51 protein-coding genes (2 of these 51 cut by a window edge) are annotated in these 56,744 nt (G+C 68.6%); 32 read left to right on the top strand and 19 right to left on the bottom strand.

Going from position 1 to position 56,744, the window contains the following annotated elements; all coding sequences use genetic code 11:
- From hrpB to AC07U0_RS10845, 3 genes are all read left to right on the top strand, one after another.
- Window positions 1-2,145 carry the 3' portion of an ATP-dependent helicase HrpB gene (hrpB, locus tag AC07U0_RS10855; RefSeq protein ID WP_494720029.1) on the top strand. It extends 288 nt beyond the left edge of the window, so only the last 2,145 of its 2,433 coding nucleotides appear in the window; its start codon lies off the left edge, out of view; it ends in the stop codon at window positions 2,143-2,145.
- 87 nt (window positions 2,146-2,232) lie between these two features.
- Window positions 2,233-3,237 (top strand): bile acid:sodium symporter family protein, encoded by a 1,005-nt coding sequence (locus AC07U0_RS10850; protein ID WP_494720028.1) that lies wholly within the window; start codon window positions 2,233-2,235, stop codon window positions 3,235-3,237.
- 55 nt (window positions 3,238-3,292) lie between these two features.
- Entirely contained in the window at window positions 3,293-4,594 is a 1,302-nt protein-coding gene (locus tag AC07U0_RS10845; protein ID WP_494720027.1) for an MFS transporter, read from the top strand.
- 6 nt (window positions 4,595-4,600) lie between these two features.
- Here the strand turns inward: AC07U0_RS10845 and AC07U0_RS10840 are convergent, their stop codons facing one another.
- From AC07U0_RS10840 to AC07U0_RS10830, 3 genes are read right to left on the bottom strand one after another with little or no spacing between them, the layout of a single operon-like run.
- Complete coding sequence (locus AC07U0_RS10840) at window positions 4,601-5,401, bottom strand: TrmH family RNA methyltransferase (RefSeq protein WP_494720026.1); 801 nt, start codon at window positions 5,399-5,401, stop codon at window positions 4,601-4,603.
- A complete protein-coding gene (locus AC07U0_RS10835) occupies window positions 5,398-6,294 on the bottom strand; it encodes an RsmD family RNA methyltransferase (RefSeq protein WP_494720025.1) in 897 nt (298 codons plus the stop codon). The genes AC07U0_RS10840 and AC07U0_RS10835 overlap by 4 nt, the downstream gene beginning before the upstream one ends.
- Window positions 6,295-6,312: 18 nt before the next feature.
- The gene (locus AC07U0_RS10830) at window positions 6,313-7,665 is read right to left on the bottom strand and encodes a glycosyltransferase (RefSeq protein ID WP_494720024.1); all 1,353 of its coding nucleotides are present in this window, start codon (window positions 7,663-7,665) and stop codon (window positions 6,313-6,315) included.
- 195 nt (window positions 7,666-7,860) lie between these two features.
- Here AC07U0_RS10830 and AC07U0_RS10825 point away from each other — a divergent pair, with 195 nt between their 5' ends.
- Window positions 7,861-8,517, top strand: a complete 657-nt coding sequence (locus AC07U0_RS10825) for a TetR/AcrR family transcriptional regulator (RefSeq protein ID WP_494720023.1) — start codon at window positions 7,861-7,863, stop codon at window positions 8,515-8,517.
- An 18-nt stretch (window positions 8,518-8,535) separates the two neighbouring features.
- Here AC07U0_RS10825 and AC07U0_RS10820 read toward each other — a convergent pair whose 3' ends face one another.
- Window positions 8,536-10,617 carry a lytic transglycosylase domain-containing protein gene (locus tag AC07U0_RS10820; RefSeq protein ID WP_494720022.1) on the bottom strand — a complete coding sequence of 694 codons (2,082 nt, stop codon included), beginning with the start codon at window positions 10,615-10,617 and terminating at the stop codon, window positions 8,536-8,538.
- A 112-nt stretch (window positions 10,618-10,729) separates the two neighbouring features.
- On the opposite strand from AC07U0_RS10820, the gene dapA reads away from it, so the two are divergent.
- Window positions 10,730-11,626, top strand: coding sequence for a 4-hydroxy-tetrahydrodipicolinate synthase (gene dapA, locus AC07U0_RS10815; RefSeq protein WP_494720021.1), 897 nt, complete (start codon window positions 10,730-10,732; stop codon window positions 11,624-11,626).
- Window positions 11,626-12,132 carry an SsrA-binding protein SmpB gene (gene smpB / locus AC07U0_RS10810; protein ID WP_494720020.1) on the top strand — a complete coding sequence of 169 codons (507 nt, stop codon included), beginning with the start codon at window positions 11,626-11,628 and terminating at the stop codon, window positions 12,130-12,132. The genes dapA and smpB overlap by 1 nt, the downstream gene beginning before the upstream one ends.
- 51 nt (window positions 12,133-12,183) lie before the next feature.
- Here the strand turns inward: smpB and AC07U0_RS10805 are convergent, their stop codons facing one another.
- Window positions 12,184-12,300, bottom strand: coding sequence for a hypothetical protein (locus tag AC07U0_RS10805; protein ID WP_494720019.1), 117 nt, complete (start codon window positions 12,298-12,300; stop codon window positions 12,184-12,186).
- 248 nt (window positions 12,301-12,548) lie between these two features.
- Here AC07U0_RS10805 and dnaE point away from each other — a divergent pair, with 248 nt between their 5' ends.
- From dnaE to AC07U0_RS10790, 3 genes are all read left to right on the top strand, one after another.
- Window positions 12,549-16,046: a DNA polymerase III subunit alpha gene (gene dnaE, locus AC07U0_RS10800; protein WP_494720018.1), complete on the top strand. Its 3,498-nt coding sequence runs from the start codon at window positions 12,549-12,551 to the stop codon at window positions 16,044-16,046.
- Window positions 16,046-16,561, top strand: coding sequence for a DUF3224 domain-containing protein (locus AC07U0_RS10795; RefSeq protein WP_494720017.1), 516 nt, complete (start codon window positions 16,046-16,048; stop codon window positions 16,559-16,561). The genes dnaE and AC07U0_RS10795 overlap by 1 nt, the downstream gene beginning before the upstream one ends.
- A gap of 82 nt (window positions 16,562-16,643) precedes the next feature.
- Complete coding sequence (locus AC07U0_RS10790; RefSeq protein ID WP_494720016.1) at window positions 16,644-17,255, top strand: DUF4142 domain-containing protein; 612 nt, start codon at window positions 16,644-16,646, stop codon at window positions 17,253-17,255.
- An 83-nt stretch (window positions 17,256-17,338) separates the two neighbouring features.
- On the opposite strand, the gene AC07U0_RS10785 is transcribed toward AC07U0_RS10790, so the two are convergent.
- Both AC07U0_RS10785 and AC07U0_RS10780 read right to left on the bottom strand, forming a co-directional pair.
- Window positions 17,339-18,574, bottom strand: a complete 1,236-nt coding sequence (locus AC07U0_RS10785; protein WP_494720015.1) for a S41 family peptidase — start codon at window positions 18,572-18,574, stop codon at window positions 17,339-17,341.
- 372 nt (window positions 18,575-18,946) lie between these two features.
- Window positions 18,947-19,687, bottom strand: coding sequence for a hypothetical protein (locus tag AC07U0_RS10780; RefSeq protein ID WP_494720014.1), 741 nt, complete (start codon window positions 19,685-19,687; stop codon window positions 18,947-18,949).
- Between the two features lie 266 nt (window positions 19,688-19,953).
- On the opposite strand from AC07U0_RS10780, the gene rpsB reads away from it, so the two are divergent.
- The 17 genes from rpsB (at window position 19,954) to AC07U0_RS10695 (ending at window position 37,595) form a co-directional block, all read left to right on the top strand.
- Entirely contained in the window at window positions 19,954-20,844 is an 891-nt protein-coding gene (gene rpsB / locus AC07U0_RS10775) for a 30S ribosomal protein S2 (RefSeq protein WP_494720013.1), read from the top strand.
- A gap of 104 nt (window positions 20,845-20,948) precedes the next feature.
- Window positions 20,949-21,887: a translation elongation factor Ts gene (gene tsf, locus AC07U0_RS10770; RefSeq protein WP_494720012.1), complete on the top strand. Its 939-nt coding sequence runs from the start codon at window positions 20,949-20,951 to the stop codon at window positions 21,885-21,887.
- A 162-nt stretch (window positions 21,888-22,049) separates the two neighbouring features.
- Window positions 22,050-23,666 carry a M20/M25/M40 family metallo-hydrolase gene (locus tag AC07U0_RS10765; protein WP_494720011.1) on the top strand — a complete coding sequence of 539 codons (1,617 nt, stop codon included), beginning with the start codon at window positions 22,050-22,052 and terminating at the stop codon, window positions 23,664-23,666.
- Between the two features lie 95 nt (window positions 23,667-23,761).
- Window positions 23,762-24,505 carry a UMP kinase gene (gene pyrH, locus AC07U0_RS10760; protein WP_494720010.1) on the top strand — a complete coding sequence of 248 codons (744 nt, stop codon included), beginning with the start codon at window positions 23,762-23,764 and terminating at the stop codon, window positions 24,503-24,505.
- A gap of 25 nt (window positions 24,506-24,530) precedes the next feature.
- Entirely contained in the window at window positions 24,531-25,088 is a 558-nt protein-coding gene (gene frr / locus AC07U0_RS10755; protein WP_492947945.1) for a ribosome recycling factor, read from the top strand.
- A 33-nt stretch (window positions 25,089-25,121) separates the two neighbouring features.
- A complete protein-coding gene (uppS, locus tag AC07U0_RS10750; RefSeq protein ID WP_494720009.1) occupies window positions 25,122-25,877 on the top strand; it encodes a polyprenyl diphosphate synthase in 756 nt (251 codons plus the stop codon).
- On the top strand, window positions 25,877-26,695 hold the full coding sequence (locus AC07U0_RS10745) for a phosphatidate cytidylyltransferase (RefSeq protein ID WP_494720008.1): 819 nt from the start codon (window positions 25,877-25,879) through the stop codon (window positions 26,693-26,695). Before uppS ends, AC07U0_RS10745 begins: the two co-directional genes overlap by 1 nt.
- Entirely contained in the window at window positions 26,692-27,888 is a 1,197-nt protein-coding gene (dxr, locus tag AC07U0_RS10740) for a 1-deoxy-D-xylulose-5-phosphate reductoisomerase (RefSeq protein ID WP_494720007.1), read from the top strand. The genes AC07U0_RS10745 and dxr overlap by 4 nt, the downstream gene beginning before the upstream one ends.
- 48 nt (window positions 27,889-27,936) lie before the next feature.
- Window positions 27,937-29,154: a M50 family metallopeptidase gene (locus AC07U0_RS10735; protein WP_494720006.1), complete on the top strand. Its 1,218-nt coding sequence runs from the start codon at window positions 27,937-27,939 to the stop codon at window positions 29,152-29,154.
- Between the two features lie 35 nt (window positions 29,155-29,189).
- Window positions 29,190-31,664 carry an outer membrane protein assembly factor BamA gene (gene bamA / locus AC07U0_RS10730; RefSeq protein WP_494720278.1) on the top strand — a complete coding sequence of 825 codons (2,475 nt, stop codon included), beginning with the start codon at window positions 29,190-29,192 and terminating at the stop codon, window positions 31,662-31,664.
- A 37-nt stretch (window positions 31,665-31,701) separates the two neighbouring features.
- Window positions 31,702-32,289, top strand: a complete 588-nt coding sequence (locus AC07U0_RS10725) for an OmpH/Skp family outer membrane protein (RefSeq protein WP_494720005.1) — start codon at window positions 31,702-31,704, stop codon at window positions 32,287-32,289.
- 16 nt (window positions 32,290-32,305) lie between these two features.
- Window positions 32,306-33,325 carry a UDP-3-O-(3-hydroxymyristoyl)glucosamine N-acyltransferase gene (gene lpxD / locus AC07U0_RS10720; protein ID WP_494720004.1) on the top strand — a complete coding sequence of 340 codons (1,020 nt, stop codon included), beginning with the start codon at window positions 32,306-32,308 and terminating at the stop codon, window positions 33,323-33,325.
- Complete coding sequence (gene fabZ, locus AC07U0_RS10715; RefSeq protein ID WP_494720003.1) at window positions 33,322-33,807, top strand: 3-hydroxyacyl-ACP dehydratase FabZ; 486 nt, start codon at window positions 33,322-33,324, stop codon at window positions 33,805-33,807. Before lpxD ends, fabZ begins: the two co-directional genes overlap by 4 nt.
- Window positions 33,808-33,811: 4 nt before the next feature.
- Window positions 33,812-34,615: an acyl-ACP--UDP-N-acetylglucosamine O-acyltransferase gene (lpxA, locus tag AC07U0_RS10710; RefSeq protein ID WP_494720002.1), complete on the top strand. Its 804-nt coding sequence runs from the start codon at window positions 33,812-33,814 to the stop codon at window positions 34,613-34,615.
- Between the two features lie 10 nt (window positions 34,616-34,625).
- Window positions 34,626-35,474, top strand: a complete 849-nt coding sequence (lpxI, locus tag AC07U0_RS10705) for a UDP-2,3-diacylglucosamine diphosphatase (protein ID WP_494720001.1) — start codon at window positions 34,626-34,628, stop codon at window positions 35,472-35,474.
- On the top strand, window positions 35,471-36,622 hold the full coding sequence (gene lpxB / locus AC07U0_RS10700; protein WP_494720000.1) for a lipid-A-disaccharide synthase: 1,152 nt from the start codon (window positions 35,471-35,473) through the stop codon (window positions 36,620-36,622). The genes lpxI and lpxB overlap by 4 nt, the downstream gene beginning before the upstream one ends.
- 103 nt (window positions 36,623-36,725) lie before the next feature.
- Complete coding sequence (locus AC07U0_RS10695; RefSeq protein WP_494719999.1) at window positions 36,726-37,595, top strand: aldo/keto reductase family oxidoreductase; 870 nt, start codon at window positions 36,726-36,728, stop codon at window positions 37,593-37,595.
- A 75-nt stretch (window positions 37,596-37,670) separates the two neighbouring features.
- Here AC07U0_RS10695 and gltA read toward each other — a convergent pair whose 3' ends face one another.
- On the bottom strand, window positions 37,671-38,963 hold the full coding sequence (gltA, locus tag AC07U0_RS10690; RefSeq protein ID WP_494719998.1) for a citrate synthase: 1,293 nt from the start codon (window positions 38,961-38,963) through the stop codon (window positions 37,671-37,673).
- A gap of 64 nt (window positions 38,964-39,027) precedes the next feature.
- Window positions 39,028-40,449 (bottom strand): glutamate--tRNA ligase, encoded by a 1,422-nt coding sequence (gene gltX / locus AC07U0_RS10685; protein WP_494719997.1) that lies wholly within the window; start codon window positions 40,447-40,449, stop codon window positions 39,028-39,030.
- A 79-nt stretch (window positions 40,450-40,528) separates the two neighbouring features.
- Between gltX and AC07U0_RS10680 the strand changes: the two genes are divergently transcribed.
- Window positions 40,529-42,604, top strand: a complete 2,076-nt coding sequence (locus AC07U0_RS10680; RefSeq protein ID WP_494719996.1) for a ComEC/Rec2 family competence protein — start codon at window positions 40,529-40,531, stop codon at window positions 42,602-42,604.
- Here AC07U0_RS10680 and lexA read toward each other — a convergent pair.
- The 5 genes from lexA to AC07U0_RS10655 all read right to left on the bottom strand — a co-directional run bounded on the left by lexA (window position 42,598) and on the right by AC07U0_RS10655 (window position 46,253).
- On the bottom strand, window positions 42,598-43,293 hold the full coding sequence (lexA, locus tag AC07U0_RS10675; protein WP_494719995.1) for a transcriptional repressor LexA: 696 nt from the start codon (window positions 43,291-43,293) through the stop codon (window positions 42,598-42,600). The genes AC07U0_RS10680 and lexA overlap by 7 nt on opposite strands.
- Window positions 43,294-43,362: 69 nt before the next feature.
- The gene (locus AC07U0_RS10670; RefSeq protein ID WP_494719994.1) at window positions 43,363-43,680 is read right to left on the bottom strand and encodes a hypothetical protein; all 318 of its coding nucleotides are present in this window, start codon (window positions 43,678-43,680) and stop codon (window positions 43,363-43,365) included.
- A gap of 128 nt (window positions 43,681-43,808) precedes the next feature.
- On the bottom strand, window positions 43,809-44,621 hold the full coding sequence (gene trpC, locus AC07U0_RS10665) for an indole-3-glycerol phosphate synthase TrpC (RefSeq protein WP_494719993.1): 813 nt from the start codon (window positions 44,619-44,621) through the stop codon (window positions 43,809-43,811).
- Entirely contained in the window at window positions 44,618-45,658 is a 1,041-nt protein-coding gene (gene trpD / locus AC07U0_RS10660; RefSeq protein WP_494719992.1) for an anthranilate phosphoribosyltransferase, read from the bottom strand. Before trpD ends, trpC begins: the two co-directional genes overlap by 4 nt.
- Window positions 45,659-45,662: 4 nt before the next feature.
- Window positions 45,663-46,253, bottom strand: a complete 591-nt coding sequence (locus tag AC07U0_RS10655) for an anthranilate synthase component II (RefSeq protein WP_207931866.1) — start codon at window positions 46,251-46,253, stop codon at window positions 45,663-45,665.
- Window positions 46,254-46,362: 109 nt separating this feature from the next.
- On the opposite strand from AC07U0_RS10655, the gene AC07U0_RS10650 reads away from it, so the two are divergent.
- Window positions 46,363-46,560, top strand: coding sequence for a peptidoglycan-binding protein (locus AC07U0_RS10650; RefSeq protein WP_492947925.1), 198 nt, complete (start codon window positions 46,363-46,365; stop codon window positions 46,558-46,560).
- On the opposite strand, the gene AC07U0_RS10645 is transcribed toward AC07U0_RS10650, so the two are convergent.
- The 3 genes from AC07U0_RS10645 to AC07U0_RS10635 are packed head-to-tail and all read right to left on the bottom strand — an operon-like array spanning window position 46,557 to window position 49,018.
- Complete coding sequence (locus AC07U0_RS10645; protein WP_494719991.1) at window positions 46,557-46,727, bottom strand: hypothetical protein; 171 nt, start codon at window positions 46,725-46,727, stop codon at window positions 46,557-46,559. The genes AC07U0_RS10650 and AC07U0_RS10645 overlap by 4 nt on opposite strands.
- Before the next feature lie 57 nt (window positions 46,728-46,784).
- Window positions 46,785-47,477 carry a response regulator transcription factor gene (locus AC07U0_RS10640; RefSeq protein ID WP_494719990.1) on the bottom strand — a complete coding sequence of 231 codons (693 nt, stop codon included), beginning with the start codon at window positions 47,475-47,477 and terminating at the stop codon, window positions 46,785-46,787.
- A complete protein-coding gene (locus AC07U0_RS10635; RefSeq protein ID WP_494719989.1) occupies window positions 47,477-49,018 on the bottom strand; it encodes a sensor histidine kinase in 1,542 nt (513 codons plus the stop codon). Before AC07U0_RS10635 ends, AC07U0_RS10640 begins: the two co-directional genes overlap by 1 nt.
- Before the next feature lie 150 nt (window positions 49,019-49,168).
- Between AC07U0_RS10635 and pal the strand changes: the two genes are divergently transcribed.
- Window positions 49,169-49,720, top strand: a complete 552-nt coding sequence (gene pal, locus AC07U0_RS10630) for a peptidoglycan-associated lipoprotein Pal (RefSeq protein WP_494719988.1) — start codon at window positions 49,169-49,171, stop codon at window positions 49,718-49,720.
- A 128-nt stretch (window positions 49,721-49,848) separates the two neighbouring features.
- On the opposite strand, the gene trpE is transcribed toward pal, so the two are convergent.
- Complete coding sequence (trpE, locus tag AC07U0_RS10625) at window positions 49,849-51,384, bottom strand: anthranilate synthase component I (RefSeq protein ID WP_494719987.1); 1,536 nt, start codon at window positions 51,382-51,384, stop codon at window positions 49,849-49,851.
- On the bottom strand, window positions 51,381-53,306 hold the full coding sequence (locus AC07U0_RS10620; RefSeq protein WP_494719986.1) for a peptidylprolyl isomerase: 1,926 nt from the start codon (window positions 53,304-53,306) through the stop codon (window positions 51,381-51,383). The genes trpE and AC07U0_RS10620 overlap by 4 nt, the downstream gene beginning before the upstream one ends.
- Window positions 53,307-53,488: 182 nt before the next feature.
- Between AC07U0_RS10620 and tpiA the strand changes: the two genes are divergently transcribed.
- From tpiA to secG, 3 genes are all read left to right on the top strand, one after another.
- Window positions 53,489-54,238, top strand: a complete 750-nt coding sequence (gene tpiA / locus AC07U0_RS10615; protein ID WP_494719985.1) for a triose-phosphate isomerase — start codon at window positions 53,489-53,491, stop codon at window positions 54,236-54,238.
- Between the two features lie 51 nt (window positions 54,239-54,289).
- Complete coding sequence (locus AC07U0_RS10610; protein ID WP_494719984.1) at window positions 54,290-56,626, top strand: glycoside hydrolase family 95 protein; 2,337 nt, start codon at window positions 54,290-54,292, stop codon at window positions 56,624-56,626.
- 98 nt (window positions 56,627-56,724) lie between these two features.
- Window positions 56,725-56,744, top strand: partial view of a preprotein translocase subunit SecG gene (gene secG, locus AC07U0_RS10605; RefSeq protein WP_494719983.1) — the beginning only. The gene runs 409 nt beyond the window's last position; only the first 20 of its 429 coding nucleotides appear in the window; its start codon is at window positions 56,725-56,727; its stop codon lies beyond the right edge, outside the window.

Below are 56,744 nucleotides of genomic sequence, written 5' to 3'. Positions count from 1 at the left end.
GTGATCACCGAGGGCGTCTTCACCCGCATGATCCTCGACGATCCCGGCCTCGACGGCGTCGGCGCGGTCCTGTTCGACGAATTCCACGAGCGCAGCCTCGACGCCGACCTCGGTCTGGCCCTGACACGCGAGAGCCAGTCCCTGCTGCGGCCCGACCTGAAGCTGCTGGTCATGTCGGCGACTCTGGATATCGCCGGGGTGTCCGGCCTCTTGAACGGCGCACCTGTGGTGGAGGCGCAGGGGCGGATGTTCCCGGTCGAGACCCGCTATCTGGGCCGCAACGCGGCCGAACGGTTCGAGGACGCCATGGCCCGCGCCTGCCGTCAGGCCCTGACGGAAGAGACGGGATCGATCCTCGCCTTCCTGCCGGGACAGGGAGAGATCCACCGCACGCTTCAGAAGCTGAAGGAACAGGTCCGCGACCCGGCGGTCGATGTGGTCGCCCTGTACGGCGCGCTGGACAAGGCCGAGCAGGACCGGGCGCTGGACCCTTCGCCGCCCGGACGGCGCAAGATCGTGCTTGCCACCTCGGTCGCCGAGACCAGTTTGACCATCGAGGGGGTGCGGGTCGTCATCGACGGCGGCCTGTCCCGCGTCCCGCGTTTCGAACCCTCCAGCGGCCTGACCCGTCTGGTCACCGTCCGCGTCAGCCGATCCTCGGCCGAACAGCGTCGGGGGCGGGCGGGGCGGGTCGAGCCCGGCGTCTGCTACCGGCTGTGGGACGAGGAACAGACGCGCGGTCTGGTGCAGCACCAGAGGCCGGAAATCCTCGAGGCCGACCTGACCGCCTTCGCGCTCGACCTGGCCCGATGGGGCGCGCGCTCGGCCGAAGGGCTGGTCCTGCTGGATCCGCCGCCCGCCGGCGCCTTCGCCGAGGCGCGGAACGTCCTGACCCGTCTGGGCGCGCTCGATGCGTCCGGCGCCCTGACCGGGCACGGCCAGAGGCTGATCGGCATTCCCCTGACGCCGCGTCTCGGCCATCTGGCCGCCGTCGCCGCCGATGCGGGCGAGGCCATGCTGGGCGCGCGGATGGCGACGGTGCTGTCGGAACCGGGCCTCGGCGGCAACGATGTCGACATTCGTGAGCGGCTGCGCGGGCTGGAGCGCGACCGCTCCCCCCGCGCCCGCGACGCCATGAAACTGGCCGAGCGCTGGAGCCGGGCCGCGTCAAAGGGCGCAGGCAGGGGAGGCGACGCGGACGTCGGGACCCTGCTGGCCGCCGCCTTCCCCGAACGGATTGCGAAGGCCCGGGGCAAGCCGGGCGAGGTGCTGCTGGCCTCCGGACGCGGCGCCTTCCTCGACTCGACCGACCCTCTGGCCCGCGAGCCGTGGCTGGCGGTCGCTGAGGTTGGTGGCGGAGACGCCCGCGACCGCATCCGTCTGGCCGCGCCCGTGGATCCGGCGGCGCTGGAGGCTCAGGTCACGGTCGAGGACCGGCTGACGCGCGAGCCCTCGGGCCGGATGGTCATGCGCCGCATCCGGCGTCTGGGCGCCATCGTCGTCGATGAGAAGATCACCGGCGCCCCCGACCGCGCCGCCATCACCGCCGCCCTGAAGGCCGAGGTCGAGCGCGACGGCCTGCGCGATCTGAAATGGGGCGAACGCGCCTCGGACCTCCGCGCCCGTCTGGGCTGGCTCGGCGCACTGGAAGAGGGCTGGCCCGACATGACCGAGGCCGGGCTTCTGGCCGAACGCGAGACCTGGCTCTGGCCCCTGCTGGACGGCGTCCAGTCACTGGAGGCCATTTCCGACGGCGCTCTGGAGCAGGGCCTGCGGACCCTGATCCCCTGGGACCGGCAGCGCGCGCTGGACGAACTGGCTCCCGCGCGTCTGGTCACGCCCCTTGGCTCGGCCGCCATCGACTATGCCGCCGAGGGCGGGCCCCGCGTCGACATCCGGGTGCAGGAACTGTTCGGGCTGAAGACCCATCCGACCGTCGGCGGCAAGGCGGGCGTCGCCCTGACCCTGGCCCTGCTGTCGCCCGCGCGCCGTCCCGTCCAGATGACGAAAGACCTGCCCGGCTTCTGGTCCGGCAGCTGGGCCGCCGTGCGCGCCGAGATGCGCGGCCGCTACCCGCGCCACCCCTGGCCCGAAGATCCCGCCAATGCCGATCCGACCAACCGGGTGAAGCCGCGCGGGACGTGAGGATCGAAAAGCGCCGTCACCGTTCGTGACGCCCGACTGCCCCGCAGGCGGTTGTGCATCGCAGCGAGGAAGCTCAAACCGGGTCGCATGAGCACATTGCGCCGCCTGATCGACCCCTATCTGCTGATGCTGATCGCGACGGTGGCCATCGCCGCTGTCCTGCCGGCGAGGGGAGAGTGGGCGGTCGTGGCGGAGTGGGTGACCACGGCGGCCGTGGCCCTGCTGTTCTTCCTGTACGGGGCACGGCTGTCGCCGGCGGCGATCTGGGCCGGGCTTTCGCACTGGCGGCTGCAGTCAATGGTGTTCGCCGCGACCTTCGTCCTGTTCCCGCTGATCGGTCTGGCGGTCAACGCCCTCTTCGGCCGCTGGCTGGCGCCCGAGATCGCGGTGGGGCTGCTGTATCTCAGCCTGCTGCCCTCGACGGTGCAGTCGTCGATCGCCTTCACCTCCATCGCCCGCGGCAATGTCCCCGCGGCCCTGTGCAGCGCCTCCCTGTCCAACCTGTTGGGCGTGGTCATCACACCCATTCTGGTGACCGTCCTGCTGCCGCAGGCCAGCGGCGGCATCTCGCTGAAGGCAGTCGAGGACATCGCCCTGCAGATCCTGTTGCCCTTCGTCCTGGGTCAGGCGGCGCGTCCGTTGATCGGCGGCCTGCTGGCCCGGCATGCGAAGCTGACGAGTTATGTGGATCGCGGCTCGATCCTGCTGGTCGTCTATGCGGCCTTCAGCGCCGGCATGGTCGCGGGCATCTGGAGCAAGCTCAACGTCCTCGATCTGGGTCTGGTCTTCCTGCTGAACATTCTGGTGCTCGGCGCCGTCATGGTGACCCTGACCATCGCCAGCCGGCGGCTGGGCTTTTCCAAGGAGGACGAGATCGCCATCGTCTTCTGCGGCTCCAAGAAGGGGATGGTCTCGGGCATTCCCATGGCGGCCATCCTGTTCGCCGGTCAGGCGGTCAGTCTGATCGTCCTGCCGCTGATGCTGTTCCATCAGATCCAGCTGTTCGTCTGTGCGGTTCTGGCCCGCCGCTATGCCGAACGACCGGAAGGCGACCCCGCGCCGGAGGCGGCAACGGCAGAGCTTCGCGCTTGACCTGACCGGCGCCCCCGCGCATCCCATGGTCGAAAGAAGACCTGAGGACGCGCCCGTGACCGACACCAACCTGCTGTTTGCGCCCAGCCCGGCGTCGACCCGCCGCGTGCTGTTCGCCAGCCTGATCGGCACGACGATCGAGTTCTTCGACTTCTACATCTATGCGACGGCGGCAGTGCTGGTGTTCCCGGCCCTGTTCTTCCCGGGCACGGATCCGGCGGCGGCGCAACTGAGCTCCTTCGTGACCTTCGCCATCGCCTTCTTCGCCCGGCCGGTCGGCGCCGTGGTCTTCGGCCATTTCGGCGACCGGATCGGACGCAAGGCCACGCTGGTGGCGGCCCTGATGACCATGGGCCTGTCGACCATCGCCATTGGCCTGTTGCCGACCCACGCCCAGGTCGGGGTGATCGCGCCCCTGCTGCTGGCGATCTGCCGCTTCGGTCAGGGCTTCGGCCTGGGCGGGGAGTGGGGCGGCGCCGTGCTGCTGGCGACCGAGAACGCGCCGCCGGGACGCAAGGCCTGGTTCGGCATGTTCCCGCAACTCGGGGCGCCGATCGGCTTCATCCTGTCGACCGGAGCCTTCATCCTGCTGACGACCTTCATGGCCGAGACGGACTTCCTGAGCTGGGGCTGGCGGATTCCGTTCGTGGCCAGTTCGATCCTTGTCTTCGTCGGCCTGTGGGTGCGGCTCAGAATCCATGAGACCCCCGAGTTCCAGAAGGTGGTGGCCAAGGCCGAGCGGGTGCGCGCCCCGGTCCTGACCCTCTTCGCCCGCTACAAGGGCGCACTGGCCCTGGGCGCCCTCGGCGGGACGACGACCTTTGTGGTCTTCTATCTGCTGACGGTCTGGGGCCTGTCCTGGGCCACGCGGGAGCTGGGCCTGGCCCGCGCCGACGTGCTGCCGCTGCAGCTGGTCGGGGTGATGTTCTTCGGCGCCTTCATCCCCGTCGCGGCCCTGGCGGCGGACAAGTGGGGGCAACTGCGCATCCTGATGCTGGCCTCGATCGGGATCGGCCTGTTCGGCTTCCTGATCGGGCCGCTGTTTAACGCCGGGCTCCCGGGACTGCTGATCTATTTCGCGCTCGGCTTCGCTCTGATGGGCTGCACCTACGGACCGTTGAGCGCGGCCATGGCGCGGCCCTTCCCGGCGGCCGTGCGCTATACGGGCGCCTCGATGGCCTTCAACGTCGCGGGCATTCTCGGGGCATCGCTTGCGCCCTATGTCGCGACACAACTGGGCAAGACCTTCGGTCTGGGCGCTGTCGGCCTCTATCTGACCGGTGCGGCCCTTCTGACCACCCTGGCCCTATGGGCCATGACGCGGCTGAAGAACGAGGAAGGCGAGGGGGCGGCCTGATCGGCCTCAGACGCTGTCGGTCACCGCATAGACCATGATGCCCGTGGCGATGGCCAGGTTCAGGCTGTCGGCCCGGCCGCGCATCGGGATCTTGACGTTGACGTCGCAGGCGGCGGCAAGAGCATCCGTCAGGCCCGCCTGTTCATTGCCCATCAGGATCAGGGACGGTTTGGCGAAGTCGGCGTCGCGATAGCCGTGGGTGGCGTCCAGACGGGTCCCAACGACGCTGCCGGGCCAGGTCTCGCGCCAGGCCAGGAATTCGGCAGGCGTGGCCTTGGAGATGCTGACGGCGAAGACCGAGCCCATGGTGGCGCGCACCGCCTCGACCGAGAAAGGATCGACGCAGTCGCCGATCAGGATAACGCCGCCGCAACCGGCGGCATCGGCCGTTCGGATGATGGTGCCGAGGTTGCCCGGGTCGCGCACCTGCTCCAGCGCCACCCAGCAGGGCGCGCTCCCGGGCTTCAGCGCCGACAGGGGCGTATAGGCCTGTTCGAACACGGCCAGCACCGTCTGGGGGTTCTCGCGCCGGCTGATCTTCTCGAGGATGGGGTGGGTGACGGTGACGACCTCGCCGCCGGCCTTCAGCGTTTCGGCCTTCGCCCGGTCCAGCAACGGATGCGGCCGCGCCTCCATCCCGACCAGCAGCAGCTTCGGCGTGCGGCCCTGATCCAGCGCCTCGCCGATGAATTTCAGCCCCTCGGCCAGGAAACGGCCCGTGCTCTCGCGCTCCTTGCGCATGTTCAGGGCGCGGACAGCCTTGACCGTGTCATTGGTCAGGGAGGTGATCAGACGTTCGTCGCTCATGCCGACCACCTGGCGAAGAAGCTGAGGCCTATGGCGCGGGCGTCGGGACCATCTTCTGACAGGGCCAGTTCGCCCCAGTCGATGCGACCGCCGCGATCATGGGTGGCCTCGGCTATCAGATGGGCCAGCGACAGGCCCGAGACACGCGCCGCATAGGCGTTGAGCAGCAGGAAAGAGGCGTCGTCGGCCAACAGGGCGGCGCAGTCCTTGAGCAGGGCCGGCATGTCCTCGAACAGCCGCCAGACTTCGCCCGTCGGGCCCCGTCCATATTTGGGCGGGTCGAGGATGATACCCTGATACTTCGCCCCGCGCCGGACTTCGCGCGCGACGTATTTGCGGGCGTCCTCGACGATCCAGCGGATCGGCTTGTCGGACATGCCCGACAGTTCGGCGTTCTCGCGGGCGTAGGCGACGGACTTCTTGGAGGCGTCGACGTGGGTCACCTCGGCGCCGGCCGCCGCGGCGGCAAGAGAGGCGACGCCGGTGTAGCCGAACAGATTGAGCACCTTGGGCCGTTGGAGCGTGCGGATGCGCGCATCCATCCATTCCCAGTTGGCGGCCTGTTCGGGGAAGAAGGCCAGGTGGCGGAAGGGGGTGAAGCGGCCGACGAAGCGCACGTCGCGCCAGGCCAGCGGGAAGGCGTCGATCGGACCGTGCCTGTCGAAGCGCCAGCGGCCGGAGTCTTCTTCCTCCTGCTGCGGATCGAACAGGGCGTTGGCGGCCTCGAAGGCGGCGGGATCGCGCGGCGACCAGAAGCACTGGGGCTCGGGCCGGACGACCGTATGACGCCCGTAGCGCTCCAGCTTCTTGCCGTCACCGCTGTCCAGCAGGGCGTAGTCGGACCAGCCGGTCGTCAGCAGGGTTTCGGGAGTCTTGGAAAGAACGGGAGCCATCGGGCGCTGCTTAGAGTGTCAGGCGGCTTGTCGTCCAGCTTCGACCGCGACGAGCGCCTCTTCCAGCTCAGGCTCGGCGTCGCGGAAATGGGTGGTCTTGTCCCAGGCGAAGGGCTCGCGGACCAGCCTCCAGACGGCGTGGAAGAAGGCCAGGCTGAGCAGGGACCAGTAGGCGGGTGCGGCCATCATGTCGGTGGCCGAATAGGGCACATGGGCGCGCATCGCCCCGATCTTGCCCTGCAGCCAGGCCCCCGCCGCGCCCAGCACAAGGACGCACAGGCCGAAGACAGGCGTATGGGGCGACAGTCCGGCGGTCGCGGCGACCAGCACCGCCGTCAGCACCCAAGCCATGCTCGCCGCATGGATCGCCGCCGAAGCCAGGCCGACGCCGAGCGTCAGGATCAGGGCCGCCGCACCCCTGAGCCCCAGCCGGCCCGGACCGCGCGTATGAACGCCCCAGGTCTGCATATAGCCCTTCAGCCAGCGGGTGCGTTGCGGCAGCCACAGCTCCAGCCCACCCGGCGGCGTCTCCCACGTGGGTCGCGACAGGACGCCGAGCCGCCAGCCGCCTCGCCACAGCCGAAAGCCCAGATCGGCGTCTTCGGTGACGTTCCAGGCGTCCCAGCCGCCCACGGCCTTCAGGACATCGGCGCGGAAGTGATTGCTGGTGCCGCCCAGGGGGAAGGGCAGACCCAACCGGGCGAGAGCGGGCAGGGCGACCTCGAACAGGCCCGCGTATTCGACCGCGAATTGCCGGTCCAGAAAGGGCGCGGCGTGACCGTCTCGCCCGTTCCGTCGAATGCGTAGCGGCGCCTGCAGGCAGGCAAGGCGGCCTGTTCCATCGGCAGTGAAGCGGCTCGCGGCCTCGCGCAGCTGAAAGGGATCGGGATCGTCCTCGGCGTCATAGATGGTCACCAGATCGCCCCGGGCCTCGGCGAGGCCGAAATTCAGGGCGCGAGGCTTGGTCTGGGGTGCGCCGGGCGGCACGATCACGACCCGCATCCAGTGCGGACGGGCGGCCCGTCTCGCCGCCGCGATGGTCGCCGTGTCATGGGCCTCCAACAGCAGCAGGGCCTCCAGCCTGTCGGCCGGGTAGTCGATCTCCGCCAGCCGCGCGATCAGCTGGCCGACGACCTCCGCCTCATCGTGGAGGGCCGCAAGGATCGTGTAGCGCGGCCAGCCGCCTTTCGGCCGCGCCATTTCCGAGGGCGGTACGGGAACGACGTCGCCGCTGATCAGGATGGTCGCTATCCGCCAGACCGCCAGGGCCACGAAGCCCGTCTGGACGCCGAGGATCAGCCAGCGTGTCGCGGCGTCCTTCCAGACGACCAGGGCGCCAAGCGCAACAACCAGAAGAAGAGTCAGCGACAAGGCCTGAAAGACGCTGACACCTCTCCGTTCCGCGCTCTCGCACGGGGAACAGCCCCCTACGGCCCGTTCTGGTCCGCCCCCCGCCATTCGAAATGGTTAACTTGGGGTTGCGTCCGAATCAACCCACACTGAGAGGTGATTGCCGCCCGCTGGCGAATGGGGCTATTCAATCCGCCCGTTCGTGGAGTTTCGTCCTTGTCCGACGCGCCGACCGCCAGCATTGCCTCTTCGGAAGCCACCGGCCGCTCGGCCCGAAAGCCCAAGGGCGAGGGGCACGTCCGCCGCGCCGAGATCCTGGCCGCCGCCGAACGCATCTTCGTCGAGCACGGCTATGAGGGCGCGACGATCCGCAAGATCGCCGACGAGGTCGGCCTGTCCTCCACGGCCCTCTACATGCATTTCGCCGAGAAGGGCGAGATCCTGCATGAGATCTGCCGCGAGGCCTTCGAGAAGCTGATCTGCGAGAACCGCGCCATCACCGCGGTCGACGAGCCCGCCGAGATCAAGCTGCGGCACATGCTCGAGGCCTATGTGCGCTTCGGCTTCACCAACCCGAACGCCTATCGGCTGGTCTATCTGACCCGGCCGGTCGAGGCCCGGCACGGGGCTCAGACGGCGGCCCAGCAGATGGGCGCTGAACTGTTCCGCACCTTCGAGGATCTGCTGGCCCAGCTGATCGCCGCGGACCGGCTGCGCGTCGACAACGCCAAACTGGCCGGTCAGGTCTTCTGGGCCGGGGCGCACGGCGTCGTGTCTCTGGTGATCACCAAACCCTATTTCGGGTGGGTCGAACGCGACCTGCTGACCCGGACCATGATCGACGCCCTGCTGGCGGGCCTCATCAAGGACTGACCCGCCGCAAGGTCGGGCCTACGGCTGATAGGGCGTCGCCGTATAGGCCTGAGGTCCCGGGACCACGCCGCGCGAGATGTCGGACGAAGTCGTCAGCGGCGCCGAGCCGCCGTTCAGGCGGGCCTTGTAGACCGCCATATTCTCCATCACCCGCATCATATAGTTGCGCGTCTCGGTGAAGGGCGCGCACTCGATGTAGTCAATGGCGGCTTCCGTGCTCGTGCGCGGGTCGCCGCAGCGCGCCACCCACTGCGGCGGACGGGCCGGACCGGCGTTGTAGCCGACCGTCGTCATCAGCATCGAGCCGCCGTAGTTGTTCATGAGCTCGGCCAGGTGATAGCTGCCCAGGCTCATATTGTAGTCCGGGTCCCACAGACGCTCGGCCGAATAGCTCATGCCCAGACGCCGGGCGACCCCCGAGGCGGTCGAGGGCAGGAACTGCATCATGCCGCGCGCGTCGGCGCCGGAGCGGGCGCGCGGGTCGAAGCTGGATTCCTGACGGGTGATGGCCAGGGTGAACTCCAGCGGCGCGGCGCCCGGCACCTGCGGGGGGATGCGGATCGGATACATGCGCTCGGGCATCAGGATGCCGCGCTGGCTGGCCGCGCGACCGACCATCATCGCGCCGAAGCCGTCGCCATAGGCGCGCGACAGGTCCATCAACTGGGCCAGATCGGTCGCGCCGGGGACGGTGTCGTCGAGGTGGTAGGCGAAGACCCGGAACAGGCTCATCTCGCCCGTCTCGCCGAGGATGCGCATGGCGCGGACCACCTCATTGCCCTCGAACCGCGCCACATCAGCGGAGGAGACGGCGGGGTCGGCAGGCAGGGACAGGGTCTGATAGCCGGCCTTCTCGGCAGCCAGCTGGCCGTAGAAGGTCTGGATATGGGTGGCGCCGGCCCGGTACCACTGCTGGGCGCCGTTGCGGTCGCCCTGGGCCTCGGCCGCACGGCCCAGCCAGTAGAGGGCGCGCCCCTGTGTGATCGGGGTCGAGGAGACGGTGCGCAGGGTCTCGAAATGCCGCGCGGCGCGGGCCGGATCGTTCAGCTTGGTCAGGGCGACCCAGCCGGCGAAGAACTCGGCGTCCACCTTGCGGTCGCCCCCGGCGAAGCCGTGGCCGGCCATGGCGTCATAGGCGGCCTGCCAGTTCCGGTCCTGCAGGGCGTCGAGGTAGTAGTTGCGACGCTCGCTCCACAGGGTCGACTGGCCATCCGAATGCAGCGGGGCGGCCGGCAGGTAGCGCAGCAGCTCGTAGCCTTCGCGCTCGCGGTTGGCGCCGCGCAGGATACGCACCCGCTCCAGCACCACATTGGGATCCAGCGCCTGGCTGGTGCTCAGCGAGGCGACGATGGCGTCAGGGCTGTAGGCGGTGCGCAGGGCGATGACGGCGTTGGCGATGGTCGCGCGCTCGGGCGAGACCAGATTGAGCATCGACCGCGTCGCCGGGCCGTGCGGACCCGACAGCAACATGTTCAGCCGCGCCTCGTGGTCGGCCGGGCTCAGCCAGTTGCTCCACTGGCCCAGGATGCGGCTCTGGTTGGCGTCGTCGAACGACTGGGTCCGCCACCAGTCGGTGATCAGCCGGCGCGCGTCATCGGTGCGGCCGGTCTGCTGCAGCGCCCAGGTCAGGGCGATGGCGCCCTGAACCGTGGTCGGCTTGCTGTCGCTGAAGAAGGCGAGGACATCGTTGGGCTGCAGGCCGGCGCGATCGAGGGCGATCTCTCCGGCGGCGCGGCGTCCCTCGGCCCGCGGCCAGCCGGCCAGAACCCGCTGGTCGCGCGCCAGCTCGTCAAAGGCCAGCTGGGGCGCCGAGGTGTCGACGAGCGCCCATTCGACCAGCTTGCGCGCGGTCTGGTCATTGATCCGCGCGATGGCGTCCTGGGTGGCGATAACGTTGCGGGCGCGGGCCGCGGTCAGGCCTTCCCTGAAGGCGGCGGCGTCCGAGGCGCTCAGCACACGCGGCTGGTTAGTCGGGTTCGGCGTCCCCACGACCTCGCTATAGGGCTGGGGGCCGGTGTTCAGTTCAGAGGTCGTCTGAGGCAATGCGGAAGGGAGCGGCGCGAGGATCGCAAGGGCCGCCGCCAGGCTGGTCGCTATCATCGTTCGAACAAACCCCATTCAACCCGGTTGCAGCGGCCAAGCCGGCAACCTACCCTCTACCGCTCGATCCGGGCGCGCGTCGCCCCTTTCCCACGCAGGTAGAGTAGTTCCTATGACCGCCCCCTTGTTCAAGGGCGTGATCACCGCCCTGATCACACCACTTCGTGACGGAAACGTGGACGAAGCCGCATTGGAACAGCTCGTCGAGCGTCAGGTCGCTGCTGGCGTGCACGGGGTTGTCGCCGTGGGCACGACAGGCGAGGGCGGGGGCCTGACCATCGAGGAACACAAGCGCGTGACCGCCCTGTGCGTTCGTGTCGCGGCGGGCCGGATCAAGGTCATTGCGGGCGCCGGATCGCCCGCTACCTACGAATCAATCGACCTGGCCGCCCACGGCAAGGCCTGCGGCTGCGACGGCTCACTCGTCGTCACGCCCTACTACAACCGCCCGTCCCAGGCCGGTCTGGTCGCGCACTTCGAGGCGGTCGCCGAGGCGGTCCAGCTCCCGCAGATCATCTACAATGTCCCGGGCCGCACCGGCGTCGACCTGTCGAACGAGAGCGTCGCGCGCCTCGCCCGGCACCCGAACATCGTCGCCATCAAGGACGCCACCGGCGACATGAGCCGCGCCAGCTGGATGCACGCCAACATCGTGTCGCAGGACGCGCAGTTCGACCTGATCTCGGGCGATGACCCCAGCTTCCTCGGCTATATGGCCCACGGCGGCGTCGGCCTGATCTCGGTGACCGCCAATGTCGCGCCCGAGGGCATGGTCGCCCTCTACAACGCGGTCACGGCCGGCGATTTCGCCACCGCCCGCGTCTGGCAGGACCGGCTGATCGGCCTGCACAAGGCCCTGTTCCTGGACGCCTCGCCGGCTCCGGCCAAGTATGCGCTGGCGAAGCTGGGCCTGTGTTCGGAAGAGATGCGCCTGCCGCTGGTCCCGACCAGTGACGCGGTCAAGCCGGCCATCGATGCGGCCCTTGAGACCGCCGGGGTGACCGACTGATGGCTCCCACCACCAAGGAGAAGGCGGCGGCCGCCAAGACCGCTCCCATCACCAAGGCCAAGGTGATCGCCGAGAACCGGCGCGCGAAGTTCGATTACTTCCTCGAGGACAATGTCGAGGCCGGGATCATGCTGCTGGGCACCGAGATCAAGGCCCTGCGCATGGGCCGGGCCAATATCGCCGAGAGCTATGCGGCGGTGGAGGGGCGCGAGATCGTCCTGATCAACGCCGACATCCCGCCCTATGCCCAGGCTAACCGCTTCAACCACGAGCCGCGCCGGCCGCGGAAGCTGCTGCTGCACCGCAAGCAGATCGACCGGCTGATCGGCGCTGTCCAGAAGGACGGCCAGACCATCATTCCGATCCGGCTCTATCTGAACGACGACGGCAAGGCCAAGCTCGAGATCGCCCTCGCCAAGGGCAAGAAGCTGCACGACAAGCGCGAGACCTCCGCCGAGCGCGACTGGCAGCGCGACAAGGCCCGGCTGCTGCGCGACAAGGGCTAGGTCAGGCGAGGCCGAGTTGGGGAAAGGCGGCCGCGACCGCCCCCATGGCCGCTACTTCTTGCCCGGGATCTGGGTGAAGGGCGACGTGCCCACGACGACGGCAGGCTTGGCCTTCTCCGCCTTGGGCTTGCGGACTTCCTTGTTGCTGCGCACCTGACCCTTGGCCATGACCGCTCTCCGAAACGCCTGCCGCCGGGAAGGCGGGTCGGGGCGTCTGGGCCCTGTCCTACGCGTCGCCCCCTGTTCTGTCCCGACTTATCGAACGGCTGTTGACGAGAACACAAACAGAACATAGAACATACCCGGAACACACAGTCTGGGGATAAGCCTATGTCGCGGTTGGTCAGGGATATGCTGTCGCTTGCATCGTGCGGCGGCTTTGTCTGGATGGTCTGGCAGGCGGCCCTGCTGGCGACATGAGTCGTTTCCGGCCTGCCGCAGAGGATCAGGCCATCACCGAAGCTGTCTCCACCACGGGTTTCGTCCATCTGAGGGTCCGCTCGGCCTATTCGCTGCTGGAAGGCGCGATCAAGGCGGGCAAGATCCCGAAGCTGGCGGCGGATACGGGGATGCCGGCGGTTGGGGTGGCGGACCGCGCCAACCTGTTCGGCGCGCTGGAGTTCTCGGAAGCGGCCAAGGGCGCCGGGGTTCAGCCCCTGATCGCCTGCGCCCTGCCGGTGACCGGCATCGGCGGCCGGGCGGGCGAGCGCTGGGCCAAGGTCCCGACCGTGGTCCTGATCTGTCAGGACACGACCGGCTGGGGCAATCTCGCGGCCTTGTCCTCCTCGGCCTATCTCGACGCCGGCGACAACGAGCCGGGCGTGCCGTGGGAGAAGATCGTCGCCCATTCGGAAGGGCTGATCCTGCTGTCGGGCGGCCCCGACGGCCCCGTCGATCCTCTCTACGTCCAGAACAAGACCGCCGAGGGTGATGCGGCGCTTGCCGAGATGGCCCGGGTCTTCGGCGACCGCTTCTATGTCGAGCTGCAGCGCCACGGCCTGCCGCACGAGGGGCAGGGCGAACAGGGCCTGGTCCAGTGGGCCTATGCCAACGACGTCCCTCTCGTGGCCACCAACGACGTCTATTACGCCAAACAGGCCCAGGCCAAGTCGCACGACGCCCTGCTGTGCATCGCCGACGGCGCCTTCACCGGTCAGGAGGATCGGCGCCGGATCACCGACCAGCACTGGTTCAAGTCGGCCGAGGCCATGCGCGAGCTGTTCGCCGACCTGCCCGAGGCCTGCGACAACACCATCGACATCGCCCGTCGCTGCGCCTTCCTGGTCAAGACCCACGCGCCGATCCTGCCGCGCTTCGACACCGGCGCTGGCCGCTCCGAGGCCGACGAACTGGCCCACCAGGCGCGCGAGGGCCTCAAGGTCCGGCTGACCGAGGTCACGGCCGCGGTCCCTGAAGAAGAGTACTGGACCCGCCTCGAATGGGAGGTCGGGATCATCCAGCAGATGGGCTTCCCGGGCTACTTCCTGATCGTCTCGGACTTCATCAAATGGGCCAAGGACCACTCGATCCCGGTCGGCCCGGGGCGGGGCTCCGGGGCCGGGTCGCTGGTCGCCTGGGCCCTGACCATCACCGACCTCGACCCCCTGCGGTTCGGCCTGCTGTTCGAGCGCTTCCTGAACCCCGAACGGGTCTCCATGCCCGACTTCGACATCGACTTCTGTCAGGAGCGGCGAGAGGAGGTCATCGACTACGTCCAGGCCCATTACGGCAAGGACCGGGTCGCCCAGATCATCACCTTCGGCACCCTGCAGGCGCGGGCCGTGCTGCGCGACGTCGGCCGGGTGCTGCAGATGCCGCTGGGCCAGGTCGACCGCCTCTGCAAGATGGTGCCCAACAACCCGGCCAATCCGGTGACCCTGGCCCAGGCCATCGATCTGGAGCCGCGTCTGAAGGAGGCGCGCGACGCCGAGCCGGCGGTGAGGAACCTGCTGGAGACGGCGCTGGAGCTCGAGGGCCTCTATCGCAACGCCTCGACCCACGCCGCCGGCATCGTCATCGGCGACCGGCCGCTTGTCGAGCTGGTGCCCCTCTATCAGGACCCGCGTTCGACCATCCCGGCCAGCCAGTTCAACATGAAGTGGGTCGAGCCGGCGGGTCTGGTCAAGTTCGACTTCCTCGGCCTGAAGACCCTGACGACGCTCGACCGGGCCCATGGCTATCTGTCGCGGCGCGGCGCGGCGCCGGTCTGGAACCAGCTGCCGCTGGACGACAAGACCACCTATGAGCTGATGGCCTCGGGCCAGACCGTCGGGGTGTTCCAGCTCGAATCCCAGGGCATGCGCGACACCCTGCGCAAGATGCGCTGCGGCTCCATCGAGGAGATCACGGCGCTGATCTCCCTCTATCGGCCGGGCCCGATGGAGATGATCGACACCTACATCGACCGCAAGTTCGGCCGGGCCGAGGTCGACTATCTGCACCCCTCCCTCAAGGAGGTCCTGACCGAGACCTACGGCGTCATCATCTACCAGGAGCAGGTGATGAAGATCGCCCAGATCCTGGCGGGCTACTCCCTCGGCGAGGCCGACCTTCTGCGCCGCGCCATGGGCAAGAAGAAGAAGGAGGAGATGGACTTCCAGAAGGCGCGCTTCATCAAGGGCGCGTCCGAGAAGTCCGTGCCGGAGCAGCAGTCGGACTCGATCTTCGAGCTGGTGGCCAAGTTCGCGGGCTATGGCTTCAACAAGTCCCACGCCGCCGCCTACGCCCTTATCAGCTATCAGACGGGTTGGCTGAAGGCGAACGCCCCGGTCGAGTTCTTCGCCGCCTCCATGTCGCTCGATCTGTCGAACACCGACAAGCTGGCGGTCTTCTACCAGGACGCGCGCAAGTTCGAGGTGCCGGTGCTGGCGCCGGATGTGAACCGCTCCTCGGCCGACTTCGACGTGGCGTGGGAGGACGGCAAGGGGTCGGTCCTCTATGCCCTGGGCGCGATCCGCAACGTGGGTCTGGAGGCGATGAAGCATCTGGTCGAGGTGCGCGAGACCGGCGGCCGCTTCACCGACATCTTCGACTTCCTCGAGCGGGTCGATCCGCGCGCGGTCAACAAGCGGGCGCTGGAAGGTCTGGCCAAGGCCGGCGCCTTCGACACCATCCATCCGAACCGGCGTCAGCTGTTCGAACAGGCCGACGTTCTGATGGCCTATTGCCAGAGCGTCGCCGCCGACCGGACCTCGTCGCAGGTCAGCCTGTTCGGGGCCGATCAGGCCGCCGCCGCCCGCCCGCGCCTCAGGAGCGTCGAGCCGTGGATCGGGCCGGAGCAGCTGGATCACGAGCTGTCGGCCGTCGGCTTCTACCTGTCCGGCCACCCGCTGGAGGACATGATCCCGGCCCTGAAGCGCAAGCGCGTCACCTTCGTCGCCGAGGCCACGGCGCTGGCCGAGAGCGGCCATGAGGCCTTCATGATGGCCGGGGTCGTGCGCCGCCGTCAGGAACGGGCCAGCGCCCGGACGGGTGAGAAGTTCGCCTTCGTCAACTTCTCGGACCCGACCGGCGAGTTCGAATGCCTGTTCCCGCCCGAGCAACTGCGCAAGTGCCGCGAGGTGCTGGAGGTCGGGGCCTCGGTGCTGGTGCGGATCCGGGCCAAGTCCTCGGACGGGGAGGTGCGCTTCTTCGGCGACGACGCCTCGCGACTGGACACCCTGATCGACGAGTCGACCGCGGGGATGCGGGTCCATGTCTCGGCGCGGGGCACGGACGCCGAGGCGATCCGCGCGCGGCTGGAGCGGTCGCAGCAGGCCTCCAAGGGCGCCAAGGGCGGGGAGATCACCCTGGTCGCCTCGCTGGACGGCCGCCGCGAGGTCGAGCTGAGGCTGCCGGGCCGCTACCGTATGGACGCCGCCCTGCGCGGGGCGCTCAAGTCGGCGCCGGGCGTGTTGATGCTGGAGGACGCGTGATGCTCGGGCCGGTTGTCGCCGCCGCGCTGATGCTGGCGCCGTATGCCGGAGCCGCCGCGCCCGCGACCGAACCCCCGACTGGAGCCGTCATGACCGAAGCCCCTCAAGCGCCCGCCGAGACCCGCCACGCGCGCGGGACCTTCGATGTGACCATCACCCCGGTCCAGCCGGCGGCGGACGCCGCGCCCGATGCGCCGGGGCGAATGACGCTGGCCAAGACCTTCCACGGGGACCTGACCGGGACCGGCGTGGGCGAGATGCTGGCGACGATGGCTCCCGGCGCCTCCGGAGCCTATGTGGCCATGGAACGGGTCACCGGGACGCTGGACGGGCGCGAGGGCAGCTTCGCCCTGGTCCACCGGGGCCTGATGGACAAGGGCGCGCAAGACCTTCTGATCACGGTCGTGCCGGGCTCGGGCACGGGCGGACTGGCGGGCATCACGGGCGTCTTCCACCTGACCATCGAGGGCGGCGAGCACCGCTACGACCTCGCGTACAGCCTGCCGGTGAACTGATCCCGATCCGCCCCTGTCCGGTCGCGGACAGGGGAACGAACGGCGCCCGCAGCGGTTCTCCCCGGCAACCAAGGGAGACCACATGATCCGTACCTTCGCCAAACCCGTCCTCGCCGCCGCCGCCGTCGCCGCCCTGCTGGCGGCCTGCAGCCAGCAGCAGACGGACAAGACCGCCGACGACGCGAACGCCGCCGTCAATGCGGCCCAGGACGCGACCTCGACCGCGGTCGGCCAGACCTCTGCGGCGACCCTGGGCGCCAACACCGTGGGCGGCTTCGTCAACGGCCTGGCTGTCTCCGACATGTACGAGCTGGAGGCCGCCAAGATCGCCTACTCCAAGTCCGACAACGCCGACGTCAAGGCGCTGGCGGCCATGATCACGACTGACCACACGGCCTCGACCGCCAAGCTGAAGGCCCTGGCGCCGACGGCGGCCCCGACCGTGGCTCTGCCGACGGCGCTGGACGAGCGCCGTCAGGGGCTGATCGACAACCTCAAGGCGGCCTCGGCGGCCGACTTCGACAAGGTCTTCCTGACCCAGCAGGCCGCGGCCCATGACGAGGCCCTGACCCTGCTGAACGGCTTCGCCGACAACACCGAGGCCCCGACGCTGGCGGCGCTGGCCAGGGAGATCACCCCCAAGGTCACCATGCACCGTGACCGGGCGAAGGCCCTCCTGGACGCGATGCACTGACCCTCGGGCATCGCTGACAGGTCTCTGGGGAGAGAGCGGAAGGGCGGTCCTGCAAGGGGCCGCCCTTCTTTGCGTTCAGGGCCTTACGGGGCCGGGACGAAGGCCTCGCGGGGCGTGCCGGAGACGGTGTAGAGCCGCTCGGTCGGCAGCTTCAGGGTCAGGCCCGAGTGGGGCAGGGTCAGGTCCGAGACGGCGCCGCGCAGGCCCGCCATGGGGCCGCCGGTGACGTGCGAACCAAGCGCGTCGAAGCCGATGGCGAGGCCTTCGCCCATACTGCCGGTCCAGCGGCTGACGCGGACACTGACGGGGCCATCGTGGTGCTTGCCGGGGCGGGGCAGGACCTGTTCAACCCACTGGCGCGGGACGCCGGTCTCGCGTTCCTCGGAGGGCAGGTTGTGGACCTGATAGCCGGTCGGGGCGCTGACGAACCAGCCCATGACGGCGCGGGCGACGACGGTGTTGCCGCCGCTGGGGGTATCGGTGAGGTCGATGATGACGGGCTGGCCGGAGCGCGCTGAGGCCATGGCCGCGTCGAAGGCGGCGACAGTCCCGTCCTGACCCAGGCTGTCGTTGAAGCGGATGACGAGGGCCTCACCGTCGGTCCGGACGTCCAGTGGCGGGCGGTCGGAGGCCCCCACATAGAGGTTGGGCAGGGTCAGGCGGCGCTGGCCTGAGGGGCCAGTGAAGGTCAGGTCGCGCGGGCGGTCTCGGCGGCCGGCGGCGAGGACGCGGGCTCCGTAGGCGGCGCGCTCGCCCTCTGCGGACAGGCCCAGAGGGCTCCAGAAGGCGGCGACGGCGGCCGCCGTGGGGACGTCGCTGACGGCGGTCAGGAGGTCGCCGGGCCGGACGCCAGAGGCCTCGGCCGGGGAGGCGGCGCGGACGGCGGTGACGACGTAGTCCGAGCCCTGCGCCTCGATCCACAGGTCGCCATAGGTCGGGACGATGGCCCAGTCGTCGCTGAAGGACCGGCCCGTGATGGCGTGGTGGTCGGCCAGGGCGGTCAGGGCGTGTTCGGCGTAGCGGAGCAGGGACCGGCTGTCCGAGACGGCTTCGGCCTCGGCCCTAAGCTCCGGCGTCATCGGCATGACCCCGCCGGGGAAGCGGTCGAGGTAGGCGTACTGGCTGTCGATCAGCGGCTGGATCGACAGGGCGTCCTCCCGGAAGGCGGCGGCGTCGGGAGCCGGCTGAGCGGCTGCGGCCGGAGTCTGGGCCGCAGCGGGGAGGGCGGCGGTCAGGCCCGCGCCGAAGCAGAGGGCGGCCAGAGCAATGCTCAGAACGGGGGCGGAAATTCGGGCGGGCGCGGAAAAAGCAGGGTGCAAGGGTGCGACTCCGGTCGGTGACGCGTCTTGGGTAACCGGGCTCGGCGAGGTCTGGTAGTTACGCTTTCGTCAGGCGGGGTACGGGCTGTCAGCAGCGGCGGAGTGCACTCAAAAAAGAGTGGGTGCAAAAAGTGCAATTTTGAAGGTGGGAGCGCAGGTTTGGCCCGCAAGAATATGAATTCAAACGATGCATAACCGGTGATGTCTTTGCACCCGGAGTGCAAGGGCGTGCACGGCGTTCGGGATTGTCAAAGACCGGAGGCGGCAGTTCGGGTGCAACCTAACACGGTGGAGGCGGGCGCCGGACCGATTGCAGCACGAGCGCCGCAGGCGTTTGAAAGCATGGACGAAGGGGGCGCGAGAGATGCGAGGTCAGGCCGTGGCGTCGATGTGGTCGCCGGCCTGATAGCCCGGGTTCAGGATGTTGCGGTCTTTCAGGGCGTCCTGTCGCGCGGCGGCGTCCTCAAGCATGCGGAGGGCCGTCTCGGCGATGGTGGGGCCCGGTTGCGACCGGGTCAGGGTTTCCAGCGCCTTCGAAGCTGGATCCGTGGCGTCGGGTGTCGCCGCAGTGTCCTGGCCGAGCGCTTTCTTCGCCGCGTCGGACAGGGTGACCTTGACCGCAGGGGTAGCGGCGGCCTCATCCGCCAGCTGTTTCGCGCGACCGTCGGCGTTCTGCTGCAGGAAGGCCTTCCAGCTGTCCAGCGACCCGGTCTGCTCGAAGCTGGCCGTGCCCGCAAAGATCATCTTTTGCTGCTGATCCGGAAGGCTGTCGAGATAGCGGATCTGGTCGGCCATGACATTGGTTGTGCGGTCGGCGCGCATGCCGCGGGCATTGAAGTCGTCGGCCGCCTGACGAATGTCGCGCGCGACGGACGCCGTATCCATGATCGCATTGACCGCGTCACGATCGGCCTGGGTGCTCTGCTGGAACCAGCCCGCGCCGGTGTTCGCCGACTGGGCCATGGCCTTGAAGATCGAGATATAGGCGTCGGTCTTTTCCGCGGTCGAGGCGCCCGACGCGTCAGACAGGATCGCAGCCTGTCGCTTGACCTGATCGACCACGGAGCCGCTGGTCGAGGCCACGCTGGCGGATGTGGAAGGCGAAACCTGCATCACGCACTCCATGGGAAGGCCGCGGAAGCCGCCATTGCGACACAACCTCAATCGCTACCCTGAGTGGATAAACTTTGTATTGAGGGGCAGGTTGGAGCCGGATTGCACTCCCGCTTGCCTTTTCGCTCCAATCCCCCTACATCCGCGCCCACTTCACACGCAGGCGTGGCGTGGGTCGGGGAGACATCCCGGTCCGGGCCGTTCCGAGGGACCATTTGGTCCTTTACCCGTCTGCGGCGGAATAATCGGAAAAAGGACTTCCAAAGATGGCTCTGCCTGAATTCTCCATGCGCACCCTGCTCGAAGCCGGTGCTCACTTCGGCCACCAGACGCACCGCTGGAACCCGAAGATGGATCGCTACATCTTCGGCGCGCGCTCGAACATCCACATCATCGACCTGTCGCAGACGATGCCCCTGTTCCACCAGGCTCTGGTGGCCGTGCGCGACGTCGCCGCGAAGGGCGGCCGCGTCCTGTTCGTCGGCACCAAGCGCCAGGCGTCGGATCCGGTGGCTGAAGCCGCCAAGCGCTGCGCCCAGTACTATGTGAATCACCGCTGGCTCGGCGGCACCCTGACCAACTGGCGCACCGTGTCGGGCTCGATCGCCCGCCTGCGCGAGCTGGAAGGCATCATGGAGCGCGGCGGCGAAGGCCGGGTCAAGAAGGAACTGGTGACCCTGGGTCGCGAGAAGGACAAGCTGGAACTGTCCCTCGGCGGCATCAAGGACATGGGCTCCATCCCGGACATCATGTTCGTGATCGACACCAACAAGGAAGCGATCGCGATCCTGGAAGCCCGCAAGCTGAACATCCCGGTCATCGCCATCCTGGACACCAACTCGGATCCGGACGGCATCACCTATCCGGTCCCGGGCAACGACGACGCCGCCCGCGCCATCCAGACCTACTGCGACCTGATCGCCGATGCCGTCCTGGACGGCCTGGCCGCCGGCGCCTCGCACTCGGGCGTTGACCTGGGCGCTTCGGAAAACCCGGTCGAGCCGATGCTGGCCGAAGCTTCGGCTCCGGTCGCCGCTGACGCCGCCCCGGCCGGCACGGAAGCCGTCGCCGACGAACTGCTGGTCGCCTCGGGTGAAGCCCAGGAAACCACTTCGGACGCCAACGACGCCGTCGAAACCGAGCAAGCCGCGGTCTAAGCCGCACGCGGCTTTCTTCCGACGGTCAAACTGACATGCGGCCGGGCTAACCACGCCCGGCCGCTATCGCATTACGAATACCCATCGATACCAGGAGCTATACAATGGCTGAGATCACCGCCGCCCTCGTCATGGAACTGCGCGCCAAGTCCGGCGTGGGCATGATGGACTGCAAGAAGGCCCTCCAGGAAACCGACGGCGACATCAACGCCGCGATCGACTGGCTGCGCGCCAAGGGCCTGTCCAAGGCCGCCAAGAAGGCCGACCGCGTCGCCGCTGAAGGCCTGGTCGCCGTCGCCACGCGCGATGAGGGCAAGGGCGAAATCGGCGCCGCCATCGAGTTCAACTCGGAAACCGACTTCGTCGCCCGTAACGAGCTGTTCCAGAACGCCGCCAACCAGTTCGCCGTTCACGGCCTGGAGCACGGCTCGGTCGAGGACCTGCACTCGGCCGTTCTGGAAAACGGCAAGTCCGTCCAGGACGAAGTGACCCAGATGATCGCCACCATCGGCGAGAACATGCAGCTGCGCCGCGCCGCGCGTCTGGCCGTGGGTGAAGGCGTCGTCGCCTCCTACGTCCACAACGCCGTCTCGCCGGGCCTGGGCCGCATCGGCGTTCTGGTCGCCCTGGAAGGCGAGGGCGACAAGACCGCCCTGCGCGAGCTGGGCCGCAAGATCGCCATGCACGTCGCCGCGACCGCTCCGCTGTCGCTGAACACCGACGACCTGGACCCTGCCGCCATCGAGAAGGAACGTCAGGTCCTGACCGAAAAGGCCAAGGAAGAAGGCAAGCCGGAAAACATGATCGCCAAGATCGTGGAAGGCCAGATCAACAAGTTCCAGAAGGACGTGGTGCTGACCAAGCAACCGTTCGTCATGGACCCCGACGTGACCGTCGAGCAGCTGGTCGCCAACACGGCCAAGGAACTCGGCTCGTCCAACCTGCACCTGGCCGGCTTCGTGCGCCTGGCCCTCGGTGAAGGCGTCGAGAAGGTCGAAGGCCCGGACTTCGCCACCGAAGTCGCCTCGATGATGCAAGGCTAAGTCCTCGGTTCATCCGAAGACAACGAGAGGGGCCGGCGAGCGATCGTCGGCCCCTTTTGCGTTTCGCGGCGCCGCTGCAGCGAAGGGGCGTTTGCGAACCGCAACGGTTCACGGCACAGAAGGGCCTCGTTTGAGTCTGGATTGAAGTCAGGGCCCCCGTCCATGTCACGTCTGCTTGCCGCCGTTTCCGCCGCCGCACTGTTGATCGCCACGCCGTCGCTGGCCCAGGAGGTCGATCTGAACGCCGTCAACGGCATCGTCGATCAGGGGATGAACCACTCGCAGGTGATGCAGACGGCCCAGCATCTGACCGACGTCATCGGCGGCCGGCTGACCAACTCGCCGGCCATGCGTCAGGCCGAGGGCTGGACGCAGCAGCAGTTCCGCGACTGGGGCCTGTCGAACGTCCATGCCGAGGGCTTCGAGTTCGGTCGTGGCTGGTCGATCGTGCGTTCGAGCGCGCGGATGATCACGCCCCGTCCGCTGGACCTGCACGCCATTCCGATCGCCTGGACGCCGGGCACCGGCGGGACGATCAGCGGCGAGGTCGTGGTGGCTCCGATCGCCAACGCCGGCCAGTTCGACGCCTGGAAAGGCAAGCTGCAGGGCAAGATCGTGATGATCTCGACCCCGGACACGGGCTCCGAGCCCGATACGGCGCCCTTCCTGCGCTGGACCGACGCCCAGCTGGCCGACCGCACGTCCTTCTCCCAGCCGCGCAACGATCCGGCGGCGGCTGAAAAGGCCCTGCGCGGGCCTCAGGCCGACTTCGCCGGCAAGCTGGACGCCTTCCTGAAGGCCGAGGGCGCGATCGCCCTGGTGCGGATGTCGGCGCGTGACGGCGACCTGCTGCACGGGACCGGCTCGGGCTATCGCGTCGGCCAGACCCCGACCGTGCCCGGCATGGAGCTGGCGGCCGAGGACTATCGCCGTCTGGCCCGTCTGGCCCTGAGCGGCACGGCGCCGACCCTCGAGCTGATGAGCGAGGTCCAGTACGACGACTCAGACGTCAACGCCTACAACATCATCGCCGACATCCCGGGTTCGGCCCGGGGCGGCGAATACGTCATGGCCGGCGCCCACCTGGACAGCTGGGTCGCGGGCGACGGCGCCTCGGACAACGCCGCCGGCAGCGCGGTGATCATGGAGGCGGCGCGCATCCTGAAGGCCATGGGTGTCAAACCGAAGCGCACCATCCGCTTCGCCCTGTGGAGCGGGGAAGAGCAGGGGCTGTGGGGCTCGCTGGCCTATGTCGACCAGCATCTGGCGACGCGGGCGCCGCTGAGCGATCCGGCCTTCGCCACCATGCCCAACAACCGCACCTGGCGCGCCCGCTGGCCGATCCAGCCGCGCCCCGGCTATTCGGATCTGGTCGCCTATTTCAACATCGACAACGGCTCGGGCAAGATCCGCGGCATCAACGCCGAGGGCAATATCGCCGCCGCTCCGGTGTTGGCCGAATGGCTGAAGCCGTTCGAGAGCATGGGCGTGACCACGGTCGGCCTGCGGCCCTCGGGCGGCACCGACCACGTCTATATGCAGACCATCGGCATCCCGGGCTTCCAGTTCATCCAGGACCCGCTCGACTACAACAGCCGCATCCACCACACCTCGGTCGACACCTATGACCATCTGAAGGCGGATGATCTGCGTCAGGCGGCGGTCGTGCTGGCCAGCATCCTGCTGAGCGCGGCCAACAGCGACGAACCCTTGCCGCGTATGCCGCTGCCGACCCTGCCGACGGCCAGCGACCCGTTCGCCTATCCGACCCCGAACTGAAAAGATCGCTCCCATAAGGCTTTGAAGCGAGGGGCGCCCTTCGTCTATAAGGCGCTGTCCCGAATCCGCGCCGCCCCTCGCGAAAGAGCTTACCCATGTCCGACGTCGACCACGCCCCGAAGTACAAACGGGTGCTGCTGAAGGTGTCGGGTGAGGTGCTGATGGGCGACCAGCCCTACGGCATCGACATGAAGACGGTCGCCGAGGTGGCCCGCGCCGTCGGTTCGGTCGCCAGCGAAGGCATCGAGATCTGCCTGGTCATCGGCGGCGGCAACATCTTCCGCGGCCTGTCGAAGGCGGCCGGAGACATGGACCGCGCCACCGCCGACCAGATGGGCATGCTGGCCACGGTCATGAACGCGCTGGCCATGCAGGCGGCGCTGGAGAAGATCGGCGTCCAGACCCGGGTGCAGAGCGCCCTGACCATGCCCGCCGTCGCCGAGCCCTACATCCGTCGTCGCGCCCTGCGTCATCTCGAAAAGGGCCGGGTGGTGATCTTCGCCGCCGGCGTCGGCGCCCCGTTCTTCACGACCGACTCGGGCGCCGCCCTGCGCGCCGCCGAAATGGGCTGCGACGCCCTGCTGAAGGGCACCAGCGTCGACGGCGTCTATACGGCCGATCCCAAGAAGGACAAGAACGCCACCCGCTACGACACCCTGACCTATCAGCAGGTGCTGGCGCAGGATCTGCGCGTCATGGACGCTTCGGCCGTCGCCCTGATGCGCGACAGCGGCATCCCCATCGTCGTCTTCTCGATCAAGGAGGAGGGGGCCTTCCACCGCGTGCTGCGCGGCGAGGGCGCCTTCACGGTGATCAGCGACAACGCCGACGCCGTCTGACTATAAGAGACTCAAGGAGACCCACATGGCGAAGCCAGACCTGAACACCTATCGCGAGCGCATGGACAAGTCCGTGGCCTCGCTGAAGGAAGAGTACTCCGGCCTGCGCACCGGCCGGGCCCACGCCGGCCTGCTGGATCCGGTCTCGGTCGAGGCCTATGGCTCGCGCTCGCCGCTGAACGCCGTCGCCGCCATCAGCGTGCCTGAGCCGCGCATGATCTCGGTCAACGTCTGGGACAAGTCGATGGTCGGCCCGGTCGAGAAGGCCATCCGTTCCGCCGGCCTGGGCCTGAACCCCGTCACCGACGGCCAGACCCTGCGTATTCCCGTGCCGCCCCTGACCGAGGAGCGCCGCAAGGACCTGGCCAAGCTGGCCGCCAAATACGCCGAACAGCAGAAGATCGCCGTGCGCAACGTGCGCCGCGACGCCAACGACGACCTGAAGAAGGCCGAGAAGGCGGGCGACATCAGCCAGGACGAACAGAAGAAGATGGAGACCGAGGTCCAGAAGGACACCGACGCCGCCATCAAACGCATCGACGAGACCTTGAAGACCAAGGAAGTTGAGATCATGCAGGTCTGAGGTCCGCCTCAGAGCCTGCCAGGACGCTATGAAATGACGGCACCCACCGCCGGTCTGCCCGGAGCCGCTGAAGGCCCGAAGCATGTCGCGCTCATCATGGACGGCAACGGTCGCTGGGCGCAGGCCCGGGGGCTGCCGCGCGCCATGGGCCATCGCGAGGGGGTCCAGGCCCTGAAGCGCACCGTCCAGGCCGCGCCCCAGTACGGCATCGAATGCCTGACCGTGTTCGGTTTCTCGACCGAGAACTGGCGCCGTCCGGTGGAAGAGGTGTCCGACCTGATGGGGCTGGTGCGGTCCTATGTGGCCAGCGATCTGAACCGGCTGGCGCGCGAGGGCGTGCGGGTGCGGGTTCTGGGCCGCCGCACGGGCCTGCCGACGGACATCGCCGCCATCGTGGACCGGGCCGAGGCCCAGACGGCGCACAACACCCGTTTCCTGCTGCAGGTCGCCTTCAACTACGGCGGTCAAGCCGACATCGTCGACGCGGCCCAGCGCCACATCGACAAGGTCCTGGCCGGTGAAGCCGTGGGTCCGCTGGACGAGGCGGCCTTGGGCGCCGGCCTGTCGACGGCGGGCGGTCCGCCCGTGGATCTGATCGTGCGCACCTCGGGCGAGCAGCGCCTGTCGAACTTCCTGCTCTGGGAAGCCGCCTATGCCGAGATGGTGTTCCAGAACGTGCTCTGGCCCGACTATGGCGCCGGCCCGCTGGGCGAGGCCGTCGAACAATATCGCAACAGGGATCGCCGGTTCGGCGGGCTGATGGCGCAGCCGGCGCTCGCGACGGGCTGATGGCGCTCAAGGTTGGGGACATCGGCATTCGCGCTGCGTCAGCCGTCGTGCTGGCGCCCGCCGCCGTCCTGGCCACCTGGGCCGGAGGCGTATGGTTCCTTGCCCTTGTCCTGATCGCCTGCGCCCTGCTGGCGGTCGAATGGGCGATGATGAGCGCGCCCGGCGCCTGGCGGATGATGACCGGCGCGGTGGCCCTGGGCCTGTTCGCGGCGGTCGTCACCGCGCACGTCGGGCAGTTGTCGCTGGCCCTGGTGCTGCTGGTCTTCGGAGCCGGCGCCGCGGGTCTGTTCGCGCGCAGCCGGGGGCAGGAGGCCCTGAACGCCGCCTATGGCGTCCTCTATCTGGGCTGGCCGGCGGTTCTGCTGATCTGGCTGAGGGACAATCATTCGCCGGTCGGGCTGCACTGGACGGTGCTGGTGTTCGCCGTGGCCTGGGCCTCGGACATCCTGGCCTATCTGGTCGGCAGCGCCGTGGGCGGACCCAAGCTGTGGCCCAGTTTCTCGCCCAACAAGACCTGGTCGGGCTTCATCGGCGGCTTGCTGGCGGGCACGATCGCCGGCGCCGGCATGGCTCACTGGCTGGAAATGGGCCGGCTGAACATGTTCTGGGGCGGTGTCCTGGGTCTGGCCGCCGCGCTGGCCACCATGGCCGGCGACCTGTGGGAATCGGGGCTGAAGCGGCGCTTCGGGGTCAAGGATGCGGGGCAACTGATCCCCGGACACGGCGGGCTGATGGACCGGGTCGACGGCCTGATGTTCGCGGTCGTGGTGGTGGCCCTGGGCCGCTGGCTGGTGCTCCTGCTGGAGCGGGCGGCATGATCCGGCGCCGCGTGAGCGTGCTCGGATCGACCGGGTCGGTCGGCTGTTCGACGCTGGAGCTGATGGCCCAGGCCGAGGCGGCCGGAACCGGAGCCTTCGAGGTCGAGGTCCTGACCGGCGGCGGCAACGTCGCCCGACTGGCCGAACAGGCGAAGCGCTGGAAGCCCAAACAGGTGGTCATCGCCGATCCGAAGCGTCTGCAGGACCTGCGCGACGCCCTGTCCGGACTGGATATCGAGGTCGCGGCGGGGGATGAGGCGGTCGTTGAGGCCGCGCACCGACCGGCCGACTGGATCATGGCCTCGATCGTGGGCGCGGCGGGGCTGCGCTCGACCTGGGCGGCGGCCGGGACGGGCGCGACCCTGGCCCTGGCCAACAAGGAAAGCCTGGTCTGCTGCGGTCCGCGCCTGATCGAGCGCATCAGGACCAGCGGCGGAACGCTGATCCCGGTCGATTCGGAGCATTCGGCGATCTTTCAGGTGTTTCCGGCCGAGGCGCCGGAGCGGGTCGGGAAACTGATCCTGACCGCCTCGGGCGGGCCGTTCCGCAGGACGTCCCTGGCCGAGATGGCCCGGATGACCCCCGAACAGGCCGTGGCCCACCCCAACTGGTCGATGGGGGCCAAGATCTCGGTCGACAGCGCGACCATGGCCAACAAGGGTCTGGAGACGATCGAGGCCGCCTATCTGTTCGCCATGCCGGCCGAAAAGATCGACGTCGTGGTCCACCCCGAATCGGTCATCCACAGCATGGTCGAGTACGTCGACGGCTCGACCCTGGCCCAGATGGGGCCGCCGGACATGAAGACGCCGATCGCCTGTGCGCTGGCATATCCGCACCGTCTGGCCTGGCCTGCGCCCAGGCTGGACCTGGCCGCCCTGGGCAAGCTGACCTTCGAAGCGCCCGATTATGAGCGGTTCCCGGCCCTGAAACTGGCCCGCGAGGCGCTGACGGCGGGCGGCTCGGCCCCCACGGTGTTTAACGCCGCCAATGAGGTCGCCGCCTATGCGTTTCTTGACCGTAGGCTGGGCTTTCTCAATATTGCCGCAGTCGTCGCCGAAACCCTTGATCGAGCGACACGCTCGGGGATGGATTTCACGTCTGAAGACGCCTGCGACGCGGCCCTGGCCGTCGATGCGGAGGCTCGGCGGATCGCGGAGACCATCGTCAGCGGACTGGCCGTCGCGGCCTGACGTGATAGGGGCGACCGCCATTCCGGCGGTGGGGAGAACGGGACAAGAATGCTGAACGGTCTGGGGCAGATCCTGATCGCCATCCTTTCGGTGATGGTCGTGCTGACGCCTGTGATCGTCATTCACGAGCTCGGTCACTACTGGGTCGCGCGCGCCTTCAAGGTGAAGATCGACCGGTTCGCCATCGGTTTCGGCCGCGCCCTGTTCAGCCGCACGGACAAGCGTGGCGTCGAATGGCGTGTCGGCTGGATGCCGCTGGGCGGCTATGTGAAATTCGCGGGTGATCTGGACGCCTCCAGCGTGCCCGATCAGGCCGGTCTGGCCGAACTGCGCCAGCGCGTGATCGCCGAGAACGGCCCGGGCGCCGAGCGCGACTATTTCCATTTCAAGCCGGTCTGGCAGCGGGCCCTGATCACCGCCGGCGGTCCGGTGGCCAACTTCATCCTCGCCATCCTGATCTTCACCGTGATGTTCTCCATCCTGGGCAAGGCCTTCAGCCCGGCCCGGGTCGCCGAAGTCGGGGCAGGGACGCCCGCAGCGGTCGCCGGCTTCCGGCCCGGGGACCTGATCACGGGGATCAACGGCCGCACGATCCAGGACTCCCGCGAGGTGACCGCCAAGGTCATGCTGAGCGCCGGGGATCCGATCCGTTTCACCGTTGAACGTAACGGCGCTGAAATCTTCGTCACGGCGACGCCCGAGCGTCTGGTCGTGGATGATCCCGTCGCCGGACGGACCAAGGTCAGCCGGCTGGGCCTGCTGCTGTCCTCGACGCGCGCCGAGACCCGCTTCGTGCGCTACAACCCCATCCAGGCGGTGGGCGAGGGCGTCAAACAGACCGGCGACGTGCTGGGCACCACCCTGACCTATATCGGACGCATCTTCAGCGGCCGAGAATCGGGCGACCAGCTCAGCGGGCCGCTCGGCATCGCCAAGGCCTCGGGCGCTGTGACCAGCGCCGCCGTCTCCGCCAGCCCCGATCCGCTCGCCATCGCCATCAATCTCGTCCTGAGCGTGACAAGCCTTGCCGCCTTACTTTCGATCGGAATCGGCTTCATCAACCTGATGCCCATCCCGGTTCTGGACGGTGGTCACCTGGTTTTCTACGCCTACGAAGCTGTGGCGCAGAAACCCGTGGCGGCCAGGGTTCAGGAGGCGGGATACCGGGTCGGTCTTGCTTTGCTGGCGGGTTTGATGTTGTTCGCGACCTGGAACGACTTGCAGAAGCTGAACCTGTTCAAATTCCTCGGCGGGCTCGTCAGTTGAGCCGACGCCAGCCCCCGATGGTTTCCCGTATGATGATGACCGACCGACGTGCTCCCGCCGCCATGGCCGCCCGCTTCCGAGCGCCGCTCTGCAGTGTGATGACCCTTGTCATCGCCGCCGGACTGAGCGGAACCGCCATGGCGCAAACGGGGGCGCAGACCGCGCCGGCCCCGACTCCTGCCGCTCCGGCTCCTGCCGCGCCCGCACAGGCCGCTGCCCAGACGGCTCCGGAGGCTCAGGCCGCTCCGGCGCCGCGCCCGGCCGAGACGGGGGTGGTCAACCGCATCCTGGTCGAGGGCAACCAGCGCATCGACCAGACGACGGTCCTGTCCTATCTGCCGATCCAGCCCGGCGACACGGTCGACGCCGTTCTGCTGGACGTCGCGGTCCGCACCCTGAACCGCACCCAGTTGTTCGCCAACGTCCAGATCGGCCTGCAGCCGAACGGCGACCTGGTGGTTTCGATCGTCGAAAACCCGATCATCAACCAGGTGACCTTCGAGGGGAACAGCGCCCTCACCGAGAAGAAGCTGACCGAAGAGGTCACCCTGGCGCCGCGCGGCATCTACACCCGCGCCAAGGTGCAGGAAGACGTCGGCAAGATCATCGAGCTGTACCGCCTGTCGGGCCGCATCTCGGCGACCGTGACGCCCAAGCTGGTCCAGCTGGAACAGAACCGCGTCGACGTCGTGTTCGAGATCGACGAGGGTCCGGAAACCGGCCTGCAAGCCATCACCTTCCTGGGCAACACTGCCTATTCGGACGGCGAGCTGCGCGAGGTCATGGTGACCAAGGAATCGGCCTGGTACCGGCTGTTCAGCTCCAACGACAACTACGACCCCAACCGTCTGGACTATGACCGCGAGCAGCTGCGGAAATTCTATACGAACCGGGGCTATTACGACTTCCGCATCGTCTCCGCCGTCGCCGAACTGGTCCCCGACGACCACGCCTTCGGCCTGACGATGACGGTCGACGAGGGCGACAAGTACAATTTCGGCAAGATCAACGTCGTCACCGAAAACAGCCGCCTGAACGCCGACTTCCTGAAGCTGCTGATCCCGATCCGGGAAGGCCAGCTGTACGAGAGCGACAAGATCGAGAGCTCGGTCGACGCCCTGACGTTCGCGGCCGGTTCGGCGGGCTATGCCTTCGTCGACATCAAGCCGAGCTATCGGGCCAATCCCGAGACCGACACCGTCGACGTGACCTTCAACATCTCCGAAGGCCAGCGCGTCTACATCGACCGCATCAATGTGGTCGGCAACACGCGCACGATCGACCCGGTGATCCGCCGCGAGATGATGCTGACCGAAGGCGACGCCTTCAACCGCACCCTGATCGAGCGCTCGCGCAACAATCTGCGCGCCCTGGGCTTCTTCAAGGACGTGACCATCGACGAGGTCCGCGGCTCCGCGCCCGACCGCACCGTGGTCAACGTCAAGGTCGAGGAACAGCCGACCGGCGAACTCTCGGTCGGCGCCGGCTTCTCCTCGGTCGACAGCTTCGTCGTCAATCTGGGCGTCACCGAGCGGAACTTCCGCGGTCGTGGCCAGAACGTCGTCGCCCGCGCCGAATGGGGCTCGCTGCGCCAGCAACTGGACTTCCGCTTCACCGAGCCGAAATTCCTGGGCCGCGACATCGGCGCCGGCTTCGACCTGTTCCACTCGCGCTATGACTTCCAGGACGAGTCGTCGTTCGACTACCGCTCGACCGGGGCCGGTCTGCGCCTGTCGTATCCGATCAACGGCTATACCCGCCTGAGCACCCGCTACTTCATCAAGGACGATGAGATCATCGTTCCGACCGGTTATTGCTCGACCGGCGGTTCCGGCTCGCGCGCCCTGTGCGAACAGGTCGGCGCCTCGCTGAACTCCTCGGTCGGTTATACGCTGGCCATCGACCGTCGCAACGACCCGGTGCGTGCGACGCGCGGCTGGAACGGCACGGTCCGTCAGGATCTGGCGGGCGTCGGCGGCGACGTGAACTACGTCAAGACCGAGGTCGAAGGCGCCGTCTACTACGGCTTCACCCCGTCCTGGATCGTCAGCGTCGACGGCTCGGTGGGCTATGTCAGCGGCTGGTCGGGCGACGCGGTGCGGATCAACGACCGCTTCTTCCGCGGCGGCAACACCTTCCGTGGCTTCGAGACGGCCGGCATGGGTCCGCGCGACCTGTCGACCAACGACGCCCTGGGCGGCAACTTCTACGCCGTCGGAACCGTTGAACTGACCGTGCCCAACTTCCTGCCTGAAACCTATGGCATCAAAACCTCGCTGTTCACCGACGTGGGCACCCTGGGCGTGCTCGATGACCGCTACACCCTGACCTCGACGGGCGTGCAGGACACCAATATCGTCGACGACCTGTCGCTGCGCGCCGCCTCCGGCGTCAGCATCCACTGGAAGTCCCCGATGGGCCCGATCCGCTTCGACATTTCCAAGGTCTGGTCCAAGGAAGACTATGACCGGACGGAATCCTTCCGCTTCTCGACTTCAACCCAGTTCTGACAACCGCAGGTCCAAAAGGACCGCACAAAGGCCTGAAATGAAAACCCTGCTCATCGGCGCTGTCGCGCTGGCTTCGCTCTTCGCCGCCTCGGCCGCCTCGGCCCAGACCGCCGGTCCGCAAAACCCCGGTCCCGTGATCCCCGGCGTTTGCGTGTTCTTCAACCAGCAGATGCTGGCGACCTCGACGGCCGGCCAGTCGGTCCAGACCCGTATGGCCGCCCTGGCCAACGAAGTGCAGGGCGAGCTGACGCCCTACGCCACCGCCATCCAGACCGAGGCCACCGCCCTGCAACAGGGCGCTGCGACTATCCCGGCCGATCAGATGAACCAGCGCCGCCAAGCCCTGCAACAGCGCGCCCAGGAAGCCCAGCAGCTGCAACAGACCCGTGAAGACGAGCTGCGCTACACCCTGAGCGAACAGCGCCGCCTGATCTCGGTCGCCGTCGAGCCGATCCTCGTCGCCGTCTATCAGGAAAAGGGCTGCGGCGTGATGCTGGACCGCGAGAGCGTCTTCATCATGAACCCCGCCATGGACGTCACCAGCGAGGTCATCACCCGCCTGAACGCCCAACTGCCTTCGCTGACCTTCAACCGCCTGCCGGTTCCGGTCCAGCAGGGCCAGTAAGGTCGGGAACGGGCGCATGCCCGATACCAGGTTCTTCGAGACTCTGCCGTCCCTGACGGCGACCGCCCTGGCCGAGATCATCGGCGGGGCGGTTGTCCGGGGCGGCGAGACCGAGATCGCCTCCGTCGCGCCCCTGTCCTCCGCGGACCGGGGCGCGGTGTCGTTTCTGGCCGACCGTAAATTCGCAGCCGCCCTTTCGGAGACGAAGGCCGGCTGCGTGATCGTGCCCGCCTCGGCCGTCGAAGCGGTTCCGGAAGGGGTGGCGATCATCACCTCGGGCGAAGCCCAGGCGGCCTGGGCGCGGGCGTCGCTGCGTCTGCACCGGGCGCGGACACTCGATGCCGCCGCGACCCGCCAGGAGGTTTGCGAGGACGACAGCGTCGTGCTGGAGCCCGGCGTGGTGCTGGGCGCCGGCGTACGCATTGGCCGGGGCACGCGGATCGGGGCCAATACGGTCATCGGCCCGGGCGTCCAGATCGGGCGCGACTGCGCCATCGGCTCCAACGCCAGCCTGTGGTTCGCCCTCGTCGGCGACCGGGTGAAGATCTATGCCGGCGCCCGGATCGGCGAGGCGGGCTTCGGCGCGACCGGATCGAAGGCCGGGGCGGTCGACATTCCGCAGCTGGGCCGGGTGATCATCCAGGACGGCGTGACCATCGGCGCCAATACCTGCATCGACCGCGGCGCCTATGACGACACGGTCATCGGCGAGAACTCCAAGATCGATAACCTCTGCATGATCGGCCACAACAGCGTGCTGGGCCGCAATGTCCTGATGGCGGCGCAGAGCGGCCTGTCGGGCTCGGTGACCGTGGGCGACAACGTCATGTTCGGCGGACAGGCCGGGGTCGGCGACCACCTGACCATCGGCGACGGCGCGGCCGTCGCGGCCGGCGGAGGCATTCTGGCCAACGTCCCGGCGGGCGAGGTCTGGTCCGGCTATCCCGCGAAACCGCTTCGACAATTCTTGCGCGAAACTATCTGGGTGTCCAAACAGGTCGCCCCGAAGAAGCGTACGAAGGAATCAGAGGGATGAGCGACACTCCCGAAACCACCCCTGACAACGTGAAGATCGACTATGCCGAGGTGATGCGGCGGCTGCCGCACCGGTATCCCTTCCTGCTGGTCGACAAGGCCGAGGACTTCGTGCCGGGGACCTCGATCACCGGCATCAAGAACGTCACCCACAACGAGCCCTTCTTCCCGGGCCATTTCCCGATCGATCCGGTCATGCCGGGCGTGCTGATCGTCGAGGCCATGGCCCAGACGGGGGCGCTGCTGATGTCCAAGACCATGGAGGTCGCGGTTGCGGACAAGGTCATCATGTTCATGTCGATCGACGGCGTACGCTTCCGCAAGCCCGCGCGGCCGGGCGACCAGCTGAAGATGAAGGTGATCGTGACCCGCGCCCGCGGCGACGCCTACAAATTCCGGGGCGAGACCTTCATCGACGACAAACTGGCCGCCGAGGCCGAGTTCATGGCCATGGTGGTCACGGTCGACCAGCCGGCGAGCTGAGCCCATGACCACCATCCATCCCTCCGCCATCGTCCACCCCGAGGCCCAGCTGGCCGACGGCGTACAGATCGGTCCCTGGTGCACGGTCGGACCGGGCGTCAGCCTGGCCGAGAACGTCACCCTGGTCAGCCATGTGGTGGTCCAGCAGGACACGACGATCGGCGCCCGCACCATCGTCCATCCCTTTGCCGTGATCGGCGGCGACCCGCAGCACAATGGCTACAAGGGCGAGCCGGTGCGGCTGGAGATCGGGTCGGACAACTCGATCCGCGAGCATTCGACCTTCAACCGGGGCACGCCCCAGGGATCGGGCGTGACGCGCATCGGCTCCAACAACCTGTTCATGACCGGCGCCCATGTGGGCCACGATGCGGTCGTGGGCAGCAATGTCGTCATGGCCAACAACGCCACCCTGGGCGGTCATGCCCAGATTGGCGACAAGGTCTTCCTCGGCGGGCTGTGCGCCGTGCACCAGAACGGCCGGGTGGGGCAGGGCGCCATCGTCGGCGGTCTGGCCGCCGTGACCCGCGACGTCATCCCCTATGGCTCGGCCTGGGGCAATCACGCGCAGCTGCACGGGCTCAATCTGATCGGGCTGAAGCGCAAGGGCTACGGCAAGGACGCGGTGCGCCGCCTGCTGGCCGCCTTCCGCGACCTGTTCGAGGGCGGCCAAGAAAGCGGGGGCGGCGTCTTCGCCGACCGTCTGGACGGGGTCGAACAGACCTATGCCGACCTGCCCGAGATCATGGAGATCGTCGCCTTCATCCGCGACGGCGGCAAGCGTCCGCTCTGTCTTCCGGGCGAGTGAGGACGGGCGAGTGAGTGCGCCGCACGCCCCCAAGCTCGGGCTGATCGCCGGGGGCGGGGCCCTGCCGCTGGCCATCGCGGCGCGGTGCGAGGCCGAAGACCGGCCCTTGTTCGTCATCCGCCTGACCGGTTTCGCCGATCCGCATCTGGTCCGTTACACGGGCGCCGAGATCGGCATGGCCGAACTGGGCAAGGCGCTGGCGGCGCTGAAGGCGGCGGGCTGCAAGGCCGTCTGTTTCGCAGGCACGGTCAACCGGCCCGACTTCAAGAGCCTGAAACCCGACCTGAAGGGCGCGACCCTGCTGCCCGGCATCATCGCGGCGGCGACCAAGGGCGACGACGCCCTGCTGCGCAAGATCCTGTCGGTGTTCGAGAACGAGGGCTACGCCGTCGAGGGCGCCGACGACATCCTGGGCGGGGAGACGCTGGAGCCCGGGGCGCTGGGCGTCGTTTCGCCGACCGCAGACCAGCTGGCCGACCTCAGGAAGGCGCTGCATGTCGCGGAAAAGGCCGGCGAACTGGACATCGGTCAGGGCGCGGTCGTCTGTGACGGACTGGTGCTGGCGGTCGAGGCCCAGGAGGGAACGGACGCCATGCTGACCCGCGTCGCCGGCCTGCCCGCTGATCTGCGCGGCGCCGCCGGAGCCCTGAAGGGCGCGCTGGGCAAGGCGCCCAAGCCGATCCAGGACCTGCGCGTCGACATGCCGGTGATCGGGACGCGGACGCTGGAGCTGGCCGCCGCCGCCGGGCTGGCGGGCGTCGGCGGGGTGGCGGGCAAGCTGATCCTGATCGACCGCCCGGCCCTGATCGAGACCGCGAACCGGCTGGGCCTGTTCGTCTGGGGCGAGGACAGGTCATGAAGATCATGCTGGTCGCCGCCGAGGCCTCGGGCGATGCGCTGGGCGCGGGTCTGGCCAAGGCCTTGAAGGCGCGCGATCCGGGCGTCGACTTCGTCGGGGTCGGCGGACCCAAGATGGCGGCCGAGGGGGTTCAGAGCCCGTTCGACATCGCCGAACTGTCCATTCTCGGCTGGCTGGAGGGCCTGCGCGCCTACAAGCGGGTCAAGGCCCGGGTGGCGGACACCGTGGCCTTGGCGGTCAGGGAGCGGCCGGACGCCGTGGTCCTGATCGACAGCTGGGGCTTCACCATCCGGGTGGCCAAGGCCCTGCGCGAAGCCCTGCCGGGCGTGCCCCTGATCAAATACGTCGGGCCGCAGGTCTGGGCCTCAAGGCCGGGGCGGGCGAAGACGCTCGCCGGAGCCGTGGACCATCTGCTGGCGCTGTACACCTTCGATGCGCCGTGGTTCGAGGCCGAGGGGCTGGCGACGACCGTGGTCGGGTCCTCGGCCCTGCATGTCGATATGGACAGCGCCGACGGGGTGCGGTTCAGGGCCGCGCGCGGGCTGGCGGCGGATGCGCCCCTGCTGCTGATCCTGCCGGGCAGCCGGCCGTCCGAAATCCGCCATATGACGCCCGTCTATGGCGAGACGGTCGCCCTGCTGCGGCAGCGCCATCCGGGGCTGGAAGTCGCCGTGGTCGTCGCGGGCACGGTCGCGGCCGATGTGACGGCCCGGGTGGCCGCATGGCCGTTCCGCGTGCATCTGGTGCAGGAAGACGAGAAGTACGACGCCATGCGCGCCGCGACCGTCGCCCTGGCCACCTCGGGCACGGTCTCGACAGAGCTGGCGCTGGCCGGGGCGCCGATGATCATCGGCTACCGCTTCGATCCGCTCAGCTATGCGATCATGAAGCCCTTCTTCACGGGCAAGTTCGCGACCCTGTTCAACACGGCGGCGGATGAGATGATCGCGCCCGAGCTGATCCAGAAGGATGCGACACCGGAGAAGATGGCCGGCGCCGTCGGGGCCCTGCTGGACGATCCGCAGGCGCGTGCGGCCCAGTCCGCCCGCCAGACGGCGGCGCTGGATCGGATGGGCCGGGGCGGGCGCGATCCGTCCGAGATCGCCGCCGAGGCGGCGCTGAAGGTGATTGGCGACCGCGCCGCCTGAGACCGCCATTGTTCGCCATGGCGAACAGCTCATGCGGATTGCGTCGGCTTATCGCGGGGGCGCGCGAAGCCTAGGTTCCAGCCTCGGAACAAGGAGCTTTCCCATGACCATTTCCCCGACCGTCGGCAGCTACACGATGGGCGACCGGACCGTGAAGCGGCTCGGCTATGGCGCGATGCAGCTGGCCGGACCCGGCGTGTTCGGCCCGCCGAAGGATCACGACGGCGCCCTGGCCGTGCTGCGTGAGGCCGTGGCGCAGGGCGTGGACCATATCGACACCTCGGACTTCTACGGCCCGCACGTCACCAACCGGCTGATCCGGGAGGCCCTTCATCCGTATACGGACAACCTGACGATCGTGACCAAGATCGGGGCGCGGCGCGACGAGACGGGGGCCTGGCTGCCGGCGTTTTCGCCTTCGGAGCTGGAGCGGGCGGTTCACGACAACCTGACCAACCTCGGGCTCGAGACGCTGGATGTGGTCAATCTCAGGGTCATGATGGGCGAGGCCCATGGGCCCGCCGAGGGCTCGATCGCGGGGACCCTGTCGGTCGTCGTCGACCTGCAGCGGCAAGGCCTGATCCGCAACATCGGCCTCAGCAACGTCACGGCGAAACAGGTCGAGGAGGGGCGGTCGATGGCGGAGATCGTCTGCGTCCAGAACCTCTACAACCTGGCGCACCGAGAGGATGACGCCCTGATCGACAGCGTCAACGAAGCGGGTATCGCCTATGTGCCCTTCTTCCCGCTGGGCGGCTTCTCACCGCTGCAGTCGGACGCCCTGTCGGCCGTGGCGGCGGGTCTGGGCGCGACGCCGATGCAGGTCGCCCTGGCCTGGCTGCTGAAGCGGTCGCCCAACATCCTGCTGATCCCCGGCACCTCCTCGGTCGGGCATCTGAGGGAGAACCTCGCCGCCGGCGATCTGGTGCTGGACGACGCGGCCATGACCGCGCTGGACGCCATCGGCGGCTGAACCCCGCAGAGCATCGCCCAAAGAAAAACGCCGGAGCTTTCGCTCCGGCGTTTTGCATTTCAGACCGTGGTCCGATCAGCCGCGCTTGGCGATCGGCACGTAGTCGCGCTCGGTCGGGCCGGTGTAGAGCTGACGCGGGCGGCCGATCTTCTGGGCCGGATCGCCGATCATTTCCTGCCACTGCGAGATCCAGCCCACGGTGCGGGCCAGGGCGAACAGGACGGTGAACATCGAGGTCGGGAAGCCCATCGCCGACAGGGTGATGCCCGAATAGAAGTCGACGTTCGGGAACAGCTTGCGCGAGGTGAAGTATTCGTCGTTCAGGGCGACCTTCTCCAGCTCCTTGGCGACCTGGAACAGCGGGTCGTTCTCGCGGCCGGTGGCGGCCAGCACCTCATAGGCGCTTTCCTGCATGACCTTCGCGCGCGGGTCGTAGTTCTTGTACACGCGGTGACCGAAGCCCATCAGCTTGTACTTGCGGTCCTTCACGCCCTGGATGAACTCCGGGATCTTGTCCGGGGTGCCGATTTCCTGAAGCATGGTCAGGGCTTCTTCGTTGGCGCCGCCGTGCGACGGGCCCCACAGGCAGGCGATGCCGGCGGCGATACAGGCGAACGGGTTGGCGCCCGACGAACCGGCCAGACGGACGGTCGAGGTCGAGGCGTTCTGCTCGTGGTCGGCGTGCAGGGTGAAGATCCGGTCCATGGCGCGGGCCAGGGCGGGGTCGATCACATAGTCCTCGGCCGGAACGGCGAAGCACATGCGCAGGAAGTTCTCGGCGTACGACAGGTCGTTGCGCGGCGAGATGAAGGGCTGGCCGACGTGGTACTTGTAGGCGCGCGCGGCGATGGTCGGCATCTTGGCGATCAGGCGGATGGCCGAGATGTTGCGCTGGACCGGATCATGGATGTCCAGGCTGTCGTGATAGAAGGCCGACAGGGCGCCGACGGCGCCGACCATGATCGACATCGGGTGGGCGTCGCGACGGAAGCCCTCGAAGAAGCGGTCGAACTGGGCGTGCAGCATGGTGTGCCGCGTGATGGTGGTCTCGAACTCCGCATACTGGGCGGCGGTCGGCAGCTCTCCGTAGAGGAGCAGGTGGCAGACCTCGAGGAAGTTGGACTGCGAGGCCAGCTGGCCGATCGGATAGCCGCGGTGCAGCAGGACGCCGGCGTCGCCGTCGATGTAGGTGATGGCGCTTTCGCAAGCGGCCGTAGAGGTGAAACCGGGGTCGAAGGTGAAGGCGTCAGTGGCGCCGTACAGCTTGCGGATGTCGATAACGTCGGGGCCGGTGGAACCGCTCAGAACGGGCAGTTCGACGGTCTTGTCGCCGAGGGTGAGGGTCGCCGATTTGGCAGGTTCAGTCATTGTAGCCCCTTGTGAATCAGGGCCCGCGCCGGGGAGACGCCGGACCCCTTGTTGTTCGTGAACGTCACTTAGTCTGTTGCAGCGCATCATCCAAGCGCCCGAGCGATTCTTCGCGCCCCAAAGCGGCAAGAGTTTTGGCGATGTCGGGCGAAACCCCGTCTCCGGTCAGGGCGGCGCGGACGGCCGGGCCGATCTTGCCGAAGCCGACGGCCTCTTCCTCGGCGAAAGCCTTGAGTTCGGCCTCAAGGGCGAAGACGTCCCAGCTGGCGAACAGCTTGAGCCGGTCGCGCAGACGGCCGATGCGCTCGCCCGACTCGCCGGTCAGCAGCGGCAGGGCCTTTTCGAAGATGACCAGCGGACGGCGGCGCAGGACGAAAGCGGTCTGGTCGACCAGTTCGTTGAGCGTCTTGGCGCGGTCCTTGAGGAAAGGCATGGCGCGGGTCAGGCGAACCTCGTCGTCCTCGCCCAGCACATGGCCGCGCGCGAGGTGGAGATCGAGGACCTGTTTGGCCAGGCCGTCGTCGGCGGCCAGCCGCATCCAGTGGGCGTTGACGTGGGCCAGTTTGTCGAAGTCCAGCCGGGCCGGGGCTTTGCCGACGCCGGACAGGTCGAACCATTCCTGCGCCTGCTCGTCCGAGAACAGCTCGTCGTCGCCGTGGGCCCAGCCCAGGCGGGCCAGATAGTTGCGCATGGCCTCGGGCAGATAGCCCATCTCGGCATACTCATGCACCGCCTGGGCGCCGTGGCGCTTGGACAGTTTCGCGCCGTCCGGGCCGTGGATCAGGGGAATGTGAGCGAAGCTCGGACGCGCCCATCCGAGGGCGTCGTAAATCAATGATTGACGAGCAGCGTTGTTCAGATGGTCGTCGCCGCGAATGACGTGGGTGACGCCCATGTCATGGTCGTCGACGACCACGGCCAGATTGTAGGTCGGGGCGCCGTCGGAGCGCAGCAGGACCAGGTCATCGAGGTCACCGTTGTCCCAGCTGACCGCGCCCTGGACCTCGTCCAGGACCTCGACCCGGCCGGGCAGGGGACGGCGGAAGCGGACGACGAAGGGCTGCTCAGCCTCCAGCCCGGCGGCGACGCGGTCGCGCCAGGGAGATTCGAAGGTGCGGCGCGCGGCCTTGGCCTCGTCGCGCAGACGGCCGGTTTCCTCGGCGGTCGTGTAGTCGCGATAGGCGTGGCCGCTGTCGAGCAGGGTCTGGACGACCTCGCGGTGACGGTCGGCACGCGAGAACTGGAACACCGGCTCCTCGTCGGCGAACAGCTCCAGCCAGCTCAGGCCGTCGAAGATGGCCTTGACCGCCTCATCGGTCGACCGCTCGCGATCGGTGTCCTCGACCCGGATCAGGAACTTGCCGTTGCGCCCCTTCGCGTAAAGGTAGTTGAATAGCGCCGTTCTCGCACCGCCGATGTGCAGGGAGCCGGTGGGCGAGGGGGCGAAGCGGGTGACGACTGTCGAAGAAGAGGCAGGAGAGGTCATGGCAGGGAGGTCCGTACGGGCCGCCCTTATACCGCCCGACGCGGCAAAGCCCAGCCTTCCAGACAGGATCGCTTCGTCCGTGCGCGAACAGGTCGCCGGACAGGGGCTAAGGTGGCGGCTGTGGGCGCCGGTGGCGTTCGGCGGCGGCTGCGCCGTCTACTTCGGGCTGAAGACCGAGCCGCCGCTGTGGCCGCTGCTGGTCGCGGCCGCGCTGGCGGTCGGCCTATGGCTGGGGGCGCGGGCGAGGGGGCTGCCGCGGGCGGCGACCCTGCCGCTGATGCTGCTGATGTGTCTGGCGCTCGGGCTGGCGGCGGCGAAGGTTCGCACTGAACGGGTCGCGGCGCCGATCGCGCCCGCACTTGACGCGCCGACCACGATCGAGGCCTGGGTGCTGGATGTCGACAGTCCGGGCGCGAACGGGCACCGGGTGGTGGTTGCGCCGGTGTGGATCCGGGGGCTTGAGCCCGGGGCGAAGCCGATCCGGTTGAGGGCCACCGTCAAGGGCGATCCGCCGCCCCCGGGGACATCGATCCGGCTGTTCGCCATCCTCAATCCGCCGCCGCCGCCGGCCAGTCCGGGCGCCTATGACTTCGGCCGTAACGCCTTCTTCGAGGGAATGGGCGGCACCGCCTTCGCCCTGTCGCCGACGCGACCGGCGGTCCTGCCCGAGGCGCCGTGGCGGCTGAGGCTGGCGATGACGATCAACGGGGTGCGGTTCGGACTGGCGCAGAAGATCGTCGACCGGCTGGGGCCGCGCACCGGCGGGGTGGCGGCGGCCATGGTCACGGGGCACGAGACCTGGATCGAACGCGACGACCTCGACGCCATGCGCGATTCCGGGCTGGCCCACATCCTGTCGATCTCGGGCCTGCATATGGCGGTTGTCGGCGGTTTCGTCTTCTTCGCGGTGAGGCTGGGCGTCGCCGCTGTGCCGTGGGTGGCGTTGAGGGTGTCAGGCAAGAAGGTGGCGGCGGTCGCAGGCCTGATCGCGGTCGGGACCTATCTGGTGATCTCCGGGGCTCCGCCGCCGGCCGAGCGGGCGGCCATCACCTATTCCATCGCCTTTCTGGCCATCCTGCTGGACCGACAGGCGATCACCATGCATGCGCTCGCCGTCGCCGCCCTGATCGTGCTGACCCTCCAGCCCGAGGCCATCGTCACGCCGGGGTTCCAGATGTCGTTCGCGGCGACGGCGGCGCTGGTGGCCCTGGTCGAAAGCTGGCCGGCGCGTGTGCGGGAGATTTCGGCGCCCCTGCCGATCCTGATCGTGCAGAGGATCGGCGGCTGGATCGTCGCGGCGGTGACGGCCAGTCTGGTGGCCGGTCTGGCGACCGGGCCGTTCGCCATGCAGCATTTCAACCGGACGGCGGTCTATGGGCTGGGGGCCAATCTGCTGACTTCGCCGGTGGCGGACTTCGTGATGATGCCCGCGCTGGCTGTAGGCGCCTTGCTGGAGCCCATCAGGCTGGGCGCGCCCTTCCTGTGGGTGGCGGGCAAGGGCATCGACCTGATGCTGGCCATCGGTCACTGGACGGCGGGCCTGCCGGGGGCGGTCCGGACGGTGGCGAGCGCGCCGGATTTCGTCCTGCCGATCGCCTTCCTCGGGGTGCTGTTCATCTGCCTGTGGAAGGGGCGGTTGCGCTGGCTGGGCCTTCCGTTGGCGGCGGCAGTGATGCTGTGGCCTAGGGGCCCGACGCCCGACCTGTGGATCGGTGACGGCGGGACCAATGCGGCGTTTCACTCAGGGACGCAGGCTGTGGCGGTTCGCCCGGGCGTGCGCGAGTTCGCGGCGGACCTGTGGTCTCGGCGGCGGGGTTTGACCCTGACGGACCGGCCGGACGACGACTGGGTCTGTGGGCGATACGCGTGCGCGCCTGAGGTTCGGGATGCAGCGCCGGTCGCTCTGTGGTGGGGGACGAAGCCGCCGACGGAGGCGGCGCTGTCGGCTCTGTGCGGCGCGGCGCCCGTGGTCAGCGTGCGGGCGGCAGTGGCGGTGTTGCCGGCGGGGTGCGCGGAGACGCTGGTGCTGGACGGCGTCGACTTCAGGCGCGGCGGGGTGGAGCTGTGGCGGTCCGGCGCGGGCTGGAAGGCGGTGTGGACAGCCGATGTGCGAGGGGACCGGCCGTGGAGCCGCTCCCCCTCAAAGGCTCAGTGATACTGGCGGATCAGGCCGACCAGCTTGCCCTGGACCTCGACCTGGTCGGGGCCGAAGATGCGGGTTTCGTAGTTGCGGTTGGCGGGCTCCAGGGCGATGGATCCGCCCTTCTTGCGCAGGCGTTTGAGGGTCGCTTCCTCGCCCTCGACCAGGGCCACGACGATCTCGCCCGAGGAGGCGGTGTCGACGCGTTTGATGACCACCAGATCGCCGTTGAGGATGCCGGCCTCGATCATCGAGTCGCCCTCGATCTCGAGCATATAGTGCTCGCCGGCGCCCAGCATGGCCTCGGGCACCTGATAGCGGCCGTTGTCGCCCTGGATGGCGGAGATGGGCACGCCGGCGGCGATCTTGCCGACCAGAACCAATTCGCGGGTGTCATTGGCGGCCTCGGAGACGGGCGCTGAACGTCCGCCGCCCTCGATCACCGCGGGGGTGAAGGGGGCGCGGCCGCGCACGGGGCCGGTCGTGGCCTGTTCCGGCAGCTTGGTCACTTCGAGGGCGCGGGCGCGATGGGCGAGGCGGCGGATAAAGCCCCGCTCCTCCAGAGCCGTGATCAGCCGGTGGATGCCCGACTTGGACGCCAGATCCAGCGCCTCCTTCATCTCGTCGAACGAGGGGGAGACACCCGTCTCCTTGATGCGTTCGTGGATGAACATCAGGAGTTCGTGCTGCTTGCGCGTGAGCATGGGAGGAGCCTTCAGAACAAGACGTGAACCGTTGCCGATGTTCTGTAAGTGTTCTTCACTAATGTCAACTTAACGGTGAAGGCGTCGGGCGTCCTCGATGCGGGCGATCAGATTGGGCGCGCCGACATCCATCGACCAGGCGGCAATCGGGACCGACTTGCCGTCCTTCAACGCCACGACCGCAGTCGGAAACGGCTTCTCTCGCAGCCAGACGTGGTCGATCTGGTCCAGCGGCATCGGCTTTGAGCGGGAGACGAGATGCAGGGCTCCGTCCTGGATCCACAGACCCCAGCCTCCCGAGGCCCGCAGGCGCAGCAGATACCGGGGAATCATCCAGACCATCATGACGAGGCAGGCGGCGGCTCCGACAAACCAGCGCAGATCCACCCTCTCCCAGGGATAGAAGGCTTTGTCAGACCAGAGGGGCGCCGTGGCGATCCCCACGCTGCAAAGCACGAAGAACCCCACCGCCATCAAGGTGGATGACGGTTTGACCCGAGAGATCAGTTGGCGGTTCAATCCAGCAGCGTCCGGGTCGCGGCCTCGACGTCCGGCTGACGCATCAGGGCCTCGCCGACGAGGATGGCGCGGGCGCCGGCCATGCAGACGTCGGCGACGTCATTCGGGGTGAAGACGCCGCTCTCGGCGACCAGAAGGGCGTTCTTCGGGGCCAGATGCGACAGGCGGGCCGTCGTGCCGAGGTCGACCTCGAAGGTGCGCAGAGACCGGTTGTTGACCCCGATCAGGTCGCCGCCGAGGGCGACGGCTCGGGCCATCTCCAGCTCGTCATGGGTCTCGATCAGGGCGTCCATGCCGAATCGGCGGGCCTCGGCCAGCAGTTCGGCGGCGAGGGCGTCGTCGATCATGGCGAGGATGATCAGGATGCAGTCGGCGCCGAGCGCGCGGCTCTCGGCGACCTGCCACGGATCGACAAGGAAGTCCTTGCGCAGACAGGGCAGGGCGACCGCCGCCCGGGCCTGAACCAGATAGTCGTCGGCGCCCTGGAAGCTGGGGCCGTCGGTCAGGACCGACAGACATGCCGCGCCACCGGCCTCGTAGGCCCTGGCGAGAGCCGGGGGATCGAAGTCCTCGCGGATCAGCCCCTTGGACGGGCTGGCCTTCTTGATCTCGGCGATCAGGGCCGGACGGCCGGGGCCGGCGTGCTTTTCGAGGCTGTGGCGGAAACCGCGCGGCATGCCGGCGATCATGGCCAGCGACTCGATCTCGGACTGCGACTGGGCGGCCTTTCGCGCGGCGACGTCCTCGCGCTTGTAGGCGGCGATCTTGGCCAGAACGTCTTCGCGTGGTCGATCCTGGGGGGCAGTCATATGACGTCTTCGATCGGGATGGGCGTGGAGGTGATCCGCGCGAGAGAAGCCAAAGCTTGGGCGGCCTTGCCGTCGTCGATAGCGGCGGCGGCGAGGGCGACGCCGGATTTCAGGTCGTGGGCTTTGTCGGCGACGATGAGGGCCGCGGCGGCGTTGAGCAGGACCACGTCGCGATAGGGACCGGTCTGGCCGGCCAGCAGGGCGGAAAGGGCCTCGGCGTTGGTCTCGGCGTCGCCGCCGCGCAGGGCCTCGATGTCGGCGCGGGGCAGGCCGGCGTCCTCGGGCGTGACGGTGAAGCGGCGGACGGCGCCGTCCTTCCATTCCGCGACCTCGCTGGGGCCCGTGATGGTCAATTCGTCGAGGCCCTGACCATGGACAGTCCAGGCGCGGGTGGCGCCGAGACGGCCGAGCACCTCGGCCAGGGGCTCCAGCAGGCGCGGATCATAGACGCCCATGACCTGACGCTTCGCCCCGGCCGGATTGGACAGGGGGCCGAGCAGGTTGAAGACGGTGCGGAAGCCGATCTCGGCGCGGACCGGGCCGACGTGGCGCATGGCGCCGTGGTAGGCGGGGGCGAAGAGGAAGGCGATGCCCGCCTCGTCCAGCGCGATCTTCTGCTGCTCCAGACCGGCGGTCAGGTCGACGCCGAGGACGCCGAGGACGTCGGAGGAGCCGGACTTCGAGCTCATGGCGCGGTTGCCGTGCTTGGCGACCTTCAGGCCCGCGCCGGCCAGCACCAGAGCGGCGGCCGTCGAAATGTTGAAGGTGTGGGCGCCGTCGCCGCCGGTGCCGCAGGTGTCGATGACGTCGTAGTCGTGGTCGAGCGTCAGGGCGGCCTTGCGCATCTCGCCCGCGAAGGCGGCGATCTCGTCAACGGTCTCGCCGCGCATGCGCAGGGCCGTGACGGCGGCGGCGACCTGGGCCGGGGTAGGCTCGCCGCGCAGACAGGCGGCGAAGAAGTCGCCGGCCTCGGCCGAGGTCAGGGGCTGGCCATCGACCAGCTTGGCCAGCAGCGGCTTGAAACCACCCTCCGCCATGGCTTCAGACCATGGCCAGACGCTTGACGCCCGCCAGATCGAGGAAGTTGGCCAGCATCTCGTGGCCGTGTTCGGTGGCGATCGACTCGGGGTGGAACTGGACCCCGTGGATCGGCCGCTCGTGGTGCTGGAAGCCCATGATTTCGCCGTCCTCGGTCCAGGCGGTGACCTGAAGCGTGTTCGGCAGGGTTTCGCGCTGCACGGCCAGCGAATGGTAGCGGGTCGCAGTGAAGGGCGAAGGCAGGCCGGCGAACATGCCCTTGCCCTCATGCAGGATCGGCGAGGTCTTGCCGTGCATCAGGGCCTTGGCGCGCACGACGTGGCCGCCCATGGCCTGGCCGATGGCCTGATGGCCGAGGCAAACGCCAAGGATCGGCATGTCCAGCGGGGCGGTGTCGATCAATGGCAGGCAGATGCCGGCCTGATCGGGCGCGCAGGGGCCCGGCGACAGCAGGACGGCTTCGGGTTTCAGCGCCCAGGCCTCGGCGGTCGTCAGGTCGTCATTGCGGACGACATGCGTCTCCGCGCCCAGTTCCGCGAGGTAGTGGACGAGGTTGTAGGTAAAGCTGTCGTAGTTATCGACGACGAGGATCATGCGGCGGTTCTAGGACCTGAAATCCTCCGCGCCAAGCCGAAGCTTGCGTGGACACCGGACGTTAACCATCGTGGCGTTCAGATCGGATCCCTGCCGGAGATTCCCCCGCGTGATCGATACCGCCGCCGAGATCGAACAGGCCCGCGCCCTGCTGGTCGAGACGCCCGAGCGTCCGGCCAGTTCGCTGGGCGCCCTCGGGGCGGCGTTTCTGGCCGCCAGCGCCGCGGTGCTGCTGGCGGGTGTGATGGTCCTGGGACCGGGCTTCGCGATGAAGGACCCGGTCTATCAGGGCCAGTTCGAGAACTAGCCGAACCAGCCGGCGGTAAAGGCGAAGAAGACCAGAAGGATCAGGGCGAACAGGACGGCGACAGCCGCCACCGACACGCCCAGCACCGAGGTCATGCCCTTCACATTCTCGCCCTGACGGGCCTCTTCAGTCGTCTCTTCGACGTGGTCATTCTGGATGGTCGACATAGCGATCTCCGTTCGTTGATTAACAACAACGGCAGCGGGGCTGTTTCGATCCGTGCGTCACTTCCCCGCGTCAGGCTCGATCATGCGGTAGCCGAGGCCCTGTTCGGTGCGGATCAGGCGGGGGCGTGCGGAATCGGCTTCGAGCTTCTGGCGCAGCTGGGCGACGAGGACGCGGACGACCTGGGCCTCGACGACCTCGGCGCCGCCCCAGACGGCGAGGGCGATCTGGCGGTGGGTAACGACCCGACCGGCGTGGAGGGCCAGGGTGCGCAGCAGGTCGTATTCGCGCGGGGTCAGGTGCATGACCTCATCCTCGACCCGGACGATGCGGCTGGAGAAGTCGATCGACAGCGGTCCGGCGACGAAGCGGGAGCGGGACGAGAATTTGCGCTCGCGGCCGCGCAGGACGGCGCGGATGCGGGCCATGAGCTCGCCCATGGCGAAGGGCTTGTTGACGTAGTCGTCGGCGCCGAGATCGAGCGCCGCGATCTTCTCGGCCTCCAGATGGCGGGCGCTGAGGACCAGGATGGGCACCTCGGACCATTCGCGGATACGGGCGATGACGTCCTTGCCGTCCATGTCGGGCAGGCCGAGATCCAGCAGGACGGCGTCGAACCCCTCCATGGCCATGGCGGCGAGGGCGTCCGCGCCGCGCTCGGCGGCGGTGACGGCATAGCGCTCGGCCTGAAGCGCGGGGGTCAGGGACTGGACGATGGGGGCCTCGTCCTCGACCAGAAGCAGGCGCTGCATCAGACGGTCTCCCGGGCGGGATCGAGGGCGATGCGGACGCGAAGGCCGGTCGCGCCGACGTCATTGGGCGCCACGCCGATGCGGCCGCCCATGGCCTCGACGAAGCCGCGCGCGACGGACAGGCCGATGCCGGTGCCCCGGCCTTCACGGCGGCTGCCGGAGCCGCGATAGAATTTGTCGAACACCCGGTCGGCGTCGCCGGCGGAGACACCGGGACCGTCGTCGGCGACCTCGATCTCGATCCGGTCGTCGCGGCGGCGGGTGGCGACCTCGATGCGCACGGCCTGACCGCCGTGCTGGAGGGCGTTTTCGAGGAGGTTGTAGAGGACCTGTTCGAGCAGGACGGGATCGGCGCGAACGCTCAGGGCCGGGGCGAGGGCGGTCTCGACTCCGGTGGCGCGTGCGGCGGGCAGGCGGCGGACGGCCGCCTCGACGATCTCGGACAGGTCGAGATCGACCAGCCGGGTCTCCAGCTGTCCCGCCTCGATGCGCGACAGGTTGAGCAGGCCCTCGACATAGCCGTTCAGCCGCCCGGCCTCCTGAACGATGCCGTCGGCCAGGGCGACCCGGGTGTGGGGATCGAAGCGGTCGTCATAGTCGCGCAGGCTGCTGGCCGAGGCGAGGACGGTGGCGAGCGGCGTGCGCAGGTCGTGGGACAGGGAGCCGAGGATGGCCTCGCGCAGGGGTTCGGCGCGGCGGTCGGCTTCGAGGTCGGCCTCGATCCCGGCGCGGCGGCTGCGGGCGAGGGCGGCGGCGGCGAGGTCGAGCAGCAGTTCGCACAGCCGGTCCTGGGCCTGGACGTCCTTCGCCCGCGTCTCCCCGATGCGCCAGAGGGCGAGGCCCAGCGGCTCGTCAGCCGAGATGCGGCGGGCGCGCCAGGCGCCGTGGGCGTGCAGCCCCGCGTCCATCCAGGCGCGGGCGACCAGTCCCTCCATCAGACCGCGCGGGCCGTAGGCGAAGGCCTTGTCGGACAGGGCGCCGCCTTCGCCCAGGACGATGGAGACGCCGTTGGTCGCCGCGTTGAGGCGCTCTGACAGGGCCTGGGTCAGTTCAGCCTCGGACGGCGCGGCGGCGAAGGTCTGGCCGGCCTCCAGCAGGGTGGCCAGAAGGTCGGCGCGCTGGCGGTTGTGGCGTTCGCTCTCGCGCACCCGGCCGGCGAGACTGCCGGTCACCAGCGCCACCAGCAGGAAGACGAACAGGGTCAGGGCGTCGTCGGGGCCAGCGAACTGGAGGGTGAACAGCGGCTCCACCAGGGTGAAGTTGTAGGCCGCGAAGGCGAGGAAGGCCGCAAGAACCCCGCCCCGGGTGCCCAGCAACAGGGCCGATACCAGCACGGCCGCGAGGAAGAAGATCGACAGCCGCGTCATGTCGAAGGCGACGTAGAGCAGCTCCGCCGCCGCCGTGCCGATCCCGACGATGACGATCGCCCCGACCAGTTGGACCGCAAGGGTCATGGAGGCGTCGAACCGTTCGAACAGCCAGACGACGGGCCGCCAGAGGCTCGAGGCAGGGGCTGGCGAGGGGACGGACGGCGAAGTCATGCGGCCACACCTCGCGCCGTCCGGCCCGCGACGCAAGAACAGGATCCGTATGCGAGGCGATCCGTCGGCGGACCAGCGGGGCCGTATATGGATCCTATTCTTGCCGGGGTCAGGCGCGCGTGGTCCAGGTTCGGGAACAAGGAGTTCCCCATGACCGCATCTTCCCGTTCGATCCGTCTGGCCCTGATGGGCGTGGGCGCCGTCGCCGTTCTCGCTGCGGGCGCCTGCGCCAAGCGTCCGGTCGCCGCCGGCACGACCGCTGACACGGGCACAGTCCCCGCCTACAATCCCGTCGTCCCGACCCAGCCGACCGGCCCGATGAACGCGGTGCGCCCGGGTTCGGAACAGGACTTCTCGGTCAATGTCGGCGACCGCGTCTATTTCGATCTGGACAGCCACACCCTGCGCGCCGACGCCCTGCCGCGTCTGGCCGATCAGGCCCGCTGGCTGCAGCAGTATCCGCGTATCCAGGTCCGGATCGAAGGCAATGCCGACGAACGCGGCACGCGTGAATACAACCTCGCCCTCGGCGCGCGCCGGGCCCAGTCGGTCCGCGCCTATCTGGTGTCGCAGGGCGTCGCGGCCAGCCGCATCGACGTCATCAGCTACGGCAAGGAGCGGCTGATCGCCCAGGGCGCCAGCGAATCCGCCCACGCCCAGAACCGCAACGGCCATACGGCCATCGTCTCGGGCGCTGAATAGGCCTTACGCCGTCACAGAAATCCGCCGCGACGCTTCCTGGTCACCGGCGGAGCGGCCCCGTCCCCCCCGGATGGGGCCATAGACCCGGTCGGAGCTGACCTCTCCGGCCGGGTCGCTTCGTTTTGGGGTCAGGCCTCGCCCGCGTCGTTCAGCGGTCGGCCCAGTTCGAAGCGCCAGGCGTCGGAGGCGGCGTTGATCGGGGCGCGGGCCTTGGCCTGGGTCTCGGCGTATTCGGCCGCCGGGTCGCTGTCGGAGACGACACCCGCGCCGGCCTGAACGAAGACCTGGCCTTGGGTGAACATGGCGGTGCGCAGGACGATGCAGATGTCCGCCTCGCCGCCCGCCGAGATATAGCCCACGCCGCCGCCGTAGCCGACGCCGCGCTTGGTGGACTCCAGCTCGTCGATGATCTCCATCGCGCGGACCTTGGGCGCGCCCGACAGAGTGCCGGCGGGCAGGGCGGCCAGAAGGGTGTCGACGGCGTCCAGCTTCGGATCGGCCTTGCCAACGACGTTGGAGACGATGTGCATGACCTGGCTGTAGCGCTCGACCACAAAGCTTTCGGTCACCTCGACGGTGCCGGGCGCCGAGACGCGGCCCACGTCATTGCGGCCCAGATCCAGCAGCATCAGATGCTCGGCCCGTTCCTTGGGATCGGCCAGCAGCTCGGCCTCCAGCGCCTTGTCGGCGGCGGGGGTCGCGCCGCGCGGGCGGGTGCCGGCCAGCGGACGGATGGTCACCCCGCCGTCCTTGAGACGCACGAGGATCTCCGGGCTGGACCCGGCCAGCTGGAAGTCGCCGAAGTTCAGATAGAAGAGGTAGGGCGAGGGGTTCTGACGCCGCAGCGAGCGGTAGAAGGCGAAGGGCTCGCCGGTCCAGGGGGCGCTGAACCGGTGGCTGAGCACCACCTGGAAGATGTCGCCCGCGGTGATGTAGTCCTTGGCCGCCGCCACCATGCCGTTGAAGGCCTGACCATCGACGGGGGAGACAAAGGCAGGGGTCTCGGCCGGGGTCGGGGTGCTGCGGCCTACGAGCGGGCGGCGCAGTCGGGCCTCGAAGTCGTCGAGACGGGCGTTGGCGGCGGTCCAGGCCTGCTCCGGGCCGAGTTGGCTGTCCGGATAGATGGTCGCGACCATGACGATCTCGCGCCGCACCGAATCGAACATGGCCACCAGCGAGGGGCGGGTCAGGACGGCGTCGGGCAGGTCGAGCGGGTCGGGATTGGCTTCGCCCAGCGGCTCCAGCAGCCGGACCATGTCATAGCCGAAGACGCCGAACAGGCCGGCGGCCATGGGCGGCAGCTCACCGTAAGGCGTGGCCGTCAGGTCGAATTTCGTCGCGGCGATCAGGGCGCGCAGGGACTGAAGCGCAGGCAGCGCCTCGGGCGTGAAGCGGTCGGCGGCGATGTCCGCGCCGCGCGCGATCTCGGCCGCGCCGCCGCGACAGCGCCAGACCACATCGGGCTCAAGCGTGATGATGGAATAACGGCCGTTGAGCGCGCCGCCCTCGACCGATTCCAGCAGGAAGGCGTGGGTGCGACCGAGGCCGACTTTCAGATAGGCGGAGACGGGTGTCTCCAGATCGTCGATCAGACGCCGAACCACGACCTGGGGCCGGCCGGCGGCCAGCCCCGTCGCGAAGTCTTCGTACCCGGCCTCACTCACTGGGCGGGCGCGGCCGGAGCGGTGGAGCCTGCGGCCGGGGCGGCGACGCCCAGAGCCTGCAGCGCCAGGGCCGGGTCGTTCTTCGCCTTGGTCGAACGGGCGGCGGCGGCGATGGCCTGTTCCGCGAAGCCTTGAGCCATGTTCTGGCCCATGCGGACGCGCAGCTGTTCGGCGACCGGAGCGGCCAGGGCCGGGACGGCGGCGTGGATGTTGTCGACGCGGCCGACCACAAAGCCGGTCTCCGACGCCGGGCCCGAGAAGACCTGGCCCTTGCCCTGGCCGAACAGACCCTGGAGCACGCCCTGGCCGAGCTCGGTCTGGGTCTGCTGGTTCTGCTGGGTCGAGGTGCGGGTGATCAGGGTCGCGCCGGCCGAGGAGGCGACGGCGGCGATGTCCTGACCGCCACGCACGCGGGCGGCCAGCTCATCGGCCTTGGCGGCGATGCGGCGGGCGCTTTCACGCTGGATCCAGGCCTGGGTCAGGGGCTCGCGAACCTCTGCGAGGGTCGGCAGGGCGGCGGGTTTGACGTCGTCGAGGCGCAGAACGAAATACTGGCCCTGACCGGCGTCGATGACGTCGGACTCGCCGCCCTTCGACAGGGTCCAGGCCGTGGTGATCAGTTGCGGCGGCACCGGCAGGGCCTGGCCGTTGGGCGCCTTGCCGTCCTGGGTGAAGGGCGGGATCTGGACGATGCGGGCGCCGATGGCGGCGACGGCCTGATCGAGCGTCTTGCCGTCCGAACGGGCCTTTTCATACTGCTCGACCTTGGAGAAGACCTGGGCCTTGGCGTCCTCTTCGCGCAGTTCCTGAACCAGGGCGGCGCGGCTGTCTTCCAGGGTGGCGGCGTGACCCGGGGTCGAGGAGGTCAGTTTGGCGACGGTGAAGCCGACGCGGCCCTGGATGGCGTCCGTAACCTGACCGGGCTGCATGCCGAAGACGGCGGCGGCGACGGCGGGCTCGCTGACGGCGCTGCGCGGCGTGTTGTTGAAGTCGGCCGGACGGATGTCGCCATTGGCCTTGCCGGCGTCGGCGGGGCTCTGGCCGGCGCGCAGGGCGGCGGCGATCTTGTCGGCGGCGGCCTTGGTCGGGGCGGTCAGGGTCACGAAGGTCCGGGTCTCCGGCGTGGAGAGCGAATCCTTCTTGAAGTTGAAGCGTTCGACGATGCGGGCTTCCGGGATCGCGGCGGTCGAGGCGTTGGGCGCGGCCGTGAACAGGACGACGGAGGCGATGCGGAATTCCGGACGGCGCAGTTGGGCGGCGTTGTCGGTGATGAAGCTCTGCAGCTGGGCGTCCGTCGGGGCCGGGGTCGCGCCGACCATGGCCGGGGTGACCATGAACCAGCGGCCGTCACGGGTTTCCATGGCGCGGCCGGCCAGCAGGGCGCCGTAGATGCGCGGCGTGCGGTAGCCCGCCATGACGGCGGTGCCGGCGTGCTGGCTGGTGTACTGATCGCGCAGTTCACGCTCGATCATGACCGGGGTGTAGTTCTTCTCGGCCAGGACCGACTGGTACTGCTGCTCGTCGAACTGGCCGGTGACCGAGTTGAAGAAGGCGGGGATGGCGCGGATCTGCTTGATCACCAGCGCCTTGCCCGGACGGATGCCGACACGGTTGGCCCAGTCGAGGAAGCCCAGTTCCTGGGTCCGCTGCTCGAGGTAGCGGACGTGGACGTTTTCCTTGACCAGATCCTCGGTCGTCAGCGGACGGCCCGCACGTTCCTGCAGTTGTTCGCGAGCGCGGTCGAAATCGCTGCGGAACTCGGCCGCGTCGATCGTCCGGCTTCCGGCGTCGATGATGTGCTTGGGCATGATGCCCGAGAACACGTCCAGCTTCGCGCCGCCGATAAGCAGAGCGACACCGACGAGAACCAGAAGGGCGGCGGCCCATTTGGACTTCGCGAAATTGCGGAACACGGAGATCATCGAGCGAACCTGAAGAAGCGGCCAGGAAAAACGAGCGGCGCCGCTCTGGCCTATAGGCAGGGGGCGGCGGCACGGCAAGCGGACCCTTCGGAACTCGGGTCGCGCCGGACGCACCAGCGGCCTTGTGACGCGATTGCGGCAGCAGCTTGGCTTTGCAGGGAATCCTGCTTTAGGAAGGCCGCATGAAACAATCCGTGAAGTTGATCGCCGGCAACTGGAAAATGAACGGCACGGCCGCGAGTCTGGCCGAGGCCGCCGCCCTTCAGCAGGCCCTGGCCGGCGAACCCGCCGCCTGCCGCGTGGCCCTGTGCCCGCCCGCGACCCTGATCGATCGGCTGGCCGCGACGGTCAAAGGCGGCGCTGTCGAGGTGGGCGGGCAAGACTGCCACGCCGAGGCTTCGGGCGCCTTCACCGGCTCGATCTCTGCGGAGATGCTGACGGACGCCGGGGCGACCCTGGTGATTCTGGGCCATTCGGAACGCCGTGCGGGCTTCGGCGAGACCGACGCCGACGTCGCCGCCAAGACCGAGGCCGCCCTGGCCGCCGGTCTGGAGCCCATCATCTGCGTCGGCGAGACCCTGGAGCAGCGTCAGGCGGGCGACGCCGTCGCCGTGGTCTCGGCCCAGGTCGCCGGCTCCCTGCCGCAAAGCCTGTCCGACAAGGCCTTCGCCGTCGCCTATGAGCCCGTCTGGGCCATCGGCACGGGCCTGACGCCGACGCTGGAGCAGATCGAGGAGGTCCACGCCGCCGTGCGCGCGGCCATGGTCGCAAGGCTGGGGGAGGGCGGCCGCGTCGCCCCGATCCTGTACGGCGGCTCGGTCAAGGCGTCGAACGCCGCAGAGATCCTGAACGTCCCCGAGGTCGGCGGCGCCCTGGTCGGCGGCGCCTCCCTGAAGGCTGCGGACTTCCTGGGCATCATTCGCGCCGCTTGAATTAGTATTATAAATTGGCAGAGTGCCCGGCGCTGAGCCGGAGACTTCGCCATGCCCGATACCCTGTCCATCGACCGCCGGTCCGCTCTGGGGCTGCTGGGTACGGGCATCGGCGCGGGGCTGGCCCCGGCGGGGGCGGCTCTGGCCGCCGAGGAGGCAGAGGCCCGGTCGCCGCATGTGCTCTGGTATCGGTCGCCGGCGCTGGAGTGGACCGAGGCCCTGCCGGTCGGCAACGGCAAGACGGGCGCCATGGTCTTCGGCGGGGTGGCGCGCGAGCGGCTGCAGCTGAACGACAGCAGCCTGTGGGCGGGCGGTCCATACAGCCCGGCCAATCCCGACGCCTTGGCGGCCCTGCCCGAGGTGCGGCGGCTGGTCTTCGAGGGCCGCTATCTGGAAGCCCAGGAGCTGGCCCAGGCGAAGATGATGGCCAATCCGATCCGGCAGATGTCCTACCAGACGGTCGGCGACCTGTTCCTGACCTTCGGGGTGTCCTCGGCGGCGGGGGGCTACCGGCGGGAGCTGGATCTCGACCGGGGAATCGCCACGACCCGTTTCACCCGTCAGGGGGTGACCTACATTCGCGAGGTGCTGGTCTCGGCGGCGTCCGGTGCGCTGATCGTGCGCCTCACTGCGGACAAGCCGGGTTCGCTATCGTTCGAGGCGGAGTTCGAGACGCCGCAGGAGGCCGCCACCGATATCTCCGACGGCGATCTGGTCCTGCGCGGGACCAACACCGCCCAGAACGGCGTCGCGGCGGCCCTGACCTTCGAGGCGCGGGTGCGGGTGCTGAACGAGGGCGGGACGGTCGAGCGGCGGGCGGGAAACCTGACCGTCACGGGCGCGGACGCCGTGACCCTGATCATCGCCACCGACACCAGTTTCGAGGGGCCGAAAGCTGTCTCGGGCGTGCCCGATCGGGGAACCCGCGCGGTCGTCGAGACCGCCGCCCGCCGGGGCTGGGTCCAGCTGCGTGACCTGCATATCGCCGAGCACCGGCAGCTGTTCCGGCGTTTCGACATCGATCTGGGGACCACGGAAGCGGCGGCGCTTTCGACCGACCAGAGGATCGCCAAATCCCAGACTCTCGTCGATCCGGCGCTGGCGGCCCTCTATGTCCAGTACGCCCGGTATCTGCTGATCAGTTGCTCGCGGCCCGGCGGTCAGCCGGCGACCCTGCAGGGACTGTGGAACGACAAGATCAACCCCCCGTGGGGATCGAAATACACGATCAACATCAACACCGAGATGAACTACTGGCCCGCCGAGCCGGCCAATCTGGCGCCCTGCGTGGAGCCTCTGGTCGAGATGGTGCGGCAGCTGTCGGTGACGGGCGCCGAGATCGCGAAGGTCCACTACGGCGCGCGCGGCTGGGTCTGCCATCACAACACCGACCTGTGGCGGGCGGCGGCCCCGATCGACGGGGCGCGGTTCGGCATGTGGCCCATGGGCGGCGCCTGGCTGTGCCTGCACCTGTGGGACCGCTGGGACTATGGGCGCGACAAGGCCTACCTCGCCGACGTCTGGCCGATCCTGCGCGACGCCGCCCTGTTCTTCGTCGACGCCCTGGTCGCCGATCCGGCGACGGGGGAGCTGGTCACCTGTCCGTCGCTGTCGCCCGAGAACCTGCATCCGCACGGCGCCTCGGTCTGCGCCGGACCGGCGATGGATTCGCAAATCCTGCGCGACCTGTTCGCCAACTGTATCGCGGCGTCCGAGATTCTGGGCGTGGACGCCGATCTGCGCCTGACCTTCGCGGAGACCCGGGCGAAACTGCCGAAGGACCGAATCGGCTCGGGCGGCCAGTTGCAGGAATGGCGCGAGGACTGGGACCTGACCGCGCCCGAGCCCAATCACCGACACGTCTCCCATCTCTATGCGGTCTACCCCAGCCGCCAGATCAATGTCCTGACCACGCCCGAACTGGCAACTGCGGCGAAGACGTCCCTGGACCTGCGCGGCGACCTGTCGACCGGCTGGGCCGTCGCCTGGCGCATCAATCTATGGGCGCGGCTGAGGGAAGGGGAGCGGGCCCATTCGATCCTGGCCCTGCTGCTGGGGCCCGAGCGCACCTATCCGAACATGTTCGACGCCCACCCGCCGTTCCAGATCGACGGCAATTTCGGCGGCAGCTCAGCGGTGCTGGAGATGCTGATTCAGCAACTGGACGACCACATCGACATCCTGCCGACCCTGCCGTCGGCCTGGCCCGAGGGATCGGTGAAGGGCCTGCGGCTTCGGGGCGGGCGCGAGATCGACCTGAACTGGCGCGAGGGACGGCCGACGGCGATCGTGCTGCGCGGCCCGGCGGGCGAAACCGTCAAGCTGAGGCACGGCCAGACGGTGCGGTCTGTGGTCCTGTCGCGAGGGGCCGCCCAATTCGAGTGGTGAAGCTTCAAGGTCACGCTCACTGCCGCGTTGCCCATCCCGTCCATCGATGTTAGACGCCGCCGCTTGATCGGCGCGCCGCGCCACACATGTAAGCGACCATGCTCCAGACCATCCTCCT

The sequence above is a fragment of the Brevundimonas sp. GW821-FHT02A10 genome (assembly GCF_059422025.1).
Note: the sequence above shows the minus strand (reverse complement) of the source record. Positions and strands in the feature narration are given on the sequence as shown.

Bases quoted from the DNA above. Each gene is read 5' to 3' on its own strand.
- AC07U0_RS10725 (WP_494720005.1), top strand. From the start codon at position 31,702: ATGAAAACCCTGCTCATCGGCGCTGTCGCGCTGGCTTCGCTCTTCGCC.
- dapA (WP_494720021.1), top strand. From the start codon at position 10,730: ATGACCGCCCCCTTGTTCAAGGGCGTGATCACCGCCCTGATCACACCA.
- AC07U0_RS10780 (WP_494720014.1), bottom strand. From the start codon at position 19,687: ATGCAGGTTTCGCCTTCCACATCCGCCAGCGTGGCCTCGACCAGCGGC.
- rpsB (WP_494720013.1), top strand. From the start codon at position 19,954: ATGGCTCTGCCTGAATTCTCCATGCGCACCCTGCTCGAAGCCGGTGCT.
- AC07U0_RS10765 (WP_494720011.1), top strand. From the start codon at position 22,050: ATGTCACGTCTGCTTGCCGCCGTTTCCGCCGCCGCACTGTTGATCGCC.
- pyrH (WP_494720010.1), top strand. From the start codon at position 23,762: ATGTCCGACGTCGACCACGCCCCGAAGTACAAACGGGTGCTGCTGAAG.
- AC07U0_RS10835 (WP_494720025.1), bottom strand. From the start codon at position 6,294: ATGGCTCCCGTTCTTTCCAAGACTCCCGAAACCCTGCTGACGACCGGC.
- AC07U0_RS10645 (WP_494719991.1), bottom strand. From the start codon at position 46,727: ATGTCGACCATCCAGAATGACCACGTCGAAGAGACGACTGAAGAGGCC.
- AC07U0_RS10610 (WP_494719984.1), top strand. From the start codon at position 54,290: ATGCCCGATACCCTGTCCATCGACCGCCGGTCCGCTCTGGGGCTGCTG.
- fabZ (WP_494720003.1), top strand. From the start codon at position 33,322: ATGAGCGACACTCCCGAAACCACCCCTGACAACGTGAAGATCGACTAT.
- pal (WP_494719988.1), top strand. From the start codon at position 49,169: ATGACCGCATCTTCCCGTTCGATCCGTCTGGCCCTGATGGGCGTGGGC.
- lpxA (WP_494720002.1), top strand. From the start codon at position 33,812: ATGACCACCATCCATCCCTCCGCCATCGTCCACCCCGAGGCCCAGCTG.
- trpC (WP_494719993.1), bottom strand. From the start codon at position 44,621: ATGACTGCCCCCCAGGATCGACCACGCGAAGACGTTCTGGCCAAGATC.
- lpxB (WP_494720000.1), top strand. From the start codon at position 35,471: ATGAAGATCATGCTGGTCGCCGCCGAGGCCTCGGGCGATGCGCTGGGC.
- gltX (WP_494719997.1), bottom strand. From the start codon at position 40,449: ATGACCTCTCCTGCCTCTTCTTCGACAGTCGTCACCCGCTTCGCCCCC.
- AC07U0_RS10640 (WP_494719990.1), bottom strand. From the start codon at position 47,477: ATGCAGCGCCTGCTTCTGGTCGAGGACGAGGCCCCCATCGTCCAGTCC.
- AC07U0_RS10805 (WP_494720019.1), bottom strand. From the start codon at position 12,300: ATGGCCAAGGGTCAGGTGCGCAGCAACAAGGAAGTCCGCAAGCCCAAG.
- frr (WP_492947945.1), top strand. From the start codon at position 24,531: ATGGCGAAGCCAGACCTGAACACCTATCGCGAGCGCATGGACAAGTCC.
- AC07U0_RS10840 (WP_494720026.1), bottom strand. From the start codon at position 5,401: ATGAGCGACGAACGTCTGATCACCTCCCTGACCAATGACACGGTCAAG.
- AC07U0_RS10695 (WP_494719999.1), top strand. From the start codon at position 36,726: ATGACCATTTCCCCGACCGTCGGCAGCTACACGATGGGCGACCGGACC.
- lpxD (WP_494720004.1), top strand. From the start codon at position 32,306: ATGCCCGATACCAGGTTCTTCGAGACTCTGCCGTCCCTGACGGCGACC.
- gltA (WP_494719998.1), bottom strand. From the start codon at position 38,963: ATGACTGAACCTGCCAAATCGGCGACCCTCACCCTCGGCGACAAGACC.
- AC07U0_RS10735 (WP_494720006.1), top strand. From the start codon at position 27,937: ATGCTGAACGGTCTGGGGCAGATCCTGATCGCCATCCTTTCGGTGATG.
- AC07U0_RS10790 (WP_494720016.1), top strand. From the start codon at position 16,644: ATGATCCGTACCTTCGCCAAACCCGTCCTCGCCGCCGCCGCCGTCGCC.
- AC07U0_RS10850 (WP_494720028.1), top strand. From the start codon at position 2,233: ATGAGCACATTGCGCCGCCTGATCGACCCCTATCTGCTGATGCTGATC.
- lexA (WP_494719995.1), bottom strand. From the start codon at position 43,293: ATGCTCACGCGCAAGCAGCACGAACTCCTGATGTTCATCCACGAACGC.
- trpD (WP_494719992.1), bottom strand. From the start codon at position 45,658: ATGGCGGAGGGTGGTTTCAAGCCGCTGCTGGCCAAGCTGGTCGATGGC.
- smpB (WP_494720020.1), top strand. From the start codon at position 11,626: ATGGCTCCCACCACCAAGGAGAAGGCGGCGGCCGCCAAGACCGCTCCC.
- tpiA (WP_494719985.1), top strand. From the start codon at position 53,489: ATGAAACAATCCGTGAAGTTGATCGCCGGCAACTGGAAAATGAACGGC.
- AC07U0_RS10635 (WP_494719989.1), bottom strand. From the start codon at position 49,018: ATGACTTCGCCGTCCGTCCCCTCGCCAGCCCCTGCCTCGAGCCTCTGG.
- uppS (WP_494720009.1), top strand. From the start codon at position 25,122: ATGACGGCACCCACCGCCGGTCTGCCCGGAGCCGCTGAAGGCCCGAAG.
- AC07U0_RS10820 (WP_494720022.1), bottom strand. From the start codon at position 10,617: ATGATAGCGACCAGCCTGGCGGCGGCCCTTGCGATCCTCGCGCCGCTC.
- dxr (WP_494720007.1), top strand. From the start codon at position 26,692: ATGATCCGGCGCCGCGTGAGCGTGCTCGGATCGACCGGGTCGGTCGGC.
- AC07U0_RS10655 (WP_207931866.1), bottom strand. From the start codon at position 46,253: ATGATCCTCGTCGTCGATAACTACGACAGCTTTACCTACAACCTCGTC.
- AC07U0_RS10795 (WP_494720017.1), top strand. From the start codon at position 16,046: ATGCTCGGGCCGGTTGTCGCCGCCGCGCTGATGCTGGCGCCGTATGCC.
- AC07U0_RS10620 (WP_494719986.1), bottom strand. From the start codon at position 53,306: ATGATCTCCGTGTTCCGCAATTTCGCGAAGTCCAAATGGGCCGCCGCC.
- bamA (WP_494720278.1), top strand. From the start codon at position 29,190: ATGACCGACCGACGTGCTCCCGCCGCCATGGCCGCCCGCTTCCGAGCG.
- dnaE (WP_494720018.1), top strand. From the start codon at position 12,549: ATGAGTCGTTTCCGGCCTGCCGCAGAGGATCAGGCCATCACCGAAGCT.
- tsf (WP_494720012.1), top strand. From the start codon at position 20,949: ATGGCTGAGATCACCGCCGCCCTCGTCATGGAACTGCGCGCCAAGTCC.
- AC07U0_RS10745 (WP_494720008.1), top strand. From the start codon at position 25,877: ATGGCGCTCAAGGTTGGGGACATCGGCATTCGCGCTGCGTCAGCCGTC.